This window comes from Halomonas aquatica, from assembly GCF_040196335.1.
GTDB lineage: Bacteria > Pseudomonadota > Gammaproteobacteria > Pseudomonadales > Halomonadaceae > Halomonas > Halomonas aquatica.
The window spans coordinates 579,958-636,064 of record NZ_JBEGCJ010000001.1 but is presented as its reverse complement, the minus strand read 5'-3'; the positions used below and the strand labels follow the sequence as shown (position 1 = coordinate 636,064).

At 66.3% G+C, this 56,107-nt stretch carries 51 protein-coding genes (1 of these 51 cut by a window edge); 34 read left to right on the top strand and 17 right to left on the bottom strand.

The features are described from left to right. The 3 genes from ABE960_RS02930 to ABE960_RS02920 form a co-directional block, all read right to left on the bottom strand. A protein-coding gene (locus tag ABE960_RS02930; RefSeq protein ID WP_349760728.1) for a YfhL family 4Fe-4S dicluster ferredoxin crosses the window boundary here: on the bottom strand, window positions 1–45 show its 5' end (the start). The gene continues 204 nt to the left of window position 1, outside the view; the window shows 45 of its 249 coding nt (coding positions 1–45); the start codon lies at window positions 43–45; its stop codon lies off the left edge, out of view. Between the two features lie 62 nt (window positions 46–107). Then, window positions 108–587, bottom strand: a complete 480-nt coding sequence (coaD, locus tag ABE960_RS02925; RefSeq protein WP_349760727.1) for a pantetheine-phosphate adenylyltransferase — start codon at window positions 585–587, stop codon at window positions 108–110. Beyond that, entirely contained in the window at window positions 584–2,476 is a 1,893-nt protein-coding gene (locus ABE960_RS02920; protein ID WP_349760794.1) for a beta-ketoacyl synthase, read from the bottom strand. The genes coaD and ABE960_RS02920 overlap by 4 nt, the downstream gene beginning before the upstream one ends. Before the next feature lie 188 nt (window positions 2,477–2,664). On the opposite strand from ABE960_RS02920, the gene trmB reads away from it, so the two are divergent. The 18 genes from trmB to ABE960_RS02830 all read left to right on the top strand — a co-directional run bounded on the left by trmB (window position 2,665) and on the right by ABE960_RS02830 (window position 22,504). Further along, window positions 2,665–3,369 carry a tRNA (guanine(46)-N(7))-methyltransferase TrmB gene (gene trmB, locus ABE960_RS02915; protein WP_349760726.1) on the top strand — a complete coding sequence of 235 codons (705 nt, stop codon included), beginning with the start codon at window positions 2,665–2,667 and terminating at the stop codon, window positions 3,367–3,369. Beyond that, window positions 3,366–3,695 carry a DMT family transporter gene (locus ABE960_RS02910; RefSeq protein ID WP_349760725.1) on the top strand — a complete coding sequence of 110 codons (330 nt, stop codon included), beginning with the start codon at window positions 3,366–3,368 and terminating at the stop codon, window positions 3,693–3,695. The genes trmB and ABE960_RS02910 overlap by 4 nt, the downstream gene beginning before the upstream one ends. A 32-nt stretch (window positions 3,696–3,727) precedes the next feature. Further along, a complete protein-coding gene (gene dacB / locus ABE960_RS02905) occupies window positions 3,728–5,161 on the top strand; it encodes a D-alanyl-D-alanine carboxypeptidase/D-alanyl-D-alanine endopeptidase (RefSeq protein ID WP_349760724.1) in 1,434 nt (477 codons plus the stop codon). Window positions 5,162–5,180: 19 nt separating this feature from the next. Next, complete coding sequence (locus ABE960_RS02900; RefSeq protein WP_349760793.1) at window positions 5,181–5,552, top strand: diacylglycerol kinase; 372 nt, start codon at window positions 5,181–5,183, stop codon at window positions 5,550–5,552. Between the two features lie 75 nt (window positions 5,553–5,627). Continuing rightward, on the top strand, window positions 5,628–8,609 hold the full coding sequence (gene glnE / locus ABE960_RS02895) for a bifunctional [glutamate--ammonia ligase]-adenylyl-L-tyrosine phosphorylase/[glutamate--ammonia-ligase] adenylyltransferase (RefSeq protein WP_349760723.1): 2,982 nt from the start codon (window positions 5,628–5,630) through the stop codon (window positions 8,607–8,609). A gap of 35 nt (window positions 8,610–8,644) precedes the next feature. Continuing rightward, window positions 8,645–9,076, top strand: coding sequence for a type II 3-dehydroquinate dehydratase (gene aroQ, locus ABE960_RS02890; protein WP_349760722.1), 432 nt, complete (start codon window positions 8,645–8,647; stop codon window positions 9,074–9,076). 4 nt (window positions 9,077–9,080) lie between these two features. Further along, window positions 9,081–9,878: a M48 family metallopeptidase gene (locus tag ABE960_RS02885; RefSeq protein ID WP_349760721.1), complete on the top strand. Its 798-nt coding sequence runs from the start codon at window positions 9,081–9,083 to the stop codon at window positions 9,876–9,878. Window positions 9,879–10,242: 364 nt separating this feature from the next. Next, entirely contained in the window at window positions 10,243–11,148 is a 906-nt protein-coding gene (locus tag ABE960_RS02880; protein WP_349760720.1) for a sugar ABC transporter substrate-binding protein, read from the top strand. 198 nt (window positions 11,149–11,346) lie between these two features. Beyond that, window positions 11,347–12,357 (top strand): ABC transporter permease, encoded by a 1,011-nt coding sequence (locus ABE960_RS02875; RefSeq protein ID WP_349760719.1) that lies wholly within the window; start codon window positions 11,347–11,349, stop codon window positions 12,355–12,357. Window positions 12,358–12,370: 13 nt separating this feature from the next. Then, window positions 12,371–13,330 (top strand): ABC transporter permease, encoded by a 960-nt coding sequence (locus ABE960_RS02870; RefSeq protein ID WP_349760718.1) that lies wholly within the window; start codon window positions 12,371–12,373, stop codon window positions 13,328–13,330. Next, window positions 13,327–14,901 carry a sugar ABC transporter ATP-binding protein gene (locus tag ABE960_RS02865; RefSeq protein ID WP_349760717.1) on the top strand — a complete coding sequence of 525 codons (1,575 nt, stop codon included), beginning with the start codon at window positions 13,327–13,329 and terminating at the stop codon, window positions 14,899–14,901. Before ABE960_RS02870 ends, ABE960_RS02865 begins: the two co-directional genes overlap by 4 nt. 40 nt (window positions 14,902–14,941) lie before the next feature. Continuing rightward, window positions 14,942–16,021 carry a maleylacetate reductase gene (locus tag ABE960_RS02860; protein WP_432765326.1) on the top strand — a complete coding sequence of 360 codons (1,080 nt, stop codon included), beginning with the start codon at window positions 14,942–14,944 and terminating at the stop codon, window positions 16,019–16,021. Next, window positions 16,018–17,394 carry an amidohydrolase family protein gene (locus tag ABE960_RS02855; protein WP_349760716.1) on the top strand — a complete coding sequence of 459 codons (1,377 nt, stop codon included), beginning with the start codon at window positions 16,018–16,020 and terminating at the stop codon, window positions 17,392–17,394. The genes ABE960_RS02860 and ABE960_RS02855 overlap by 4 nt, the downstream gene beginning before the upstream one ends. Next, a complete protein-coding gene (locus tag ABE960_RS02850) occupies window positions 17,391–18,299 on the top strand; it encodes an NAD(P)-dependent oxidoreductase (RefSeq protein WP_349760715.1) in 909 nt (302 codons plus the stop codon). The genes ABE960_RS02855 and ABE960_RS02850 overlap by 4 nt, the downstream gene beginning before the upstream one ends. 4 nt (window positions 18,300–18,303) lie before the next feature. Further along, on the top strand, window positions 18,304–19,164 hold the full coding sequence (locus ABE960_RS02845; RefSeq protein WP_349760714.1) for an intradiol ring-cleavage dioxygenase: 861 nt from the start codon (window positions 18,304–18,306) through the stop codon (window positions 19,162–19,164). A gap of 44 nt (window positions 19,165–19,208) precedes the next feature. Then, window positions 19,209–19,799, top strand: a complete 591-nt coding sequence (locus tag ABE960_RS02840; RefSeq protein ID WP_349760713.1) for a malonic semialdehyde reductase — start codon at window positions 19,209–19,211, stop codon at window positions 19,797–19,799. A 124-nt stretch (window positions 19,800–19,923) separates the two neighbouring features. Continuing rightward, a complete protein-coding gene (locus ABE960_RS02835) occupies window positions 19,924–20,661 on the top strand; it encodes a sulfite exporter TauE/SafE family protein (protein WP_349760712.1) in 738 nt (245 codons plus the stop codon). Window positions 20,662–20,728: 67 nt separating this feature from the next. Beyond that, window positions 20,729–22,504 carry an ABC transporter substrate-binding protein gene (locus ABE960_RS02830; RefSeq protein WP_349760711.1) on the top strand — a complete coding sequence of 592 codons (1,776 nt, stop codon included), beginning with the start codon at window positions 20,729–20,731 and terminating at the stop codon, window positions 22,502–22,504. A 25-nt stretch (window positions 22,505–22,529) separates the two neighbouring features. Here the strand turns inward: ABE960_RS02830 and ABE960_RS02825 are convergent, their stop codons facing one another. Both ABE960_RS02825 and ABE960_RS02820 read right to left on the bottom strand, forming a co-directional pair. Next, complete coding sequence (locus tag ABE960_RS02825; RefSeq protein WP_349760710.1) at window positions 22,530–23,333, bottom strand: SDR family NAD(P)-dependent oxidoreductase; 804 nt, start codon at window positions 23,331–23,333, stop codon at window positions 22,530–22,532. 257 nt (window positions 23,334–23,590) lie between these two features. Then, a complete protein-coding gene (locus ABE960_RS02820; protein WP_349760709.1) occupies window positions 23,591–24,370 on the bottom strand; it encodes an IclR family transcriptional regulator domain-containing protein in 780 nt (259 codons plus the stop codon). Window positions 24,371–24,828: 458 nt separating this feature from the next. Here ABE960_RS02820 and ABE960_RS02815 point away from each other — a divergent pair, with 458 nt between their 5' ends. Beyond that, window positions 24,829–25,659, top strand: coding sequence for a 3-oxoadipate:acetyl-CoA acetyltransferase (locus ABE960_RS02815; RefSeq protein ID WP_349760708.1), 831 nt, complete (start codon window positions 24,829–24,831; stop codon window positions 25,657–25,659). Between the two features lie 119 nt (window positions 25,660–25,778). On the opposite strand, the gene ABE960_RS02810 is transcribed toward ABE960_RS02815, so the two are convergent. From ABE960_RS02810 to ABE960_RS02795, 4 genes are all read right to left on the bottom strand, one after another. Beyond that, a complete protein-coding gene (locus tag ABE960_RS02810) occupies window positions 25,779–26,204 on the bottom strand; it encodes a hypothetical protein (protein ID WP_349760707.1) in 426 nt (141 codons plus the stop codon). A gap of 107 nt (window positions 26,205–26,311) precedes the next feature. Further along, complete coding sequence (locus tag ABE960_RS02805) at window positions 26,312–26,623, bottom strand: AzlD family protein (RefSeq protein ID WP_349760706.1); 312 nt, start codon at window positions 26,621–26,623, stop codon at window positions 26,312–26,314. After that, window positions 26,620–27,327 (bottom strand): AzlC family ABC transporter permease, encoded by a 708-nt coding sequence (locus ABE960_RS02800; protein WP_349760705.1) that lies wholly within the window; start codon window positions 27,325–27,327, stop codon window positions 26,620–26,622. The genes ABE960_RS02805 and ABE960_RS02800 overlap by 4 nt, the downstream gene beginning before the upstream one ends. After that, complete coding sequence (locus ABE960_RS02795) at window positions 27,324–28,319, bottom strand: LLM class flavin-dependent oxidoreductase (RefSeq protein WP_349760704.1); 996 nt, start codon at window positions 28,317–28,319, stop codon at window positions 27,324–27,326. Before ABE960_RS02795 ends, ABE960_RS02800 begins: the two co-directional genes overlap by 4 nt. Window positions 28,320–28,495: 176 nt before the next feature. On the opposite strand from ABE960_RS02795, the gene ABE960_RS02790 reads away from it, so the two are divergent. From ABE960_RS02790 to ABE960_RS02750, 9 genes are all read left to right on the top strand, one after another. Further along, complete coding sequence (locus ABE960_RS02790; protein WP_349760703.1) at window positions 28,496–28,672, top strand: hypothetical protein; 177 nt, start codon at window positions 28,496–28,498, stop codon at window positions 28,670–28,672. Window positions 28,673–28,713: 41 nt separating this feature from the next. Next, on the top strand, window positions 28,714–29,658 hold the full coding sequence (locus tag ABE960_RS02785) for a cobyrinic acid a,c-diamide synthase (RefSeq protein ID WP_349760702.1): 945 nt from the start codon (window positions 28,714–28,716) through the stop codon (window positions 29,656–29,658). A 65-nt stretch (window positions 29,659–29,723) separates the two neighbouring features. Then, window positions 29,724–30,917 (top strand): toxic anion resistance protein, encoded by a 1,194-nt coding sequence (locus ABE960_RS02780; RefSeq protein ID WP_349760701.1) that lies wholly within the window; start codon window positions 29,724–29,726, stop codon window positions 30,915–30,917. Window positions 30,918–31,028: 111 nt separating this feature from the next. Next, entirely contained in the window at window positions 31,029–32,333 is a 1,305-nt protein-coding gene (locus ABE960_RS02775; RefSeq protein ID WP_349760700.1) for an ATP-grasp domain-containing protein, read from the top strand. 48 nt (window positions 32,334–32,381) lie between these two features. Further along, window positions 32,382–34,415, top strand: a complete 2,034-nt coding sequence (locus ABE960_RS02770; RefSeq protein WP_349760698.1) for a CocE/NonD family hydrolase — start codon at window positions 32,382–32,384, stop codon at window positions 34,413–34,415. A gap of 50 nt (window positions 34,416–34,465) precedes the next feature. After that, entirely contained in the window at window positions 34,466–35,821 is a 1,356-nt protein-coding gene (locus ABE960_RS02765; protein WP_349760697.1) for an MFS transporter, read from the top strand. 70 nt (window positions 35,822–35,891) lie between these two features. Further along, entirely contained in the window at window positions 35,892–36,413 is a 522-nt protein-coding gene (locus ABE960_RS02760) for a retropepsin-like aspartic protease family protein (protein WP_349760696.1), read from the top strand. 58 nt (window positions 36,414–36,471) lie between these two features. Further along, window positions 36,472–38,199, top strand: coding sequence for a VRR-NUC domain-containing protein (locus tag ABE960_RS02755; protein ID WP_349760695.1), 1,728 nt, complete (start codon window positions 36,472–36,474; stop codon window positions 38,197–38,199). Continuing rightward, window positions 38,192–40,537, top strand: coding sequence for an ATP-dependent DNA helicase (locus ABE960_RS02750; protein WP_349760694.1), 2,346 nt, complete (start codon window positions 38,192–38,194; stop codon window positions 40,535–40,537). Before ABE960_RS02755 ends, ABE960_RS02750 begins: the two co-directional genes overlap by 8 nt. Here ABE960_RS02750 and ABE960_RS02745 read toward each other — a convergent pair. Then, on the bottom strand, window positions 40,497–42,314 hold the full coding sequence (locus tag ABE960_RS02745; RefSeq protein ID WP_349760693.1) for a monovalent cation:proton antiporter-2 (CPA2) family protein: 1,818 nt from the start codon (window positions 42,312–42,314) through the stop codon (window positions 40,497–40,499). The genes ABE960_RS02750 and ABE960_RS02745 overlap by 41 nt on opposite strands. A 172-nt stretch (window positions 42,315–42,486) precedes the next feature. On the opposite strand from ABE960_RS02745, the gene ABE960_RS02740 reads away from it, so the two are divergent. Both ABE960_RS02740 and ABE960_RS02735 read left to right on the top strand, forming a co-directional pair. After that, complete coding sequence (locus ABE960_RS02740) at window positions 42,487–43,152, top strand: cupin domain-containing protein (protein ID WP_349760692.1); 666 nt, start codon at window positions 42,487–42,489, stop codon at window positions 43,150–43,152. Window positions 43,153–43,264: 112 nt separating this feature from the next. Next, complete coding sequence (locus ABE960_RS02735) at window positions 43,265–43,444, top strand: PLDc N-terminal domain-containing protein (protein ID WP_349760691.1); 180 nt, start codon at window positions 43,265–43,267, stop codon at window positions 43,442–43,444. 71 nt (window positions 43,445–43,515) lie between these two features. Here the strand turns inward: ABE960_RS02735 and ABE960_RS02730 are convergent, their stop codons facing one another. The 6 genes from ABE960_RS02730 to ABE960_RS02705 all read right to left on the bottom strand — a co-directional run bounded on the left by ABE960_RS02730 (window position 43,516) and on the right by ABE960_RS02705 (window position 50,768). Next, window positions 43,516–43,722 carry a DUF3565 domain-containing protein gene (locus ABE960_RS02730; RefSeq protein ID WP_349760690.1) on the bottom strand — a complete coding sequence of 69 codons (207 nt, stop codon included), beginning with the start codon at window positions 43,720–43,722 and terminating at the stop codon, window positions 43,516–43,518. A 6-nt stretch (window positions 43,723–43,728) separates the two neighbouring features. Further along, complete coding sequence (gene mgrA / locus ABE960_RS02725; protein ID WP_349760689.1) at window positions 43,729–44,757, bottom strand: L-glyceraldehyde 3-phosphate reductase; 1,029 nt, start codon at window positions 44,755–44,757, stop codon at window positions 43,729–43,731. Window positions 44,758–44,800: 43 nt separating this feature from the next. Next, a complete protein-coding gene (locus ABE960_RS02720) occupies window positions 44,801–45,841 on the bottom strand; it encodes a GGDEF domain-containing protein (protein ID WP_349760688.1) in 1,041 nt (346 codons plus the stop codon). Between the two features lie 210 nt (window positions 45,842–46,051). Next, window positions 46,052–46,348: a hypothetical protein gene (locus tag ABE960_RS02715; RefSeq protein WP_349760687.1), complete on the bottom strand. Its 297-nt coding sequence runs from the start codon at window positions 46,346–46,348 to the stop codon at window positions 46,052–46,054. Window positions 46,349–46,571: 223 nt separating this feature from the next. Next, window positions 46,572–47,807, bottom strand: a complete 1,236-nt coding sequence (locus ABE960_RS02710) for a ribonucleotide-diphosphate reductase subunit beta (RefSeq protein WP_349760685.1) — start codon at window positions 47,805–47,807, stop codon at window positions 46,572–46,574. 63 nt (window positions 47,808–47,870) lie between these two features. Beyond that, window positions 47,871–50,768: a ribonucleoside-diphosphate reductase subunit alpha gene (locus ABE960_RS02705; RefSeq protein WP_349760684.1), complete on the bottom strand. Its 2,898-nt coding sequence runs from the start codon at window positions 50,766–50,768 to the stop codon at window positions 47,871–47,873. A gap of 362 nt (window positions 50,769–51,130) precedes the next feature. Here ABE960_RS02705 and ABE960_RS02700 point away from each other — a divergent pair, with 362 nt between their 5' ends. Together ABE960_RS02700 and ABE960_RS02695 are read left to right on the top strand one after the other, a co-directional pair. Then, window positions 51,131–51,844 (top strand): winged helix-turn-helix domain-containing protein, encoded by a 714-nt coding sequence (locus tag ABE960_RS02700; RefSeq protein WP_349760683.1) that lies wholly within the window; start codon window positions 51,131–51,133, stop codon window positions 51,842–51,844. Between the two features lie 3 nt (window positions 51,845–51,847). Further along, window positions 51,848–53,464 (top strand): ATP-binding protein, encoded by a 1,617-nt coding sequence (locus tag ABE960_RS02695; protein WP_349760682.1) that lies wholly within the window; start codon window positions 51,848–51,850, stop codon window positions 53,462–53,464. On the opposite strand, the gene ABE960_RS02690 is transcribed toward ABE960_RS02695, so the two are convergent. After that, complete coding sequence (locus ABE960_RS02690; protein WP_349760681.1) at window positions 53,451–54,365, bottom strand: LysR family transcriptional regulator; 915 nt, start codon at window positions 54,363–54,365, stop codon at window positions 53,451–53,453. The genes ABE960_RS02695 and ABE960_RS02690 overlap by 14 nt on opposite strands. Before the next feature lie 200 nt (window positions 54,366–54,565). Between ABE960_RS02690 and ABE960_RS02685 the strand changes: the two genes are divergently transcribed. Beyond that, window positions 54,566–55,330, top strand: coding sequence for a COG3650 family protein (locus ABE960_RS02685; protein WP_349760679.1), 765 nt, complete (start codon window positions 54,566–54,568; stop codon window positions 55,328–55,330). A gap of 164 nt (window positions 55,331–55,494) precedes the next feature. Beyond that, window positions 55,495–56,103 carry an FMN-dependent NADH-azoreductase gene (locus tag ABE960_RS02680; RefSeq protein ID WP_349760678.1) on the top strand — a complete coding sequence of 203 codons (609 nt, stop codon included), beginning with the start codon at window positions 55,495–55,497 and terminating at the stop codon, window positions 56,101–56,103. Window positions 56,104–56,107 lie beyond the last annotated feature (4 nt).

Below are 56,107 nucleotides of genomic sequence, written 5' to 3'. Positions count from 1 at the left end.
GCAGACGTCGCAGTTGATGCACTCGTCGGTGATCATCAGGGCCATGGGGTACCTCACGGATGTCGCTGGCCGGCAAGCGGTCTCGGGCTCAATTCCGAGTTGCAGAGTCAGGTATTGTAATGACTCTTCAGCGTCTCGGCGACCCTGGGATGCACGTGCTTCGAGACATCACCTCCGAGTCGTGCGATCTCGCGCACCAGCGTGGAGGAGATATAGGAGTTCTCGACCTCCGGAGTCAGGAAGACCGTCTCGAGCTCCGGCATCTGGGCGCGGTTCATGTTGGCCAGCTGCAACTCGTATTCGAAATCGGACACCGCGCGCAGGCCGCGCAGCAGTACGCGGGCATGCTGCTGCTTCATGAACTCCGTCATCAGTCCCGAGAAGCCCACCACCTCAACGTTGTCCAGTCCGGCCACCACTTCCCGGGCCAGGGAGATGCGCGCATCGATATCGAGCGTCGGGTCCTTGCCGGGGCTGGTGGCAATGGCCACCACCACCTTGTCGAACAACCTGGAAGCGCGCTCGATCAGGTCGAGATGGCCGTTGGTGATGGGGTCGAAGGTCCCGGGATAGATGGCGGTATTCATGAGTCGTCCTCGTCATCCAGCCGCCCGAAGGGGTTGTCCACGGTCAGCGATACCGACTGGGCATAGCCGGGGATGCGGATCTCGTCCCTTCCGACATCGAGCTCCGGGCCCTCCAGCACGCCCTCGCCGAAGCGATAGCGGGCCCGGAAGTGGCCCCGGTCGGCGGCCTGGTGATAGTCCGCGGCGACCTCGCGGGTGGTGGCGCGGCGCGTCTGCCAGGCGGCCATGGCGGCCTCCCCGTGGCGTTGCGTCAGCAGCCGCTCGGTGACCGAGGGGGAGAGCACCACGCCGGTAGCGTTGTTGCCGCCGAAGCCCTTGGCGTTGATGAAAGCGGCATCCGCCTTGAAGGGCAGTGGATCGCGGAACAGCCTCAGGCGTTCGGCATGGACGTCATCGGCCACGGCCTCCAGGGTGAAGATGCCGGGCAGCAGATCATGGGCGAAGCTGCCCAGGGCGCTGGTCAACTGGTCGCCGGCGGCACTGCCCTGTGAGTGCCCGACGAAGGCCTTCACCGCCACCACCGGCCAGTCGGTGATGCCATGGGCATGGGCCACCCGGTCGAAGACATGGGATTCGGTGATGCGGTTCTTGGGAGTGCTGGTGCCATGGGCGTGCAGGAAGGTGCGCTCGCGCAGTGCCTTCTCGCCGAGCATGTCGCGCACCAGCGCGACCGCCTTGGCCAGGGAGATGTAGTTGCCGATGCCAGGCGCGGAGATCGAGCGCTTCCAGCCGTCGGCATTGACGAATACCCCCGGCACGCTGCCCAGTATCTCGGCGCCCGTCTCCAGTGCCAGGGCATCGTCCATCAGCATCACGAACTGGCTGGACTCGCCCATGGTGAAGCCGCAGTTGCGGGCGAAGGGCCGGCAGGCGCGCTGGTAGTCCGCATCGGTGAGCAGCTCGAGCGCATCCAGGGCCTTGAGGCCGTCATCATCGGCCAGTGCTCCCATGGTACGGAAGCCCTCGATGACCTCGGGGGTGATCGGGGCGTCGGCGGTGCCGACCATTACCACTCGACGGTGGCCGGCACGGATATCGTTGACCCCCAGGCGCAGGTTGTAGAGGAAGCTGGCGCAGGCGCCCAGCGCCGCCCCGGTGCCGCCCACGCTGCCCAGTACATAGGCATTGAGGAAGTCCGCGGGCATCTGGCCATAGCCCAGCGGCATCTGCTTGGAGGTGGCGCGCTTGCCGGAGCTGAAACTCTTGAGCAGGCCGCCCCAGCCATCGTCGTCGAGCTGGCCGATGGAATTGCCGGCATAGACGGCGATCTGGTCGGGATCCAGGCGATCGCGCAGACTGTCCCACTCCAGGCCGCTGTCGCCCAGGCAGTCGCTGGCGGCGAAGATGGTCATGGCGAGGCCGCGGGGGTGGTGCACGCTTCGGTACAGGCGGCTGGGCTCGAACCCCGAAGGCAACTGGCCGGCGGCCCGGACCTGAGCCTGACGTGTCTCGGGCAGCATCACGTCCATGGTGCCGGCGGGTACGGTGACTTCCAGGGTCTGGCGGTCCAGCTCGCGAACCTGCCAGGTGGGCGGCAGGTCGTCGGGCAACTGGCGTCGGCGGATGCGGAAGGTCAGCGGCACATCGAGGGCGAGGCTCGCCTTGCGGTTGGCCGGCAGGCCCTCCTCGTTGAAGCGGGCATCCTCGATGCGCCGGATCAGGGTGTGGTCGAGCACCTGCTGGCGGGTCTGCTCGACGATCCCTGCGGCATCCAGGAAATGGCCCTGGGCGTCATGCCAGGCGCCATCCGCCTGGCAGTCGGCCAGGCGCATCATGGCCGCCAGGCCCAGCAGGGTGCTGGCCTGAACGTCATCGGGCAGGGCATTGAGCACGGTTCGGCGAAATGCCTGGTGGCCCGAGGTTCGGCCGGCGGGATTCACGCCGCCCATGCCGACGATCACCGGTAAGTGTGGCAAGCCGGGTTCCTCGTTGTGCGGTTGATGTCGTGGCTGCATTATCTTTGTCAGGCCATGGATGATAGCACCCGGCCTGTGCTGGCGTCATGCCGGCGCCCCTGCGTTGTCGCCTATGTGCTGGTAGAATGCGCCGTCTTTCCCATCTCTCCGAGCCTGCTGTCATGACTGCCCGTTCGCGATCCATCGTCAGCCGCCAGACCGGACCCCACGAGAACCTGTCTAGCCGCGTGGAGAGGGCCCTGGCGCACCCCCTGCGCAAGCCCCTGGCCGAGCATACCAGCGAGGCCTTCCTCGGGGCTCGGGAGTGGCTCATGCGTCGCGCCGGAGCGCCCTTGATCCTGGACGCGGGGTGCGGAGTGGGCCTGTCGACCCGCCGGCTGGCCGAGCGATTTTCCGAATGCGCGGTGATCGGCATGGACCGCAGTGCCGACCGCCTCTCCCGTGATCATGGCAGGCTGCCGGACAATGCGCTGCTGGTGCGTGCCGACCTGGTGGACTTCTGGCGCCTGGCCCTGGCTGACGACTGGCGCCCGGCGCGCCACTACCTGCTGTACCCCAACCCCTACCCCAAGGCCGCCCATCTCAAGATGCGCTGGCAGGGCCACCCGGTGCTGCCGGTGATCCTGGCTCTGGGCGGCGCCCTCGAGCTGCGCTCCAACTGGCGGGTCTACGTGGAAGAGTTTGCCCTGGCGGTGACCCAGGCCACCGGAGTGCCGGCCTCGGCGGAGCCTTTCGTGCCGGGGGAGACCTGCCTGACCCCCTTCGAGCAGAAATACCATGCCAGCGGCCAGTCGCTGTGGCGGCTGGTGGTCGAGCTTCCCCACGACCCCGGGCTGGTTCCCGCTGGGGTGGGAGGAGAAAGATGACCTATCTCTATCTGGCACTCGCCATCATCGCCGAGGTGGTGGCCACCAGCGCGCTGAAGGCATCGGCAGGCTTCACTCGCCTATGGCCCAGCGTCACGGTGGTGGTGGGCTATGGGCTGGCCTTCTACCTGCTCGCCCTGGTGCTGCGCACCCTGCCCGTGGGCATCGCCTACGCCTTCTGGGCCGGGCTCGGCATCGTGCTGGTGACCCTGGTGGGCATTCTGGTCTACGGAGAGAAGCCCGATCTGCCGGCGTTGCTGGGCCTGGCCATGATCGTTGGTGGCGTGGTGGTGATTCAGGTGTTCTCTTCCGTCGCGTCCCATTAAGCTGAGGGCCCTTGGAGTCCCCTGGAGGTCTCATGTTCCGCCGCCCTCTGCTCTTCGCTCTCCTGGCGTTGCTTCCACTGCTCGCCCAGGCGAGTGGTTTTTCCCGTCTCGCCGAGATGACCGACAAGGGCTTTCGGGTCGGTGCCGAGGCGCGGCTGCTCGGCAGCGGCGAGACTCTGGGGGCCATCGAGCCCGAGCGCCAGCTCTCGCCGGCCTCGGTCTCCAAGATCTACCTGGCGGCGGCGGCGCTGGATCGCTGGGGGCCACAGCACCACTTCACCAGCCGTCTGGTGAGCACGGTCGAGCCTGATGCCGAAGGGTCGCTGCCCGGTGACCTGGTGTTCGATGGCGGCGGCGATCCTGCCCTGACCAGCGAGGACCTGTGGCGACTGGTGCAGCGACTGCACCAAGCCGGGGTGCGGCACGTCGATGGTCGCCTGTTGGTCAGCCAGTGGCGCTATGGCCCCGTGAAATGCCTGACGACCGATCGTTGCCAGGCCCACTCCCGGGTGGCCAACGCTTACAGTGCGCTGCTCTCCTCTGTCGGCGTGAATTTCGGTAGCTGGTGCGTTTCCGTGGCCCCCGCCGCATCCCCCGGTCAGCCAGCCCGCATCAACAGTTGCGAGAGCCAGGTGCCGATCGTCGACATCGACAACCGGGTCGAGACGAAGCCCGATGACAGCGGCACCGAGCTCAATGCAGAGCGGGTGCTGCGCGACACCGGCGACGTCATGCTGCTCCGCGGACAGATCTCCACCAATGCCCTGCCCAGGCGGGTCTACAGGGCCAGTTCCGACCCGGCGCTACAGACTGCACAAACCCTGCTGGCGATGCTCGAGCAGGCGGGCATCACGGTGCGTGACGGTGCCGAGGTGGTGACCACGGAGCCGCCGGAGTCGGCCCGGGAGCTCGCCGCCGTGGATGGCGAGTCGCTGCAGGAACTGCTGTTGCGGACCCTCAACTACTCCAACAACTTCATGGCCGACGTGCTGGCCTTGAACCTGGTCGAGACGCCGCGCGCCGACCTGGAGCAGGCCGGGGCGGCGCTGGAGGCCTTCGCGACCGGGATTCCCGGTCATGGCCCCGTCACGCTGCGCAGCGGAAGTGGCCTGACGCCCGAGAACCGCACCTCGGCCGCCGGTGTGAATACTTTGCTGGAGAGCTTGTACCATCGTCCGGCGCTATTCCCCAGTTTCGTAGCCGCCCTGCAGTCACCGAGCAACGGGGTGATGCGCTTCATCCGGCAAGGCTCGCCCACCTTCCAGCATCACGTCATGCTCAAGACCGGCACTCTCAACCGGCCGGTGGCCGTGCGCGCCGCGGGCGGCTACTTCCGCACTCGATCCGGGCAATGGGGCGTGTTCAGCGTGCTGGTCAACGGCACCGCCACGACGCCCTGGCTCAACTGGCGGCAAGTGCTCGATCCACTGGCCGCGGACCTGGAGGAGATGATCGATGCCCACTGAATCCCCCGGTAAGCCCGAGATGAAGCCCGGGCATACCGGCTGGCGCCACCTGGTTCACTCGACCCGCTATTCGCTGATGGGGCTCAAGGCGGCCTTCCGTCACGAGGCGGCGTTCCGCCAGGAAATTGGCATCTGCGTGCTCCTGCTGCCACTGGCCGCCTGGATCGGCGAGGGTCCGGTGGAATGGATATTGCTGATGGGCAGCTGCTTGATGGTGCTGGTCATCGAGCTGGTCAACAGCGCCATCGAGTGTGTGGTGGACCGCATTGGTCCTGAACGCCACGAACTCGCCGGCCGTGCGAAGGACATCGGTTCGGCGGCGGTGATGCTGTCGCTGTGCATCGCCGGGCTGACCTGGGGGCTGCTCGCCTGGGAGAAATTCCTCGCCTGAGGCGAGTGATCGGGTTATGGGGCTGGGCTGGCTTCGCTATGCTGGAGACATTCGAGAACCGGATGCGAGACGCCCATGGCCCTGCCCGACAACTTCCTGCCGCTGGATGACATCCCTGAGCCCTTGAGGGCTCCCCTGGCGCACACCCGTGACCGGATGGCGACTTCGCTCGAGCAGGCCACTAACCTGGCCGACATGAACGGGGGCGACTCTCCGTTGGAGGACTGGCTGTCGTTGTCGGACGAACGGCGCCGGCAGCTGGCCCGGGTGCTGGCCATCTCGACCTTCGCTGCCGAGACCCTGGTGCGCTATCCCGAATGGCTGCTGCACCTGGATGCCAGCGGCGAGTTGGACGAGACCCCCTCCGCGGAATCGCTGCGCAGCTGGCTCGATGAACGGCTGGAGGCCGCCGAGGACGAAGAGGCCCTTCATGCCGCCATCCGCCGCTTTCGCCGGGCGCGTATGCTGGGCATCGTCTGGCGGGACCTGACACGCCCGCCGGGCATCGACATGTGGGTCACGGCGGCGGCCGTCACCGAGCTGGCTCAGGCCTGCCTGGAGCTTGCCCTGGGCTGGCTCGAGACCTACCTCGCGCCCCGCTGGGGGCGTCCCGCGCCCCGGGCGGATGGTAGCGAGCAGCGCCTGGTGGTGCTTGGCATGGGTAAACTCGGCGCCGGCGAGCTGAACCTCTCCTCGGACATCGACCTGATCTTCGCCTTCCCCGAGAAGGGCGAGACCGAGGGCGGTCGCAAGTCCCTGGAGCATCAGGAGTTCTTCACCAAGCTGGGCCAGCGGCTGATCACCGCCCTGGACGCGGTGACCGCCGACGGCTTCGCCTTCCGGGTCGACATGCGCCTGCGCCCACTGGGCGACGGTGGGCCGCTGGTCGGCAGCTTCGCGTCCCTGGCCGGCTACTATCAGGATCAGGGTCGCGAGTGGGAGCGCTATGCGATGCTCAAGGCGCGGCCGGTGGCCGGCGACCTGGGGGCCGGTGCCGAGCTGCTGGCGAGCCTGCGGCCCTTCGTCTATCGCAAGTACCTCGACTTCGGTGCCATCGAGTCGCTGCGCGAGCTCAAGGCGATGATCAACCGCGAGGTGCACCGCCGCGGCATGCAGGACAACATCAAGCTCGGCCCCGGCGGCATCCGCGAAGTGGAGTTCGTGGCCCAGGCCTTCCAGCTGATCCGCGGCGGGCGCGATACCGAGCTGCAGGTCACCTCCCTGAAGAGCGCGCTGGACCGGCTGCCCGAACTTGGCCTGCTGCCCCGAGAGGTGGTCGACGAACTGACCCCCGACTACGTCTTCCTGCGTGACATCGAGCATATCCTCCAGGCCCTGGAGGACCGCCAGACCCAGAGTCTGCCGGTCGAGGAGGTGGATCGCGAGCGGGTCGCCCTGGCGCTGGACATGGAGGACTGGCCCGCGGTCATGGCGCGCCTCGACGAGGCCCGCGCTCGGGTGAGGCGCCACTTCGATGCCGTTATCGCCGAGCCTGAGGAAGAGGTCGAGCAGACCGGCGGGGTCGAGGCTCCGGGCGCCGCCGGCCTGGAGGAGTGGCGCGCGCTGTGGCGCGGCGAGCTGGAGCAGGACGAGGCCAGCGAGCTGCTGGAAGAGGCCGGCCTGGCCGAGCCGGATGCCGCCATGCGCCGGCTGGGCGCCTTGCGACACTCCCGGCAGGTGCAGTCGATGCAGCGCATCGGCTTCGAGCGGCTCGATGCTCTGATGCCGCTGCTGCTTGATGCGGCGGCCGCCAGCGAAGCGCCGGACACAGCCCTGGAGCGGGTCCTGCCGCTGGTCGAGTCGGTATTGCGGCGTACCGCCTACCTGGCCCTGTTGCGCGAGAACCCCGATGCCCTCGAGCACCTGATGCGGCTGTGCAGCGCCAGCCCCTGGATCGCCGAGCAGCTGGCGCGCCATCCCGTCCTGCTCGATGAGCTGCTCACCCCGGATACCCTCTACACGCCGGCGAACAAGGCGCGGCTCGCCGATGAGCTGCGCCAGGACCTTGGAAGGATCCCCGAGGATGACGAGGAGGCCCAGCTCGAGGCCTTGCGGGTCTTCAAGCATGCCCAGGTACTGCACGTGGCCGCCTCCGACATCGCCGGCACCCGTCACCTGATGAAGGTCAGCGACTACCTCACCTACATCGCCGAGGTGGTCCTCGAGACGGTGCTGGTCATGGCCTGGAAGCATCTGACCCGCAAGCATGGCTTCCCGGAAGGTCGCGGCGGGGAACGCTGTGGTCAGGCGCCGGAATTCCTGGTCGTCGGCTACGGCAAGCTCGGTGGCATCGAGCTGGGCTACGGCTCCGACCTGGACCTGGTGTTCCTCCACGACGGCGCCGGCCGGGGCAGCACCGACGGCGCGCGGCCCATCGACAATGCGGTCTTCTTCACCCGGCTCGGCCAGCGCATCATCCACCTGCTAACCGCCGTGACCCCCGCGGGCAACCTCTATGAGGTGGACATGCGCCTTCGTCCCTCGGGCAAGTCAGGGCTGCTGGTCACCACGCTGGACGCCTTCGCCGACTACCAGCGCGAACATGCCTGGACCTGGGAGCATCAGGCGCTGGTGCGAGCCCGGGTGGTGGCTGGTCACGAGCCTCTGGCGGAGCGCTTCGTGACGATTCGCCGCGAGATCCTCGGCCGTGAGCGGGACCTCGCCGCACTGCGTGAGGAGGTGGTGAAGATGCGCCACAAGATGCGCGACCATCTGGGCAGCAAGGGCCAGAGCGACGACTTCGACCTCAAGCACGACCCCGGCGGGATGGTGGATATCGAGTTCCTCTGCCAGTTCACGGTGCTCTCCATGAGTCACGAGACTCCGGAGCTGCTGACCTACAACGACAACATGCGCATCCTCGAGACCCTCGAGGCCACCGGTCGCCTGCCCGCCGATGAGTGCCGGCGGCTGCGCGAGGCGTACCTCGCCTGCCGCACCGCCGCCCATCGCGCGGCACTGACCGGTGAGCCCGCCCGGGGACGCAATTCGGATTTCCAGGAACATCGTGACGCCGTCATCGAGCTCTGGCAGCGCCTGCTCGAGCCGGCGTCCTGACTGACACTGCGGTATCGATCAAGGAACGCGACGACATGAAAAAGGTACTGGTCCTCCACGGTCCCAACCTCAATCTGCTCGGCACCCGGCAGCCCGATATCTATGGCCATGAGACGCTGGAGGACATCGACAACGCGCTCTACGAGGAGGCGGCACTGGGCGGCTGGGAAATCACCTGCCGGCAGAGCAATCATGAAGGGGAGCTGATCGACCTCATCCAGGCGGCCCGGATCGATGGTACCGTGGCGATCATCATCAACCCGGCCGCCTACACACATACCTCGGTAGCGATCCTGGATGCCTTGACCGCCTTCGATGGAACGGTGATCGAGGTGCACCTCTCCAACGTTCATCAGCGCGAGGCCTTCCGTCATCATTCCTATGTCTCGCTGCGCGCCGATGGCGTGATCGCGGGTCTCGGCAGTCAGGGGTATCGGATAGCCCTGAGTGCGGTGATGTCGGAGTAGGGCCATGTGGCGATGGCGCTGTCTCCTGCCGTTTCTGGCCATGCTGATGCTGGCCGGCTGCGACAAGACGCCGACCGGCCGGTCACAGCTGGCACTGGTCCCCGATGGCCTGATGGCCGAGATGGGTGTTGACGCCTTCGCCCAGATGCGCCGCCAGCAACCCATCGAGGGTGACGCTGCCGTCAACCGGCTCGTGCATTGCGTGGCGCGGTCGGTGGTCGATGCCGCAGAGGTGCGCTACCCCGACGCCGGGATGCCCGAGACCTGGGAGGTGGTCGTGTTCGACGACCCCTCCCCGAATGCCTTCGCCCTGCCAGGCGGACGCATCGGGGTGCACAAAGGGCTGTTGCGGGTGGCCGAGACACCTGCTCAGCTGGCCGCCGTGATCGGCCATGAGGTGGGGCATGTGCTGGCCGACCACGGCAACGAGCGGTTCACCCAGCAACTCGGTATCAAGGCCGTGCTGCTGGTGGTGGGGCTGTTCAGCGAGGGGGAAATGGCCAGGGAGCCGATGATGCAGGCCCTGGGTATCGGTGCCCGCCTCGGCATCGCCCTGCCGTTCAGTCGCGCGCACGAGCAAGAGGCCGACCAGATGGGTCTTGCCATCATGGCCAAGGCTGGCTTCGATCCTCGGCAGAGCGTGGCCCTGTGGCGAAACATGGCCGAGGCGGGCGGCAGTCAGCCGCCGGAATTCCTGTCCACCCACCCGGCCCACGGCTCCCGCATCGAGGCCTTGCAGGGCCACATGGAGGACGCGTTGGCAGCCTTCCGTTCCGCCCCGCCGGCCGATTGCTCCGGCTAACCATCATCTGGCGGCACGCCAGGGCAGGCGTCAGGCGTCCTGACGCCTGCCCGCTTCTGCTGGCAGTCTGCGCCCCGCCGGGGGAGTGCCCCCGGCAAGGCGATTATCAAAATATGCACGGTATTTCATGGGGTTAGGTATATCTTGCCAAGAAAAGCCAGGCCTGCCGGTGCCTCGGGGGAGATGGGGCCGCAGGACAAAATAACCAGATTGGTCATTTCTCTGTCGTGGCTGCATTGCGCGAAAACAGGCTGCGGCCATAAGCTCGACACACTCTGACAGCCCTTCCTGGCGAGTCGGTGGGATCAACTACAACAAAGCAGGTGACAACATGTTTTACAAAACAGCGCTAGCGACCAGTGTAATGATGCTTTCGGCGGGCCTTGTCCACGCACAAGAGACCTACCGGATCGGCATCACCCAGAACAATGTCGGCGTCGACAGCTACCAGACCACCTATGAAAGCGCCTTCGAAAATGCCGCCGCGGCAAACGATAACGTCGAGGTCGTCGTTCTCGATGCCGGCGGCGATGTGGCACGCCAGATCGGTCAGGTTCGCAACCTGATCCAGCAGGATGTCGATGCCATCATCATCTGGCCAACCAATGGTCAGGCGGTGATCCCCGCCATTCGCCAGGCTCATCAGGCGGGCATCCCGGTCGTGGTAACCAACTCCAAGATCGCCGATGCGGGCATGGAGTATATTGCGGCTTTCTCGGGCCCCGACAATGTCCAGCAGGGTGCCTCCTCCGCCGAGATGATGTGCGATGCCCTCGATGGTGAGGGACAGATCGTCCAGATTGCCGGGCAGCCCGGCTATACCACGGCCATGGAGCGTTCTGGGGGCTTCGAAGAGCGGCTGGCTGAGGCCTGCCCCGGCGTCGAGATCCTCGAGACCCAGCCTGCGGACTGGAACCGCGAGAAGGCCCAGCGGGTCATGGAGAACTTCCTCACCAAGTACGACAAGATCGATGGTGTCTATTCCGGGGATGACAACATGGGCGTCGGTGCCTTGAACGCTGCCAAGAGTGCCGACAGGGCAGGGGAAATCGCCTTCATCGGCGCCACCAACTTCGCCGTGGGTTACGAAGCCATCGAGCGTGGCGAGTACTATGGCTCCATCTACCAGTCTCCGGTCGATGACGCCGAAGCGGCTCTCCAGACGGCACTCGACGTACTGGCAGGAAAAGAGGTTCCGAAGATGAACTTCTTCGAGACCCCCAAGATCACCGCCGAAAATCTGGCTGAGTTCGACAAGCCGGTATTCTGAAGACACGCGCCGAGGCGCATGAGGTCTCTGGGCCTCATGCGCCTTGTCGTTTCGACAAAGACAGTCCGCTGCCCATGATGGATGGGTCAACAGTGCCCTGCTTTTTCTCCGGCATCGATGCAGTACCGGGAAAGTCAGTCCACTGGACGGACAATCGGTGACCTTCGGAACAAGGTTGCGCCCATACAGGTGAGTGACATGGCTTCTGCAGAACAGACCAAGCAAGGCTTCATGCTCAGCAAGAAACACAAGGCCGGTCTCCTGAACTTCCTTTCGGCCCAGGGAATCCTGGTGTTCTTCCTGATCTGCATGTTTGCATTCTCGTTATTTTCCGAACAATTTCTTTCCCAATCGAACATCATGACGGTGGTCCGCCAGGCCTCGATCATCGGTATCATCGCGGTCGGCGTTACCGTGGTGATCATCGGCGGTAACCTCGATCTCTCGGTGGGATCGATGCTGTCCTTCTCCACGGTGTTGGTGGTGGATCTCCATGACAAGATCGGTCCAACCGGCGCCATCCTGTTGATGTTCGCACTGACCCTCATGCTCGGGGCCGTGAATGGCTTCCTGGTGGGGTTCATGCGGCTCAATTCGCTCATCGTCACCCTGGCGATGCTCTCGGCGATCCAGGGCCTGGTGCTGATCTACAGCGGTGGCCAGAACGTCGACATCGCCAACCAGAGCGACACATGGTTCAGCGTGTTCGGGCGAGGGTACCTGATGGGCATCGCGGTGCCGGTCATCATCTTCGCCCTGCTGGCCATCATCGTTCAGGTCGTCATGTCCTTCACCGGCTACGGCCGGCGCATCTTCGCCATCGGCGGCAATCCCGTGGCAGCGGTCTATTCCGGCATTCGCAAGAACTGGTGCGTGTTCAGTACCTACCTGATCTCGGCCTTCTGCGTGGCCTGTGCCGCCCTGGTGCTCGGCTCGCGGGTGATGGGTTCCCAGAACAACGTGGGGCAGGGCTACGAGCTGCTCGTGCTGGCCGGCATCATCCTCGGCGGCACCAGCCTGCTGGGCGGCGCAGGCAGTATCTGGAAGACGGTCATCGGCGTGCTGATCCTTGGCTTCATCCAGAACGGCCTGCTGCTGATGGGCTACCCCTACTACACCCAGTGGCTCGTGACCTGGGTCATCATCATCATCGCGGTATGGCTGGACCTTGCCAACAAGCGCAAGCGTCTGCTGACCAGCCACTCCTGATAAGGTGAACACCATGATCGATATGAAGCGTTTCATGAGCGGTGGTATGGGAATCCAGCCGATCTGGATCTTCGTCATTGTCATCACCATCTTCTTCAGCGTCATGTCCGACTACTTCCTGTCGGTGGGCAATCTGACGAACATCCTCGTCCAGACCTCCACCATCGGGCTGATCGCCCTCGGCATGACCTACGTGATGATCAACGGCAACATCGACCTCTCCGTGGGGGCGACTCTGGGGCTGGCGGCCTCGCTCTCGGTGGGCCTGCAGGACTACGGCCTGACCGTGGCGGTGCTGGTCGCCATCGCGACGGGCGTGGCACTGGGTGCGCTCAATGGCCTGCTGGTCTGGAAGACCGGGGTCAATGCCTTCATCGTCACCCTGGGTGCGATGATCGGGGTGCGGGGGTTGATCTTCGTCTATACCGAGGAGCAATCCTTCTATGCCAGCAACTTCGCCTTCTCTGACTTCGGTGCCAGTTCTATCGGTCCGATCCCCGTGCTGGCCATCATCTTCCTGCTCTGCACCCTGGCGATGCACCTGGTGCTCAGGAGGACGGGGCATGGTCGCAACACCTTTGCCGTGGGGGGCAACCCCGAAGCGGCCCTGGATGCCGGCATCCGGATCGGCCGCAACATGATGATCAACTTCATGATCGTCGGGTTCTTCGCGGCCCTGGCCGGTGTCCTGCTGGCCACCCAGATGGGCGCCGCGACGCCCAACCTCGGCCGGGACTACGAACTCTGGACCATCACCGCCGTCGTGCTCGGCGGTACCAAGCTCACCGGCGGCTACGGCAGCATCACCGGCACCCTGGGGGGCGTACTGGCCATCGGGGTCCTGCGCAACGGCATGAACATGATGCAGGTGCCGGCCTTCTATGTGCTGGTCATCCTCGGGGTGATCCTGGTCACCGTGCTGATCATCGACCAGCAGATCAGCGTCAAGTCTTCCAAGGGGGTGCAGGTATGAGCACTGCAACTGTGACACACACCGCAGGAGCGTCGGCACACGGGGAAGCTCCCATCCTCTCCCTGGTCGAGATCACCAAGAAGTTCCCGGGTGTGATCGCGCTCAACAAGGTCAGCCTCGACGTCCGGGCCGGCGAGGTCCATGCCCTGCTGGGCGAGAACGGGGCGGGCAAGTCCACGCTGATGAAGGTGCTGGCCGGCAAGCACATCCCCAACGGTGGCCAGATCCTGCTCGAGGGGGAGGAGAAGGTCTTCGAGAACCCCAAGCAGGCCAAGCAGAGCGGCATCGTGCTGATCCACCAGGAGCAGTCGCTGGTGCCGGAGATGTCCGTGGCCGAGAACATCTACCTGGGCAGCCTGCCCAAGAAATGGGGTAACCGGGTCGACTGGAAGACCCTGCACCGGGACAGCACGGCAATCCTCGACCGCCTGAAGTGCTCCTTTAGTTCGAAGGACCTGGTGAGCGACCTCTCCATCGCCAAGAAGCAGATGGTCGAGATCGCCCGGGCGCTCGTCTTCACCCCCAAGATCGTGGTCTTCGATGAGCCGACGGCCTCGCTGACCGACCACGAGAAGCCGGTGCTCTACGAGATCATCAACACCCTGCGCGATCAGGGGGTGGGCATCGTCTACATCTCCCACCGCATGGACGAGATCTTCCATCTCTCCCAGCGGATCTCGGTGTTACGGGACGGCGAGTACAACGGCACGGTGAACACCGCCGACACCAACGAGGACGAGGTCACCAAGCTGATGATCGGCCGCAGCCTCGAGCTCGATCATGCCAGCAAGCCGAAGGATTTCGGCGAGAACATGCTCGAGCTGCGGGGCCTCACCGTCGACGGAGTGTTCGAGGACGTCAGCTTCAGTGTCCGCAAGGGCGAGATCGTCGGCATGTATGGCCTGGTCGGAGCGGGACGCTCGGAGGTCGCCGAGACCATCTTCGGCCTGCGCAAGATCTCGAGCGGAGAGATGCTGCTCGACGGTAAGGCCGAGCATATCCATTCGACTCATGATGCCGTGGCCGAGGGGATCGCCCTTGTCCCGGAGGATCGCAAGGACCAGGGGCTGATTCTCGGGATGAACTGTCGCGACAACATGACCCTCGCGGGCCTGGAGACCGTCTCCTCGAATGGGTTCATGAAGCCCGCTGCCGAGAAGCTCGTCTACGACAAGTATCAGCAGGCGATGAAGATCAAGACGCCCAGCTGGCGACAGAAGGTCGGCAACCTCAGCGGCGGCAACCAGCAGAAGATCGTCATCGGCAAGTGGCTGCACACCCATCCCAAGCTGCTGATCCTCGATGAGCCGACCCGCGGTATCGACGTGGGCTCCAAGGCGGAGATCCATGCCCTGATCAAGGATCTGGCCAAGACCGGCTATGCGGTGCTGGTGATCTCCTCGGAGATGCCCGAGGTCCTGGGCGTCAGCAATCGCATCGTTGCCATGTACGACGGGAAGGTGACCGCCGAGTTCGACGGTGATGAAGTCTCCGAGGATGCGCTGGTGCAGGCCATCACCGGGCAGTACGTGACCAGTGGCGATGCCTCCGCCGATCGCCCCGTCACCTGATGCCCACCGTGGTGCTCACTCAACCAACGAGGACAACATCATGATGCCATTCACCTACAATGGCCTGCCGTCTCGGGTCATCTTCGGCCAGGGCACCCTGGCCCAGGTGGCCGAGGAGGTCCAGGCGCTGGGCTGCCATCGGGTGCTGGTACTTTCCACGCCCGAGCAGGAAGGCCAGGCACGTCAGGTGCTGGATCAGCTCGGCGAGCTGGGTGCCGATGTCTTCGCCGGGGCCAGGATGCATACCCCGGTGGAGACCACCGAGGAGGCGATGCGCGTACTGGCCTCGCTGGGTGCCGATGGCGTCGTGGCCATCGGGGGCGGTTCCACCATCGGGCTTGGCAAGGCGATTGCCCTGCGTACAGACCTGCCTCAGATCGTTATCCCCACCACCTACGCTGGTTCCGAGATGACGCCGATCCTCGGGGAGACCAAGGACGGCCTCAAGACCACCCAGCGGACCATCAAGGTGCTGCCCGAGACGGTCATCTATGACGTCGACCTGACCCTGGGGCTGCCCGTCGGCATGTCGGGCACCAGCGGCATCAATGCCATCGCGCATGCCGTGGAGGCCCTCTATGCCAAGGATCGCAACCCGATTGTCTCGATGATGGCGGAGGAGGGCATCGCGGCCCTGGCGCGCAGCCTGCCGACGATCGCCGGCACCCCCGACGACGCCACCGCGCGTTCCGACGCGCTCTATGGCGCCTGGCTGTGCGGCGCCTGTCTCGGCTCGGTGGGGATGTCACTGCATCACAAGCTCTGTCATACCCTGGGAGGCTCCTTCGACCTGCCCCATGCCGAGACCCACACCATCGTGCTGCCCCATGCCGTGGCCTACAACGCCGCGGCCGCACCGGAGGCTATGGTGCGCATCGCCCGGGCGCTGGGCACGGATGATGCCGCCGGGGGGCTTTATGATCTGGCGCGCGCCGTGGGGGCGCCTCTCGCCCTGCGCGATATCGGCCTGAAGGAGGCCGACGTCGATCGTGCCACGGAGATCGCCACCGCCAACCCCTACTGGAACCCCCGGGAGATCGAGGCCAATGGCATTCACCGATTGTTGAACGATGCCTACGCAGGCCGGCGCCCGACGACCATGGAGGCCACCGACGCATGAAGACCTTGCTGACCAATGCCACCGTACTGACCCTCGACCCGGACATCGGCGATCTGACCTCGGGTCAGGTCCTGGTGGAAGGCGACCGCATCCTGGCCGTGGGGCATGACTTGTCCGCCGAGGGTGCCGAGGGTGCCGAGGTCGTCGACTGTCGAGGCGGTATCCTGATCCCCGGGCTGGTCAATGCCCACATGCATACCTGGCAGACGGCCCTGCGCGGGGTCGCCGCCAACTGGACGCTGCTCGAATACTTCGGCCACGTGCATCGCGGCCTGGCGGCGCTTTTCACCCCCGAGGACATCCATGTCGCAACCCGCCTGGGCGCGCTGAACCAGCTCAACTGTGGTGCCACCACCCTGGGCGACTGGTGTCATAACAACCCCACGCCGGCGCATACCGATGCCGCCGTCAGGGGGCTGCAGGAGTCGGGTATCCGTGCCGTCTTCTTCCACGGTTCACCCAAGCCGGACCCCAAGCCCGGCCAACCCCACTTCAGCGAGATTCCTCATCCTCGCAGCGAGGTCGAGAGACTGCTGGCCGGGCCGCTGGGGGACCCGCAAGGACGCGTGACCCTGGGCCTTGCGATCCTGGGCCCGCACTACTCTACCCTCGATGTCTCCCTGCACGACTTCGAGCTCGCCAAGGAGTTCGGCCTGGTAGCCTCCATGCACCAGGGCGGCGGCAAGGCAGTGAGTCCCGGTGGCTGGGACGTCATCGAAGAGCGCGGACTGCTGGGGCCGGACATCAACATCGTGCATGGCCAGAGCCTGGATGATGGCCAGCTGGCCCGCTTCTGCGAGCAGGGCGTGACCTTCTCCATTGCCCCCGAGAACGAGATGACCCAGGGGCACGGCTTCCCGATCACCGGCCATGTCCGCCGTCATGGCGGCGTCGTGTCGCTGGGCGTGGATCTCGAGTCGGTGATCTCCGGCGACATGTTCGCAGTGGCGCGAGCGGCCTTGGGCATGCAGCGCTCGCTGGACAACGACGCCTCGCGTCGGGAGCAGGGCACGATTCCCGCCACTTCGACCATCCGCACCCGCGAGGCGCTGGAGTGGATCACCATGGACGGTGCGCGCGCCCTCGGGCTCGAGGACCGCATCGGCAGCCTCACGCCAGGCAAGCAGGCCGACATCGTGCTGCTGGACAGCAACCTGCTGAACATGCAGCCGGTCAGCGACCCGGTGTCCAGCGTCGTCATGCAGGCGAGTCTCGCCAACGTCGACAGCGTCATGGTGGCAGGCGAGTTCCACAAGCGACATGGCCGGTTGCTGGCCGATGTCGCCGACGGACTGAGCGAACTGGAGGCGTCCGGTCATCGCATCTATGCCGAGCTGCAGAAACGTCAACAACACGAGGAGACAGCCCAATGACAACCACACAAAAGGTGGCCTGGGTGGGCCTGGGCAAGCTCGGCCTGCCCATGGCGGCGCGCATCGCCGCGGCGGGACATGCGGTGCAGGGGTTCGACCTCAGCGCCGAGCGCATGGCCCTGGCCGAGCAGGCCGGCCTCGTCGTCCATGATGATCTGGCCTCCGCCATCGACGGCTGTTCCCTGGTGCTGGTCTCGATTCCCGATGACCGAGCCCTGCTGGGTCTCTGCCTGGGCGCGGGGGATCTGGTCGCGAAGATGGCGCCCGGCACCACGCTGATCGAGACCAGCACCGTGAGCATCCAGGCCTCCGCACAGGTCGCCCGGGCGGCCGAGGCGCGGGGCATCGCCTATCTGCGAAGCCCGGTGTCGGGCAATCCGGTCGCCGCCGAGGCCGGCACCCTGTCGGCTATGGTTTCCGGTCCGCAGGAGGCCCTGGAGGCCGCCGTTCCGGTCATGCAGAGCTTCACCAAGGCCCAGTACTGGCTGGGCGACGAGGAGCAGGGGCGCTACGCCAAGCTGGCGATCAACTTGATGATCGCGGTCAGCGCAGGGATGCTGGGCGAGGCCCTGACCATGGCTCGCAAGGGCAACATCGAGTGGGACGCGATGCTCGAGCTGGTCGCTGACAGCGCGGTGGGCTCGCCGATGGTCCAGTACAAGGTGCCGCCCCTGCGCGAGCGGGACTTCACCTCGACCTTCTCCGCCGCCCAGATGGCCAAGGACCTCGACCTGATCCTCGGCTGTGCTCATGGCGACGGCGTGCCGGTGCCCCTCGCCGCACAGATGCGCGAGGCCTACACCTCACTGATCGGAACGGGGCATGGTGAGGAAGACTACATCGCCACGGTCCATCATACCGAGCGACTCGCGGGGCTGTCGGCCGTCGAACGCAAGAGGGGATAGCGCCATGCGCAACCTGAATGCAGATAACATCACGGCCGCCGTGGTCGAGGAGTTTTCCGGGTGTCAGGACGAGCGGTTGAAAACGATCCTGAACAGCCTGGTGGGCCACTTGCACACCTTCCTGCGCGAGGTGGAGCCCACCGAGCAGGAGTGGACCCAGGCCATCGACTTTCTGACCCGGACCGGGCAGATGTGCGATGATGAGCGCCAGGAATTCATCCTGCTCTCCGATACTCTGGGCGTGACCATGCTGGTCGATGCCATCAACCACCAGAGTTCGGACCCGATGGTGTCGGAAAGCACGGTGCTGGGTCCCTTCTACGTCGCCGACCCGCCCGCGGCCGCCAAGGGCGAGTCCATCGACTGGAACGTCGAGGGCGAGCCGCTGTACGCGGAGGGCCGGGTCCGCGACGAACGTGGCGAGCCCCTGGCCAATGTCGTCGTGGACGTCTGGCAGTCGGATAGCGAAGGCTTCTATGACGTCCAGAAGGAGCTCGACAGTGCCTCGTTGCGGGCCCGATTCACTACCGACGACCAGGGCCGCTATGCTTTCTGGACCGTGACCCCGGCACCGTATCCGATCCCTACCGACGGCCCTGTAGGCAAGATGCTCGAGGTGACCGGGCGCCACCCCTATCGACCGGCCCATGTGCATTTCATGCTGATGGCCGACGGGTGTGAAAGCCTCGTGACCCAGGTCTTTGCCGAGGATGATCCCTATCTGGATTCCGATGCCGTCTTTGGCGTCAAGGATTCCCTGGTCAAGGACTTTCGTCTGATGCCACCCGGGCAGGCACCGGATGGCCGCAGCATGCAAACGTCCTATCGCCACTTGAATTACGACTTCGGCTTGAAGGCAAGCTGAGAGTATATCCGCAGCAATCCATTGTTCTAAAAGAGGTATTAAATATGAGCGTGATCGATCAGAACGCTTTAGAGACCCTGTTCACCGGCGCCCGGACGCATAACGTCTGGCTGGACAAGGAAGTGAGCGAAGACAAGATCCACGAGCTCTATCAAGTGATGCACTTTGGCCCGACCTCAATGAACTGCCAGCCGTTGCGCGTGCTGTTCCTGAGGAGTCAGGAGGCCAAGGAGCGTCTCAAGCCGGCACTGCTGCCCGGTAACCAGGAGAAGACCATGAAGGCGCCGGTGGTGGCCGTGCTGGGCTATGACACCGAGTTCTATGAGCACCTGCCGCGGATGTTCTCCCACAACAAGGATGCCAAGTCGCTGTTCGAGGGCAAGACGGATTTCATCAACACCACGGCCTTCCGCAACAGCTCCATCCAGGGTGGCTATTTCATCCTGGCGGCCCGTGCGATCGGTCTCGATGCTGGTCCGATGTCCGGCTTCAACAATGCCGCCGTCGATGAAGAATTCTTCCCCGGCGGTAAGGTGAAGAGCAACTTCCTGTGCAATATCGGCTATGGCGATCATTCGGCATTGTTCCCGCGCCAGGAGCGGTTCGACTTCGATGAGGTCTGCCAGGTCCTCTGACAGGACTGACAGGCGGTCACCTCGGCTAGCCGAGGTGACCGCCGGGGGCACTGCAAGTTGCTCCGATTTGGGCCGTCTCCGCACGGCCCTTTTTTATTCCCTTCCAGAAAGCACGAGGCGTCAAATGGTGTATGACTGGCAATTCATTGTCCTGATGATCGTGGCGGTGCTGATTACCGGTATCTCGAAGTCGGGATTCGCCGGGGGCGTCGGGGTGGTGGCCGTGCCATTGATCTCGCTGAAGGCGAGTCCGACCTTCGCCGTGGCCATCATGCTGCCTCTGTTGATCGTCATGGATGGCTTCAGCCTGAGGGCCTGGTGGCGGCATCGTGTCGGCTCGCTACTGTGGCTGATGTTCCCTCCGGCGGTGCTGGGGGTCGCCATCGGCTATCTGACTTACGGGCTCTTCGATGATGACCTGCTCAAGACGCTGTTGGGCATCTTCTCGATCCTGTTCGGCCTGTGGGGGCTGCTCAAGCCGTTGCGTGGTCGCGTGATGCCTGCCTGGGTAGGCGGACTCTGTGGGGGGATTGCCGGTTTCACCAGCTTCATCGCCCATGCCGGTGGTCCGCCTCTGAACTTCTACCTGCTGCAGTGCCGGCTCACCAAGGAACAGTTCCTGGGAACCGCCGTGGTCTTCCTGGCCGCTGCCAACCTCGTCAAGCTGGTGCCCTACGGGCTGCTCGGCCTGCTTAGCGTCGAGAATCTGACGGTGGCCCTGCTGATGATTCCCGTCGCCTGGCTCGGGGTAAAGCTGGGGCTCGTCATTCAGAAACGTCTGAGTGGGGAGCTTTTCTTCCGGATCATTCTCACGCTGCTGATCCTGCTGGGCATTCGGCTGATCATCGATGGTGCCGGTTAAAGGTTGCCTGGCAGGGGAGTCGAGAGGTACTTTCGAGTCTCATCCCATGGTGATCTTCGAGGCGAGAATGTTTGACGATCCGGTCGCACAGCATCATGAGGGGCCTTACGATACGCTGCCACAGACACCCATGCCCAAGCTCTCCAGCTCGGATCTTGCACGTTTCATCGACTTCATCGAGCAGCTCGAGGATGAGACAGAGCAGGCACTCTCCATGTCCCTTGGGTATCGGGAGATGCGCATGATGATCCATATCATGCGCAACCATCTCGCGGGAAGACTCACGACGCCTACCTCGCTGGCCGATGCCTCCGGCCTGTCATACGGCACGGCCAAGCGGGGCATCGAGAGCATGCTCAAACGGGGGTTGGTCCTGTCACGTCCCCGTACGAAGTCGGGAAAGACGGTCTCCCTCCACCCGTCTGCGTCGCTGATCGACGAGTGGGAAGCCTATGCCATCCGGATCAAGTCATTGCTGGGTGGAACCTTCGGTGTGGGTGCCCGCTCTGGTCTGGACAGCCGGATCTGCCTGGGAAAGGTCGACGAGACCTCCGCCGTCATACCGCCGCCCGCCGTATTCTCGCAGCGCCTCGAGCTGAAAGGGGGGCTGCGGGTCCTGGTCCATTCCGACCCGACCTTCATGGCGATGCACAACCTGAAGCGGCAACTGGAGTCGGTCTTCGGGGTGGACATCAAGAACAAGGCGAAGTCGATCGATGGGCTGCGGGGGGAGATCGTCTCCAACGCGCGACTGGCGAAGTCCCGCTACGATATCATCGCCTGTGACCTTCCCTGGTTCGGGGAACTGGCGTCCCAGGATATGCTGCTGCCGCTGGACCGTCTGCTGGCGCGAGATGGCCATGACCTGTCCGACTTCCACCCCATGGCCACCCAGTGCTCGCAGTATGCCGGCAAGCAGTACGGTATCCCGGTCCAGACGACGCCAGAGCTTCTCTGTTATCGAAAGGATATCTTCGAGCGAGCGCAGTTGGAGCCCCCGACGACCGCTGAGGAGTTGATCAAGATCGCCAGGCGATTGCACGATCCCGGCAATGGGCGCTACGGCATTGCCTGGAACGCCGCCAGGGGTACGCCGCTGGGCCATACGTTCACCTTCCTGATGGCGAAGTTCGGCCAGCCGATCATGAACCTTCGACGTACCAGAGACGGTTATGACTTCCAGCATGTGGCAGGAGAACAATATCGGCCGATGTTCCAGTCGGATGCGGCCTTTCGCGCCTGTGAATACATGCTGGATATCCTGAAATATTCTCCACCGAACATCCTCAACATGGCCTGGTATGAGCGTGCCAAGTCCTACGCGTCGGGCGAGTCCTGCATGGCCTACAGTTACACGCTGCTTGCCCCCCTGTTCGAGCTCAACCATAAGTCGCCCGCCTGGGGGAATACCGGCTACCTTCCCCATCCGGTCGGCAACCATGGCGCTGCTATCACCCCGATCGGCGGCTATGCACTGGCCATTCCCGCCAATCTTTCCGAGGAACGCGTGGAAGCCGCCTGGAGCGCCCTGAAAACGCTGACGTCTGCCAGCCTGTCGAAGCTCTATGTCATGAACGGCAGCCTGGTCACACCGCGCTTCAGTGTCAGTCGCGATCCGGAGGTCTCGTCGTTGTCACCGCTCCTCGGTCAGGTGGACGAGATGGCACGCAAGGACATCCTCCAGGCCTGGCCACGCCCTCCCGTGCCAGGGATCACCGACCTGATCGGCATTGCCGGGCAAGAGATATTCGAGGTGCTCGACGGGCGACGCTCCATCAAGAAGGCCCTGTCCATGGCGCAGGACAGGGCCGATCGAGTGATGAGAGACAGGGGATTTTACTGAGCCACCGGCCGGGTCGCCGATGGCATCACTGCATGATCATGCCGCCGTCGATCATCAGCAGCTGGCCGGTCATGTAGTCTGACTCCTGGCTGGCCAGGAAGGAGGCAGTGCCGACCACGTCCTCCGGGTAGGAATAGCGCTTCATCAGGATCATCTTCTCGGCGAGCTCGTCCATGGACTGGCCCTGCTTGTCGAACTTGCCGATCTTGACGAGGTCCTTGTCCAGCTGCTCCCACAGCTCGGTGCGAACGACGCCCGGGCCATAGCCGTTGACGGTGATGTTGTGATCCACCAGCGCCTTGGCACCGCCGTTGATCATCGCCAGCACGGCATGCTTGCTGCAGGAGTAGGGCACCACATCATCGAAGGCCTGGCGCGAGAGAATGGAGCCGACATTGATGATCTTGTAGGGACCGTTCTCCTTGCCTTGGTCAATCATCTGCCGGGCGGCTTCCTGCATCCCGATCAGGCAACCCAAGGCATTGACGTCCATGATCTGGTGCCAGTTTTCTTCCGTGATGTCCATGAACATCAGTGGCTTGTTGATGCCGGCGTTGTTGACCATGACGTTGATGCTGCCGAAGGCATCGACGGTGGCCTTGACGGCCGCCTTCATCTGGTCACGCTCGGTCACGTTGAGCTTCACGGCGATGGCATTGCCACCCTTCTCCTTGATGCGTGCCACGACCTCATTGCACCCGTCGGTGTTGAGATCGGCCACGCACACATTGGCGCCCTGTGCCGCATAGTGTTCGGCAACGGCGGCGCCCATACCACGCGCGGCACCTGTGATCAGGCAGTTCTTTCCTTCAAGTCGAGTCTTGTCCATGGTGTCACCTCTGAAGTCTTGTTGTGGGTCTCTCCATACCACCGATGATCGGGTGGTGCTCGTCTCTTGGCGCATGGAGCCTGTGTCTACAAGGAGTCCTCTAACGCGATCTTTCGCGTGAGGGATGGGTTGCGTTTCCTTGCTGCCCCATATTGTCCGCAGGCCAGTCCGGCAATGACAGTTGCCCCCACGGCCAATCTGACCAGATTGGATTTTTCTGAAGTCGCTGCGTGCCGCTCTGCCTTGGTCATTGCCGGCTAGCGGACCTGCTCGTGTATCTGGCGCGCCTTGTCCTGGAGCAGCGGAAGATAGACGTCGTGAAGGGTCGCCATGTCGACCCGGGCTGCGTTGGTACTGATGTTGATGGCGCCGATCAGCCGCCCCGCGGCATCGAAGGCCGGCACCGCCAGGGAGCGAAGACCAGAGTCCAGCTCCTGGTCGGCGATGGCGTAGCCCTGGAGGCGAACCGCCAGGATGCGCTCTCGCAGCACCGCCCTGTCGGTGATGGTCTTGTCGGTGTGGCCACTGAGCTCCACGCGGCCCAGGAAGGCCCCCAACTCGTCGTCGGGCAGCTGGGCGAGCAAGACCCGGCCCATGGAGGTATGAGCGGCGGGTAGTCGGGTTCCCACCGAAAGGCTGATGGCCATCAGCCGGTGCTTGGCCGCCGAGCGCGCCACATAGGTCACCTCGTCGCCGTCCAGCACCCCCAGCGATGACGATTCTCCGCACTCGGCGGTGATGTCCTCAAGCACCTGCTGGATGACGCTCAGGTAACCGTTGGCCGACAGGAAGGCGTAGCCGAGCTGCAGGACCCTGGGTGCCAGCTCGAAGTGGCGCTGGGTCTTGCGCACATAGCCTAGCGAATGCAGCGTCAGCAGGAAGCGCCGAGCTCGGGCCCTGTTCATGCCGGTGCGCGCCGCCACCTCGCTGAGCGTCATCTTCCGGTGATCCTCGTCGAAAGCGAGGATCACCTCCAGCCCGCTGGCCAGTGCCGTGACGAAGTCGCGGTCGTCCGGGCTCAGTACATTTTCCTGCATCCTGGTTTCCCCTGCCTGATGGTGGTGTCTGCTGGCGCTGGGCGTAGCCTGAATCTAGCACACTTGTTCGCTTGCCGAACAAGCTGCGGGACTGCATTTCCCGGGCCGGTCTTCTACTCGGCCTTATACCTTGGTCGCATGTCGCCAGGCATGTCCAGGGTGAAAAATGCTTTGCTGGAAAGGAGTTATCAGGCGCACTCTCCCCACATGGCCTCTCATGGGAATGCGCAATGTCCCGGAGGGTTTGACGGCCGCGGGAATTGGCGCTAACTTTGTTCGAATAGCAAATCATTGTCCGATATGCGAACAAATGGCGATGCCTCTCTGGGTGCGGTCCTCGCGTCCACCGGCCGGGATGCCCTCTGCCGACGCTGGCATCGGCATATTGACTATAGTTGTCTAACCCACCACATCATCACCCCGTATCCGTAAGGCGCCGTGGGGTGAAGCGAGGCTACATGTCCAATCCCTGCATTATCTGCGTTGCCATCACCGGCAGCCTGCCGCGAAAGGAAAACAACCCCGCCGTTCCCGTCACCATCCAGGAGCAGATCGAGAGCACCCAGGCGGCCTTCGAGGCCGGGGCGACCATTGCCCACTGCCATGTGCGCAACGACGACCAGACTCCGACGTCGGACCCCGAGAAGTTCGCCCGCCTGTTGGAAGGGCTGCGCGAGCACTGCCCTGGGATGATCATCCAGCTCTCCACCGGCGGGCGCTCCGGAGCGGGAGAGGAGCGTGGTGCCATGCTGCCGCTGAAGCCCGACATGGCGAGCCTCTCGGTGGGTTCCAACAACTTTCCCAATCGGGTCTACGAGAACTCGCCGCAGCTGGTCGAGTGGCTCGCCGAGGAGATGCTGAAGTACGACATCAAGCCCGAGATCGAGGCATTCGACCTGTCGCATATCCACCAGGCGGTGAGCCTCTCCAAGCAGGGCAAGATCAAGGCCCCGCTCTATGTCCAGTTCGTGATGGGGGTCAAGAACGCCATGCCGGTGGACAAGCCGACCTTCGATTTCTATATCGAGACGTTGAACCGGCTCGCTCCGGACGCTCAGTGGTGTGGTGCCGGCATCGGTCCCAACCAGATTCTGCTCAACGAGTGGTCCATTGCCGCAGGCGGCAATACCCGTACGGGCCTCGAGGACAACATGCGCCTCGACCGTGACAGACTGGCCCCCTCCAATGCGGCCCTGGTCGAGCGAGCCGCGGCGCTGTGCGAGAAGTATGAGCGCCCGGTGGCGACCTGGCAGCAGGCCCGAGAAATTCTCGGCCTCAAATCGGCCTGAATCTGGGTGTCGAAGTGAAGTTGGTTGACATGACGCGCGTGGCCGACCCCTGCTGAGGTCATGCGGTCAGGATTCCTGCGATGGGATAGATGACCCGCCTCTACGGCGGGTCTTTTCTTTCATGGCTGGTCGGTGTCCTTGCGGTCCCCATCTCTGACTTCATAGTCGCCCTCGAGCACCTGATGCTCGCGGGAGTGCCCACCGGCGTCTCGACCCTCCCGGTAGCGAGTCTCACGGTAGCGGGTCTCTCGATAGTGGACGCTGCCGCCCACGTCCTCGGCCTGGTCGGCGCGCATCGTCTCCATCCGCTTCTTCATGCGGTGTCGCAGGAAGGGCATCATGGCCCAGCCGACGAGCAGGAAGAACAGCCCCAGCACCATGGCCACGACCATCATGGCGCCGAACAGCAGCCAGGTGAACAACAGCTTCAGGCCGCCGAGGGGACCATCCGGGCGGGTCTGGCGGGCGCGCGCCTGCCACTGCTGGGCGGCTCGCCAGGCGGCATTCTGGTGTGAATCGCGGCTAGGGTCATTGGGATCGGGCATTCAGGGCTCCGCAATCTCTGGGGCATGTCGGCGGCTCCGGCACACCGTGAATGGCTGCCCATTGGAGGCCGGGACGCGACAATCGTTCCAGCAGCGTTACGCCGGGACTAGACCAGCAGGCGCCAGAGCGCGGCCGTCAGGATCCCCGCCGTGATGGCGGCCAGGGGCCGGCGGAGGAGGACCATCACGACGAGTGTCGCCAGCAGGGCGAGGCGGGCGCCCCCGTCGCCGTTCACCGCCATGGGGGTGATCACCGCCACCAGCACCGAGCCGGCCATGGCATTGATGAAGCGCTCGACCCGCGGGCCGATGGGCACACGGGACATCACGAAGACCCCCCCGGCGCGCGTCATGTAGGTGACCAGCGCCATGCCCATGATAGCCAGCAGAACTCCGCCCGTCGTGGCATCCAGCGTCATGCGCCCTCCTGCCGTTGTGGCAGCAGCAGCCCCACCACGCCGCCCGCCACGGCACCCGCGAGTACGTGGGTGTGGGGGGGCAGCCAGGCCATCGCCGCCAGGGCCGCCAGAGCGGCGGCGCCCCAGGGCAGCAGCACGCTCGGGTCGTGCTTGTCGCCCACCAGCATGGCCAGCAGGAAGCAGCCCATGATGGCGTCCAGCCCGAAACGTTCGGGCTCGCTGATGCCGCTGCCGAAGACCACGCCAAGCCCGGTGCCGATCATCCAGGTGCTCCACAGGGCCAGGCCCCCGCCCACCAGGATGCCCAGGCGGGCGGCCGACGAGCCGCCGGTCATGGCCATGGCCCAGTTGGCATCGCTGAGCAGGACCAGGCTGGCATAGCGTCGCCCGGTGGGCAGGTGGCGCAGGTGAGGATAGAAGGCGGCGCCCATCAGCAGGTGGCGGGCATTGATGGCCAGGGTGATGGCCAGCAGCGGCAGCAGGGGGATCGTGTCGCCCCACAATTCCAGGGTCGCGAACTGGGCGGCCCCTGCGAACACCAGGCCGCTCATCAACAGGGTCTCGGCCGCGGAGAGCCCCTGCTGCAGGGCCGCCACCCCGAAGGCCAGCCCGAAGACGATGACGAACAGCGACAGCGGCGCCATGCGGCGAAAGCCGCCGACGAGGTGGCGCAGTGTCGGCCGCGAGTCCTGGCCGTCGGTCATGAGTGCCACATTTCGGCGACGATCTCGTAGCTTCTCAGCCGGTCCTCGGCGGCGTAGACATCGGTATTGAGCATCAGCTCGTCGGCGCCGGTCAGTTCCAGGAAGCGCTCCAGGCCCTCGTGGACTGTCTCGGGTCCGCCGATCACGGCGGCCCCCAGGAACTGCTCCACCTGTGCCTGCTCCATGGGGGACCAATCCAGCGTTTCCACCGGTGGGAGGGCGCGGGTGCGCCGGCCGCGGATCATCCCCAGGAACTTGCGGCGGGCCGTGGAGGCGAGGTACTCGGCCTGGAGGTCGCTGTCGGCGGCGATCACCGGCAGGCCGACCATGGCGTGGGGCCGTTCCAGCACCGCCGAGGGCCGGAAGTTGTCGCGGTATAGCCTGAGCGCCTCGAACAGCTGGGCCGGCGCGAACTGGGCGGCGAAGGCGAAGGGCAGTCCCTCGCGGGCCGCCAGGCGGGCGCTGAAGTCGCTCGATCCGAGCAGCCAGATCGGCACCCGGGTGCCCTGGCCGGGGACGGCGCGCACTCGCTGGCCCGGCTGCTCGTCGTCGAGGTAGCCCTGCAGCTCGGCCAGTCGTCGGGGGAAATCGTCGACCCCGGCATGGGGATCGCGGCGCATGGCGGCCATGGTGGGGCCGTCGGAGCCCGGCGCGCGGCCCAGCCCCAGGTCGATGCGCCCGGGGTAGAGGATCTCCAGGGTACCGAACTGCTCGGCCACCACCAGTGGTGGGTGGTTGGGCAGCATGATGCCGCCACTTCCCACGCGGATGCGCTCGGTCGCGCCGGCGATATGGCCGATCAGCACCGCGGTGGCGGCACTCGCGATGCCCTCGATGCCGTGGTGTTCGGCCAGCCAGTAGCGGGTGAAGCTGAGCCGTTCGACGCACCGGGCCAGGTCCACGCTCTCGCGGAAGGTGTCGGCGATGGCACTGCCCTCGCGAATAGGGGCCAGGTCGAGCACGGAAAGCGGCGTGTCGGCGAGTCGAGACATGATGGGGGAGTGCTCCGGAAACAATTAGCCTGCTGAGTTTCTTCCAGCATCGGGGCGACCGCGACGGAATGCAATGCCCGGCCCGGCAGGATCATGGGCCATCGGCACGATCGCGGTGGCCAGCCGCCCCGACAGGCCGTAAGCTCTGGGAACAATGGTGAAATCGGACTTCGGCCATGTCACTCATCCCCACGCGCCGCGATGCCTCATGCCGCGGTGCCACCCGTCGACGCCATCGGCGCCGGCTCGACTGGGCCGGCTTCGATCGTTGGCTCGACCGGGTGGTGGTCGTGGTGGTGAGCGTTGCCCTGCTGATGGGCGTCTTGGCCCTGGTCCTCAGCCTGCTGATCTAGTTGCCTGTTTTCTCTCCGACGGATGAAGGATAGTCAGCCTCATGCTGGGATTCCTGCAGGGATTTTCCTATGGTCTGTTCCTGACCTGCCTGCCCTGGCTGCTGGCGGGCCTTGTCAATCCGCGTCTGGCCGTGCCGGTCGAGCCTCCGAGCCGCCTGCGGGTCATCCTGCGTTACTGCCTGGTGGTGCCTTCCATCAGTATGGTGATGTGGCTGACTTCGCTGTGGGGGGGCTTCGGGCCGACGCTGAGCGGTTGGCTGGCGGGGCTGGTGGCGATCCCCCTGCTACTGCCGCTGGAGCGTCGCCTGCGCGGTTGGCTGGGCCGGCGGCGGGATCGACGACACCGGCAGAGCCTGTCCGCGGAGGCCGCCCGCCGTCGCGCCCGTCAGGAGCGTGATGCCCATGAGGCCGACCTGACGGTGCTCGACCCCGCTAGGCCACCCGAGGAGGCCGACGAACTGGTGCTGGCGCTGTGTCGGTCCAAGCAGGCGCTGCTCGACGTGAATCGCCCCGACCTGGCGGTCCAGGCCGACCGCGTCTACAGCCGCTATCGCCATGTGCTGGCGGTACTGGAGGGACGCTTTCACAGTGGTGAACTGGCCTTCGTGCGCGCCCGGGAACTGGTGGTCCAGGTCTGTCTCGGGGCGGTGGATACCCTCAACTCCATGGCCTCCCAGGCCAGTGGAGTGGTGAACGTGGATGGCGACTTCGTGCGGCGTCGCCTGAGTCGCGAAGATCGTCGACTGGGCACGGAGGAACGCACCGCCTTGATGCGGCGTCTGGAACTGCTCGAGGAGACCGAACGTCGGTTGCGCGAGCTGGCCGCGCGCAACGAGTCGGCGTTGACCGTGCTCGACGATACCGCCGTTTCCATGGCGCGCATCGAGACCGGTCGACCCCAGGCCTCGGTGACTGCCGAGCGGGCGCTGGAGGAGCTGAGTCGCTTCGTGTCACGTGCCGACCGCTACGGGCGTGGCGGTTCCTGACGGCGAGCCTTTCCCCGCCCCTATCCCTACCCTAGATCGCTATCCGATCATTTCGAGAGGTGCCCATGACCCAGCAACCCGAACACGGCCCCCGCCTGTCGCTGCCGCCGGTGGAGGATATCGCTCGCGAGATGGGCGGAACGGCCGACGGCGGGCCATCCGCTGACGGCGTCGAGGACCCGACGCTATCGGCCCAGGCCGATGCCTTCGTCGACGAGGTGGTCGCCGGCGGCGATGCAGAGGCCCTGGCGCGCCAACGCCGCGCCGTCGACGAGTTGGGCCTCGAGCTGCAGCAGCAGGCTGCCCATCAGAGTGCCATGCTGCAGACTCCGCTGCGTCAACTGGCCCACCACGGCGATGAGGGCGGCCCCGTGGCCAGGGCCCTTGCCGACCTGCGCGGCCGGATGCAGGCGCTGGATCCCTCCCGGCATGATCTGTCGAAGGGCCCGCTGGATCGTGTGCTGGCGCTGATTCCGGGCGGCGGTAGCCGCCTGCAGCGCTATTTCCGCAAGTTCGAGACGGCGCAGCAGGCACTGGATGCGATCATCGCCGACCTGGAAGGGGGGCGCGACATGCTGCGTCGCGACAACCTGACCCTGGATGATGACCAGCAGGCCCTGCGCGAGAGCCTCGTGCGGCTGGAGCATCAGGTCTCCCTGGGCCGGCTGATCGACGAACGCCTGCAGGTCGCCATCGACCGCCGCGACGAGGAGGACCCGCAGCGGCGCTTCCTCGAGGAGGAGCTGCTCTTCCCGCTGCGCCAGCGCATCGTCGACCTGCAGCAGCAGCTGGCGGTCAGCCAGCAGGGCGTGCTGGCCCTGGAGGTGATCATCCGCAACAACCGCGAGCTGATGCGGGGTGTCGACCGCGCCCTCAACGTCACGGTCTCGGCACTGACGGTAGCGGTGACCGTGGCCCTGGCCATTGCCAACCAGCGCCTGGTGCTCGATCGCGTCGAGGAGCTCAATGCCACCACCTCGGAGATGATCGGCGGCACTGCCCGAGCGCTGCGCCAACAGGGTGTGGACATCCAGAAGCGGGCCTCATCGGCGATGCTCGACATGCAGGCCCTGGAGCAGGCCTTCGGCGAGGTGATGGGGGCCATCGACGACCTGTCACGCTATCGCCGGGAGGCCCTGCCTCGGCTGGATGATCAGATCGATCGGCTGGCGACCCTGTCCGGTCGCGGCGGCGAGGCCATCGAGCGCCTGCAGCGCGGTCGCGACGAGGATGACGCCGAGACGTCCCGGCACGCCTGATTCCTGCATTCTGCTCTGCATTCAACCCTGCATCGCCCCCGCACTGGACCAAGCACTGGACTATGCTGCTCGAAGAAGCATGACCGGGTGCAAAGCGAACAGGAGCAGGGAATGTCAGGCGACAGGAATATCTTCGTGGTGGGGCTCAACGACTTCAATCGCCAGCGGCTGGAGAGGCTGCGAGGCGCCGAGCACTGGCGCTTCCATGGGGTGATCCCCCCCGAGGCGGTCTACGACACCGAGGAGTTCGACATCGCCGCGATGCTGGCGGAGGCCACGGCCCAGCTCGAGGCCTTTGACGGGCCCATCGATGCCATCGTCGGCTACATGGACTTCCCCGTTTCGACGATGCTGCCGGTCCTCTGCGAGCGCTTCGGCACCTCTACCACGTCGCTCTCGAGCCTGCTCAAGTGTGAGCACAAGTACTGGAGCCGGCGCGTGCAGCGGGAGGTGATTCCCGACTTCATCCCCAACTTCACGGCCTTCGACCCCTTCGACGACGAGGCCCTGACCCGTATCGGTGAGGCAGGGCTCTTCTTCCCCTTCTTCATCAAGCCGATCAAGTCGTCGGGCTCACGGCTGGGCTTTCGTATCGATACTCCCGAGGATTTCTATCAGGCCATCGATCAGCTACGAGACTCCATCGGAACCATCGCCGACCCCTTCAATACGGTGCTGGAGTATGCCCACCTGCCCCCGGAGATCGCCGCCGTGGATGGGCATTTCTGCATGGCCGAGGGGATCATTGGCGGTTGGCAGTGCACGGTCGAGGGGTACGTCTTCGATGGTGAGGTGGTCAGCTACGGGATCTTTGATTCACTGCGCTATCCCCAGGTACTGAGTTTCTTCCACTATCGCTACCCCTCGGGGCTGCCCGATGCCATCCAGGCGAAGATGCGCGAGCTGACCGATACGATGATGACCCATATCGGTTACGACAATGCCGCCTTCAATGTCGAGTACTTCTGGGACGAGGTGCAGGACCGCATCTGGCTACTGGAGATCAATACGCGTATCTCTCAGTCGCATTGCGATCTCTTCGAGAAGGTCGATGGCGTCAGCAACCAGCAGGTCGCCATCGACCTGGGGCTGGGGCAGCGACCGGACATGCCGCACCGTGAGGGTAAATTTGCCATGGCGGCCAAATTCTTCCATCGGGTGTTCTTCACCGACGCCCTGGTGACCCGGGTGCCCACGCCGGAGGAGGTCGCCTCGCTGGAGGCCGATTTCCCGGGCACCATGGTCGAGATCCAGGTGGCGGAAGGGCAGTGGCTTTCCTCGCTGGCCGAGCAGGACAGCTACAGCTACGCCCTGGCGCATGTCTGGATGGGGGCGGCAACGGCCGAGCAGTTGCTCGCTGACTTCGAACAGTTGGTGGCACGCATGGTCTTCGAGTTCGACCAGATCCAGGGCTGATCACATCCGGGCCCGTAACAGCCCTCAAGGGACAAGGAGAGCAGTACCATGCGTATCATCAACGATTTTCCGCGACGGGTCATGGAGGAGGAGACCTGGATACCGCTGCCCGATGGCAGCCGCCTGGCGGCAAGGATCTGGCGGCCGGTGGATGCCGATATTCATCCGGTGCCGGCGATCCTCGAGTATCTTCCATACCGCAAGCGTGACCTCACCGCCGAACGCGACCAACAGAGCCACCCTTACTGGGCGGGTCACGGCTATGCCGGGGTTCGGGTCGATATCCGCGGCAGCGGCGAGTCCGACGGTGTGCTCACCGACGAGTACCTGCCCAGCGAGCTGGATGATGGCCTGGCGATCCTCGAATGGCTGGAGGCCCAGCCCTGGTGCACCGGCGACGTCGGCATGATCGGCATCTCCTGGGGCGGCTTCAACGGCCTGCAGATCGCCGCCCTGCGCCCGCCCCAGCTCAAGGCGGTGATCACGCTCAGCTTCACACATGACCGCTACGCCGACGACATCCACCACATGGGTGGCTGCTTGCTGGGCGACAACCTCTCCTGGGCCTCGACCATGTTCGACGGCAACGCCTGCCCACCGGACCCGGACCTCGTGGGCGAGCGCTGGCGCGACATGTGGCTCGAGCGCCTGGACGGCAGTGGCCTCTGGCTCGCCACGTGGCTCGAGCACCAGCGGCGCGATGACTACTGGAAGCACGGCTCGGTGTGCGAGGACTATTCGGCGATCCAGTGCCCGGTCTATGCCGTCAGCGGCTGGGCCGACGGTTACTGCAACGCCGTCTTTCGCCTGCTGGAGGGGCTCGACGTGCCGCGCAAGGGGCTGGTCGGCCCCTGGGCCCACAAGTACCCGCATCTCGGCGTGCCGGGACCGGCCATCGGCTTCCTGCAGGAGTCGCTGCGCTGGTGGGACCAGTGGCTCAAGGGCCTGGATACCGGGATCATGGACGAGCCCATGCTGCGCGTGTGGATGCAGGAGTCGATGCCGCCTTCGGCGCGCTATAGTGAGCGTCCCGGACGCTGGGTGGCGGAGCCCGACTGGCCGTCGCCGAACATCGAGCCGGAGGCCTTCCGGCTCACTCAGGGCCACGATCTGCTGCCGGAGGATGAACCGGCAGAGGACTTGCCTGAGGCGACCCTGGACATCCGCTCGCCCCTCTCTGTGGGCCTCTATGCGGGCAAGTGGTGCTCCTACAATGCGCCTCCCGACCTGCCCCATGACCAGCGCGAGGAAGATGGTGGCTGCCTGGTCTTCCAGACGGCACGCCTCGAAAAGGCGTTGGAGATCTGCGGCTCGCCGCTGGTGGAACTCGAGCTCAGCGCCGACCAGCCGGTGGCCATGGTGGCGCTGCGCCTCTCCGATATCGCCGAGGACGACAAGGCCACCCGGGTCTCCTATGGCCTGCTCAACCTCACCCACCGCGACAGCGATGAGCATCCCGAACCGCTGGTGCCGGGCCAGCGCTATCGGGTGCGCATCCCGCTCAAGCACATCGCTCAGCAGTTCCCCGCCGGCCACGCCATTCGCCTGGCCCTCTCTACCAGCTATTGGCCGCTGGCCTGGCCGTCGCCCCAGCCGGTGCGCATCACCGTGTGGCCCGGTGCCAGTCGGCTGGTCTTGCCCCGACGCGAGCCGCGCCCCGCCGAGGAGGAAGCGCTGCCTTCCTTCGGCTCGCCGGAGGGGGCGCCCGCGATGGCGAAGACGCTGCTGCAGCCCAGCCAGGAGACCTGGCGCGTGATCCGTGACCTGGCCGAGGACCGCACCACCCTGGAGGTGGTCCATGACGAGGGGCGCTACCGGATCGACGATATCGACCTTGAGATCGCCGCCCGGGTCACCGAGCGCTACGGTTACGCCTTCGGCAGTTATGACAGCGTCAGCGGCTGGACGGAGTGGCAGCGCAGCTTCCGGCGCGGGGAGTGGGAGGTGCATACCCTGTCCCGCACCCTGCTGACCAGCGACGCCGACAACTTCCGCATCCGCGCCACCCTCGATGCCTGGGAGGGCGAAACCCGCATCTTCGCGAAGACATGGGACGAGACGATCCCCCGTGACCTCGTCTAGGGCGGGGGAGGCTGCTATCGTGACGTCCTGACTCTCACAGGGACGCGCCGATGAGCCTGACCCCCGCTGCCGTGCCGGCGACGCCGCGCGCCTCTCGCAAGGAGATCCTGGGCTGGGCGATGTTCGATTTTGCCGGCCAGGCCTATACCCTGCTGATCATCACCGTGGTGTTCGGGGAGTTCTTCACCACGGTGGTCGTCGGCGACCGGGGTGATGGCTACCGGCTGGCCAACTTCCTGTGGAGCCTGGCGCTGGCGGTGAGCTACCTGCTGGTGGTCCTAACCGGCCCCCTCTGCGGGGCGGTGATGGACTACCAGGCCTCGAAGAAGCGTTTCCTCTTCATCAGCTACCTGGCGACCGTGGTGGCCACCGCCATGCTCTATTTCGTGGCGCCGGGCTTCGTGCTGCTGGGCGTGGTGCTGATCGTGATCGCCAACTACGCCTATTCCATGAGCGAGTCCTTCATCGCGGCCTTCCTGCCCGACCTCGGCCCGCCGGAGGACCTGGGCAAGATCTCCGGCTTCGGCTGGGCGCTGGGCTACGTCGGGGGCCTGTTCGCCGCGGGGTTCTCGCTGGTCATGCTGGGCGAGGCCACGGCCGAGAATTTCTCGCGCATCCGCTGGGTGGGCCCCTTCGCCGCGGGCTTCTTCCTGATCGCCGCCATCCCCACCTTCCTGTGGGTCAAGGAGCGTGGCACCCCCCAGCCGCCGGGCAGGTCCTATCGCGAGATCGCCATAACCCGGGTCTCGACGACGCTGCACGAGCTGCGACGCTTCCGAGACCTGGGCATCTTCCTGGTCTCGCTGCTCTTCTCCATGGCCGGCGTCTACATCGTCATCGCCTTCGCCTTCATCTATGGCGCCCAGGTGATCGGCTGGGACGAGGGGATCCGCAACATCATGTTCATCATCGTGCAGATCACCGCCGCCGTCGGTGCGCTGGGCTTTGGGTTCATCCAGGATCGCATCGGCACCCGGGTCACCTACCTCTTCACCCTGGCGCTCTGGGTAGCGGCTATCCTGGCGATCTGGGCCACCCCGGAGGTCACGGCCTTCCTGAATGTCCGCTTCGGTCTCGACTGGGAGGCGCAGCACCTCTTCCTGGTGGTGGGATGCCTGGCGGGACTCTCCCTGGGTTCCAGTCAGTCCGCCAGTCGTGCCCTGGTGGGACTCTTCTCGCCGCAGCGCAAGGCCGCCGAGTTCTTCGGCTTCTGGGGCCTGGCCAACAAGCTCGCCGGCGTGATCGGCATCATCGGGCTGGGCCTGCTGCAATCGCTGGTGGGGCTGCAGGCATCGATCCTGCTATGCGTGGCGTTGTTCATCATCGCGATCCTGGTTTGCCTCTTCGTCGACCAGTCTCGCGGCCAGCAGGCGGCGCGAGACTGGGAGGCCCGCAACGGCCGCTAGGGCATGAAGCGGCTAACGGGGCAGGTTACTGTGGCATCATGGTCGCGATGAAAGGCCGGGAGGACGCGCCATGACCGAGGAACATGCCACACGCCGGGCCGGGCTCTGCATGCTGCTGCTGTTCTGGGTGCTCTTCCTGGGCGGTGGTGCCTGGTGGTTACATGGCTACCTGGAGGACCAGCGCAACCCCAATGCCCACCTGGCCAGCGTGACGGGGGTGGATGAGCCGCTGGTCCTTAAGCGCAACCGCGCCGGCCACTTCGTGGCCACCGGGCGTATCAACGGCGAGCCGGTGGAATTCCTGCTCGATACCGGTGCCACCTATGTGGCGGTGTCGGACGAGCTGGCCCAGCGTCTGGGGCTCGAGGCCATTGGCAGCGCCTGGTTCAACACCGCCAACGGGCGCGTTCGCGGCGATCTTGCCACCCTCGACGAGGTGAGCCTCGGCGGCTACGAGGCCCGCGACGTGCGCGGCTCCATCAGCCCCGGCCTCACCGGCGAGGTGGCCCTTCTGGGCATGAGCTTCCTCGACCGCTTCGACATCGAGATCCGCGGCGAGCGCATGGTGCTGCGTCCCGCCGGCGGTGGGTGAGTCCCCAGCGCCTGCCGTTGCGATGACGCTTCCTCGACGGCCCTGATATCATGGATGCATGAACAGTATGTCTGCCGCCTCGGCGGTCACCGCCTCCCTGGACGACCCGCGCTACTACCTGGCGAACTTCCGCTTCGTGCTGGCGTGGGTGACCGAGCGTCACGGCGACCTTCTGGACGCCGCCGAGCATGGTTTCGTGGCGGATTTCGCGGCCCTGCCCGAGGCGTCCCAGGCGCTGCTGGTGCGCATGGTGATGCGCCAGGGCGAGCACTTCCGCAGCGCTCGCCTCGCCTATCCCGAGATCGGTGATACCGAGGTGGCCCTCGCCCCCCTGGTCGAGGCCGGCCTCGTCGAGGACGCCCCCCTGCTCTCCCTGGAGACGCTCTTCCGTCTGCTGCGCCTTGCTGAACTGCGTCGCGCCCTGGCCGGGGAGATCGCCGCGGCCGGGCTGGCGGTCGCCACGGGCAAGGCCGCGCTGCTCGAGGCGCTGGCGCCACGTCTCATCGAATCGCGTCGGCTCGCCGACTGGTGGCCCGAGGCGCCGGACCGCATCGTGCGCCTCGCCGTCATGGAGACCTGCGACCGGCTGCGGCTGATGTTCTTCGGCAACCTGCGCCAGGACTGGTCGGAGTTCGTGCTCACCGAGCTCGGTCGGCAGGCGTTCGAGCGGGTACCCATCACCCCCGACTCCCGCGCCTTCGGCCACCGCGACGAGCTCGATGCCTACCTGGCGCTGCACCGGCTGCGCCAGCGCCTGGAGGCCGGGGAACCGGTGGCCGCCCTGGCCCGTGACTTTCCCGTGCCGCTGGCCGGCAATGCCTGGCTGGCGGCCCGGCATCTCCGGCTCTGCGTGGCACTGGGACGCCAGGCGGAGCGCGAGGGGCAGGGTGAGCTGGCCCTCGGCCTCTACGGCCGGGCGGGCTGGCCGGGGTCGGGACCGGACGGCAGCGCCGAGGCGCGTATCCGCCACCTGCGACTGCAGGAGCGCCGCGGGGAACATGCCGCGGCGCTTGCGATGGCCGAGCCCCTGGCCGCGTCCCCGTCCGGCGAGACGGAGGCCCAGGCGCTGGACCGCCTGCTGCCGCGGCTGCGGCGCCGCTTGGGCCTGGCTCCGCCCGCCCCCCGGCGAGAGCCCGCCCATGAGCGCTGGTCCCTGACGCTGCCCGCCGGCCCGGTGGAGGCGGCGGTGCGCGACCACCTGCACGACGAGGCGGCCCCGGTGCGCTACGTGGAGAACGCCCTGCTCACCGGCCTCTTCGGCCTGCTCTGCTGGGAGGCACTCTTCGCGCCGCTGCCCGGGGCCTTCTTCCACCCCTTCCACAGCGGGCCGGCGGATCTCTACCGCGAGGACTTCGTCAGCCGGCGGCGCGAGCGGTTCGATGCCTGCCTGGCCCGGCTCGATGACGGTGGGTACCGCGAGGCGATACGGGCCACCTGGCGCGAGAAGCAGGGGCTGGCCTCACCCTTCGTGCACTGGGGCGCGCTCGACGAGGCGTTACTCGAGCGGGCCCTGGCCTGCCTCCCGGCGGCTCATCTGCGGGCCTGCTTCGAGCGCCTGCTCGGCGATCTCAAGGCCAACCGGGCCGGCCTGCCGGACCTCATCCAGTTCCTCCCCGACGCCCCCGAGGGCGAGCCGCGCTACCGGCTGATCGAGGTGAAGGGCCCCGGCGACCGGCTGCAGGACAACCAGCGTCGCTGGCTCGCCTTCTTCCACGCCCGGGGCATGCCCGCGGTGGTCTGCCATGTCGCCTGGCAGGCCCCCGACGGGGGAGACGGGGATGGGTGAGGCCGCGACCTGGCGGGTGGCGGTGCGCACCCTGTGCGACTTCACCGCCCGGGAGGGCGACCTCGACCATCGCTTCACGCCGGCCCCCAGCGCCCGGGAGGGCATCGATGGCCATGCCCTGGTGGCGGGACGCCGTGGCGACGGGTACGAGGCCGAGATTCCGCTCTCCGGCACCTTCGAGGGCCTGACGGTGAGCGGTCGCGCCGACGGCTACGACCCCTTGGCCAACCGCCTGGAGGAGGTCAAGACCCATCGCGGACGCCTGGACCGCATGGCCGACAACCAGCGCGCCCTTCACTGGGCCCAGGTCTCGGTCTATGGCGCGCTGCTGTGCGCCGAGCGGGGCCTGGCCTCGGTGACCCTGGCGCTGGTCTACCTGGACATCGCCACCGGCCGCGAGACCGTGCTGACCCGGGAGGCGAGCGCCGCGGAACTGGCGGCCTTCTTCGAGACCCAGTGTCGGCGCTACCTCGCATGGGCGGCGCAGGAGGCGGAACACCGCGCCCGCCGGGACGCGGCCCTCGTCGGCCTTGCCTTTCCCCACCCGGACTTCCGCCCCGGCCAGCGCGACCTGGCCGAGAGCGCCTACAAGGCCGCGAGCACCGGCCGTTGCCTGCTCGCACAGGCGCCCACCGGCATCGGCAAGACCCTGGGGACCCTTTACCCGCTGCTCATGGCCATGCCGCGCCGCGGGCTCGACCGTATCGCCTTCCTGACCATGAAGACCCCGGGTCGCCGGCTGGCGCTGGACGCCCTGTCCGCCCTCGGTGCTGATGTCCCGGCAGCCGACGCGACGGACACCGAACGCCGGCCGCTCCGGGTGCTTGAGCTCACGGCGCGGGACAAGGCCTGCGAGTATCCCGGCAGGGCCTGCCACGGCGAGGCCTGCCCGCTGGCGGCGGGCTTCTACGACAGGCTGCCGGCGGCGCGCCAGGCCGCCGTGACGCGTGGCTGGCTGGACCGGGCGTCGCTGCGCGAGGTGGCCGGGGAGCACGGCGTCTGTCCCTATTACCTGGGTCAGGAGCTGGCGCGCTGGTGCGATGTGGTCGTCGGCGACGTCAACCACTGGTTCGATGCCAATGCCCTGCTGCATGGGCTCGCCCGGGCCAACGGCTGGCGGACGGGGCTGCTGGTGGACGAGGCCCACAACCTGGTGGAGCGGGCCCGGGCCATGTACAGCGCCGAGCTCGACCAGCGCCGCCTCGCCCGCCTGCGCCGGGCCATGCCCATGCCCCTCAAGCGCCCGCTGGGCCGCCTGGCCCGACAGTGGCAGGCGCTGGTGAAGGAGGCTGGCCTGGACGAGGCCGGCCAGCCGGGAGCGCCGGCCTATCGAGTGCTGGAGGGGCTGCCGGCTGGCATGGTCGCCGCCCTGCAGGGGGTCGCCAGCGCCATCACCGAGTACCTCGGCGAGCACCCCGAAGAGGCCTCCCTCGAGCTGCAGGAGCTGCTCTTCGAGGCCCTGGCCTTCACCCGGCTGGCCGAACGCTTCGGTGACCATTCCCTCTGCGACCTGGCTCGACACGGCCGGGGCCGCGCGGTGCTGGGGTTGCGTAACCTGGTGCCGGCGGACTTCCTCGCCCCGCGCTTCGAGGCGGCTCACGCGGCCGTGCTCTTCTCGGCGACCCTGAGCCCCGCCCACTTCCATCGGGACCTGCTGGGCCTGCCGGAGGCCACCGTCTGGCGCGAGGTGGCCTCGCCCTTCGCCGCCGAGCAGCTCGAGTTGCGCATTCGCGCCGACATCTCCACCCGGCTGCGCGACAGGGAGGCCTCCCTTGAACCCATCGTCAGCGAGCTGGCCGGCCAGTTCCGCCGCCGGCCGGGCCACTACCTGGCCTTCTTCAGCAGCTTCGCCTACCTGGATGCGGCCCTGGCATGCTTCTGCGAGGCCCACCCCGATATCCCGGTGCGCACCCAGACCCGCGGCATGCGCGAGGAGGCGCGAGAGGACTTCCTGGCCGGGTTCGCGCCGGGCGGGGAGAGCATCGGCTTCGCGGTGCTGGGCGGCGCCTTCGCCGAGGGGATCGACCTGCCCGGCGATCGGCTGATCGGGGCCTTCATCGCCACCCTGGGGCTGCCCCCCGCGGATCCCTTCAACGAGGCGCTCAAGGCGCGGCTGGCGGCGCGCTTCGGCCGCGGCGACGACTATGCCTACCACATCCCCGGGCTGATCAAGGTGGTGCAGGCGGCGGGGCGGGTGATCCGGGGCCCCGGAGACGAGGGTACGGTGGTGCTGATGGACGACCGCTTCGCCCGACGCGAGGTAAGGGCCCGGCTGCCGGCCTGGTGGGGACCGCCCGTCACGACTCGCGGCGGGGCGGCTCCTCCAGCGAGGTGGTGACGTCCTCGTCGGCCTCGTAGAGGGCCTCGAGTTCCCGGGCCGCCTCCTGGACCGTCTGGATCTGCTTCTTCTCGTTGCCGAACACCTCCAGCTGGCGGCGCAGCGTCTGCTCGTCATGGGGCCGGAAGGTGTCGATGGTGTGCTGGGCCTGGTCGCGGGGAATGCCCAGGCCGACCAGCACGTCGCGGGTCAGCTCCAGGCTCGCCGGCAGCAGCTCGCGGACCAGGTCGTTCACGCCGGACCGCATCAGCAGATGGGCATGGTAGCGGTTGCGGGCCCGGGCATAGAGCCGAAGGTGGGGGAAGCGCTGTCGAGCGCTTGCGACGATGCGCATCGAGGCCTCGGGGTCGCCCACCGCCACCACCAGCACCCGGGCCTGGTCGGCGCCGGCGGCCTCGAGGAGGTCGATGCGGGAGGCATCGCCGAAATAGACCTTGTTGCCGTAGCGACGGACGAAGGCCACCTGGTCGGCGTTGATGTCGAGCACCGTGTAAGGGATCTTCAGCCCCTGAAGGGCGCGGCCCATGATCTGGCCGAAGCGCCCGAAGCCGGCGAGGATGATCTGCGGTGACTCGTCCGTCATGGCGTCGAAGTCGGGACGCGCCTTGCGGGCCTTGAAGAGCGGGCGCACCAGCCGGGCGTGGGCCAGGAACATCACCGGCGTGGCGGCCATCGACAGCGACACCACCAGCACCAGCTCGTCGACCAGGGAGGTGGGCAGCAGGGCCGCGGTGCCGGCCGCGGTGAGCAGCACGAAGCCGAACTCGCCGCCCTGGGAGAGCAGCACCCCGAGGTTCAGGGCCTCCCGCCAGCCGGTGCCGAAGGTTCTGGCCGCCACCACCACGCTGAGGGCCTTGGCCAGCAGCAGGGCCCCGGTGAGGCCGAGGATCATCCCGGGGCGCTCGGCCAGCAGGCCGATCTGGGCGGTCATGCCCACGGCCATGAAGAACAGGCCCAGCAGCAGGCCACGGAAGGGTTCGATGTCCGCCTCGATGCCGTGGCGGTACTCCGAGTCGGCCAGCAGCACCCCGGCGATGAAGGCGCCCAATGCCATGGAGAGGCCGGCGAGCTCCATCAGCAGGGCGGCGCCGATCACCACCAGCAGGGCGGTCCCGGCGAACACCTCGCGGCTACCGGTGCCGGCGGCGAAGCGGAACAGCGGTCGCAGCAGCAGCCGGCCGCCGACGATCAGGCCGGCGAAGGCGCCGACGGCCACCATAACCTCCTGGAGCATCGGCATGAGCCCTCCCGCCAGCAGGTCCTCGGCCGCCAGCAGGGGGATGAGGGCCAACACCGGGATCGCGGCCAGGTCCTGGAAGAGCAGCAGGGCGAAGGCGTTGCGGCCGTGGCGGCTCTGCATCTCGTGGCGCTCGCCCAGCAGCTGCAGCACCAGGGGCGTGGAGCAGAGCCCCAGGCTGAAGCCCGTCACCGCAGCGGCCACCGGAGACAGGCCGAGCGCCCAGCCGCAGGTGGTGAGCAGCAGGGTGGTCACGCCGACCTGCAGGCTGCCGAAGCCGAAGACCGCCCTGTGCATCAGCTTGAGGCGCGAGGGCTTGAGCTCCAGGCCGATCACGAACAGCAGGAAGATGATGCCCACCTGGGAGAACTGCAGCACGGCCTCGGCATCGGCCACGAGCCCCAGGGCCGAGGGGCCGATGGCCACCCCAGCGGCGAGGTAGCCCAGCACCTCGCCGAGCCCCAGGCGCTTGAAGACCGGCACGATCAGCACTGCCGCGGCGAGAAAGATCAGGGCGTTGAGCAGCAGGTCGGTGGCCAAGGGGGGGGGGCTCCTTGCGAATGGCGGGGACGACCCCCATGTTACCCGATGGGCTCACCCGCGCGTCAGGCGGATGCCGCGACCGACGGGAACGGCAGGCGCCTTGGCCGGTCCCATTCGTCATCGAAACCTCAACCTTGCCCCACTAGATTGCCCGACAGGAGAGACTGCCATGCGACTCAACGCCGACTTCAGCCGCCGCGCGGTGGTCACCCCCGACGACTACCGCTGGGTGGACTCCCCCATGGCCGGCGTGGAGCGGATGATGCTCGACCGCGTCGGCGACGAGGTGGCACGGGCCACCTCCATGGTGCGCTATGCGCCGAACAGCACCTTCCCGACCCACGAGCACGGCGGGGGCGAGGAGATCCTGGTGGTGGAGGGGGAGTTCGCCGACGAGCACGGCGCCTATCCGGCGGGTCACTACCTGCGCAATCCCATTGGCTCCGCCCATGCGCCCCGGGTCGGGGACCAGGGGGCCCTGATCTTCGTCAAGCTGCACCAGTTCTCGCCGGACGACAACGAGCAGAAGGTGATCGACACCCGGGCCAGCGACTGGCGGCCGGGACTGGTCGAGGGCCTTCGGGTGCTGCCGCTGCACGACTTCGAGGGCGAGCACGTGGCGCTGGTGCGCTGGGCCCCGAACACCCGCTTCCAGTCCCATGCCCACTGGGGGGGCGAGGAGATCCTGGTCCTCGAGGGCACCTTCCACGACGAGCACGGCGCCTATCCGGCGGGCAGCTGGCTGCGCAGCCCCCATCGCAGCCAGCACACCCCCTTCACCGGCGACGACGGCGCGCTGATCTACGTCAAGGTGGGCCATCTGCTGCCCGAGTGAGGCTTAGGCGGACTGACACCCCGTTACCGCCCGCGACTGTTCACCGCCTACTGGCCTGTGCTACCCCTAGAGGCGGCACTTCGCCGAACCGACACGGACAAGGAGACGTCACATGGGTATCGAAGTCGGAGGCCTGCTGGGCCTCATCTGGCTGGTCATCGTCATCTGGGCCATCGTCAAGGTGGCCAAGAGCCCGGCCGGCGGCCTGGCCAAGCTGATCTGGATCCTGGTGCTGCTGTTCTTCCCGCCGGTCGGGTTGATCATCTGGTTCCTGTTCGGGCCAAAGGGGTAGCGCTGCCTGCGCCAGGCAGGGTCTCGGGCCGCCTTGGGGCGGCCCGATGTCATTCCGGCCCGGGGCGGGGGTCAGGGCAGGTCGCGCGGCTCGCCCCGGTCGCACTTGACGCACGGAAGCGCCAGGCCCAGGCGTGAGCGTCGGCCCGCCTCGGTGATCACCCAGGGACGCTCCACCCAGGGCGGCTGGTGACGGACGTGCTGGTTGTGGCCGCAGGCAAGCTCCGCCACCCAGTGGCCCTCCTCGTCGCGATGGTAGCCCACGATCGGCTGACGCATGCCGGCTCAGTGCTCCGAGGAGGCCGCCCAGATGTTCACGCCGCCCTCCACCGCATGGCGGTTGATCTCGGCGAGCTCCTCGTCGGTGAAGTCCGGCCCGACGAGGGCGCCCACGCTGTCGATCACCTGCTCGGGCCGGCTGGCACCGATCAGCGCCGAGGTCACCCGGCCGCCGCGCAGCGTCCAGGCGATGGCCATCTGGGCGAGGGTCTGGCCGCGCCGACGGGCGATCTCGTTCAGCGCCCGCACCCGCGCCAGGTTCTCCGGCGACAGGTGGGCGTCATTGAGCGCCTTGCCCCGGACCCTCCGGCTGTCCTCGGGGATGCCGTCCAGGTACTTGTCGGTCAGCAGGCCCTGGGCCAGTGGCGAGAAGACGATCGAGCCCATGCCCAGGTCGTCGAGGGTGTCGAGCAGGCCGTCGTCCTCGATCCAGCGGTTGACCAGCGAATAGCTGGGCTGGTGGATCAGGCAGGGGGTGCCCAGCGAGCGCAGGATCTCGACCGCCTCGCGGGTGCGCTGTGCGTTGTAGGAGGAGATGCCGGCATAGAGCGCCTTGCCCTGGCGCACCGCCTGGTCCAGGGCGCCCATGGTCTCCTCGAGCGGGGTCTCGGGGTCGAAGCGGTGGGAGTAGAAGATATCGACGAAATCGACCCCCAGACGCTCGAGGCTGCGATCCAGGCTCGAGAGCAAATACTTGCGGCTGCCCCACTCGCCGTAGGGCCCGGGGTGCATCCGGTAGCCGGCCTTGGTGGAGATCACCAGCTCGTCGCGGTAGCCGGCGAAGTCTGTCGCGAGGATGCGCCCGAACAGCGCCTCGGCGCTGCCGGGGGGCGGGCCGTAGTTGTTGGCCAGGTCGAAGTGGGTGATGCCGTGATCGAAGGCGGTGCGGCAGATCGCCCGGGCGTTGTCGACGCTTCCGGTCTCGCCGAAGTTCTGCCAGAGGCCGAGCGACAGGGCCGGCAGCTTCAGGCCGCTGCGACCGCAGCGATGGTAGGGCATCCGCTCGTAGCGCTCTGGCGAGGGGGAGTAGCTCATGGGGTCTGTCCTTTGCCGTGGTCCATGCTGTTTGTCGCAGGGCTCACCGGGGCGCGCCGGCGACGTGCACCCGACGGCCGCCGAGACTCTTGCTGACGTACATCGCCTGGTCGGCCTGCTCGAAGAGGGCATCGAAGCTCTCGCCATGCTCGGGGTAGCAGGCCACCCCGATGCTGATGGCAGGGATCTCGTGATCCGGATCCGCGAGCAGGCGGTGCAGCATCCGCGTCGCCCCGCCGGCGTCGGTGTCCGGCAGCATGATGAGGAACTCGTCGCCCCCATGGCGCGCCAGGAGGTCGCTGCTGCGGGTATGGGCCTTGAGCTCGTCGGCGAGGAGCTTGATGGCGCGGTCGCCCTCGACGTGACCCTGGGTGTCGTTGATGGCCTTGAGGCCGTCCATGTCGATGACCACGACGCTGTAGGGGCGTCGCGACCGCCTGGCCATGGCGTCAACCGGTTTCACCAGGTCGTTGAAGGCACGACGGTTGCAGAGGCCGGTCAGGGGGTCCTGGCTCGCCATCTCCAGCAGCATCCGGTTGGAGACCGTGATGCCGTCCACCAGCGCCGCGGTCAGGTAGCCGATGATCAGGTAGGCGATGAGGTTGATGCTCAGCAGCGTGAGGTTCGCCGTCTCCATGAGGCGTTCGTCGCCGAGCTGGAGCAGCAGCACGATGCAGGCGCCGATCGCCACCACCTCGAGCATGGTGGCGAGCACCCCGAGGGTCAGGGCGCTGGTCACCACCGCCAGCAGGTAGAGACTGGTGAGGGGGCCGGAGACGCCCTCCGTGCTGTGCAGGAACCAGGTGATGAAGCCGATCATCACCCAGGTGTGGAGGGCCAGCAGCCAGCGCTGGCGTTCGTCGAAGAACCGCAGGCGGCTGGCGAGCAGGCTGAAGCCGAAATAGGCGGCCGTGGCGACCAGCAGCTCCAGGGTGTGGTCATCGGGGGCGCCGATGAGCACCAGGTAGAGGGTGATCAGGGTGACCAGCAGCCACTCGATCTGGTGAAGCCCCGTCATGAAGCCCTGGATCTGCATCCGACGAGCGTCCCATGACAGCGGGGGGAGAGGGTCTTTCACCTTCATCGAGGTCTCTTCTGGCAGGTGGTTGGCCGTCGGGATGGCTATGCCCCGGCGTCCCTAGCGGGCATCGCGTGATGATGATAGCACCAGAAGCTCTCATGCCGATGGCCGAGACGCAATCGCCAGGCGACGGCAGGCGATCGCCCCAGGCGCGGGCATGAGGCCCGCGCCCGAGGTGAAGCCGGAAGGGGACTCAGCCGGGACCCTGGTGGCTCAACGAGCGTAATGCCGGGGGCGGCTGAAGCGCACCGGCGGATGGTGCCGCTCCTCCCCGGAGGCCCGTTCCGGCGCCGGACGCACCCGCCAGCCTCGCTGAGTCGCCCAGGCCTTGAGCTCCCGGTAGTCGAGCAGGGGATGATGCCGGTTGGTGGGGGATGATGCGGGAAAGGCATTGGCGAGGTGGGGGTAGCGGGCCAGGGCATCTGCGTCGCCATGGGCGTTCAATGCTCGATCCAGGGCGGTTTGCCATGCTCTGGCGTCGAGACGTGCGGTGGAGTGATTTACCTGCATGGGGTCTTCCTCCAGTGGTGTGCCTTTTTTCGGGCCATGAAAAACGCCCCGCCCGGCTTGGCCGGACAGGGCGTCATCATCTTGGTGGCGGGAGGCCGGTGCACGCGGACGACCCGGGGCCGTCGCGTCTCGAGGGTCGAGATGGGCATTTCCATCATGACGGTGCCTCCCTCCTCATGCCGGGGCGTGGCTCCCGGGTTGTCTATGGGATCAATCTATCTGGTCAATCCCAGCTCAGTGCGCCGCCCACCTGGTACTCGGTGACGCGGGTCTCGAAGAAGTTCTTCTCCTTGCGCAGGTCGATGATCTCGCTCATCCACGGGAAGGGGTTCTTCGCGCCGGGGTACTGCTCCTTCAGGCCGATCTGGGCCAGGCGGCGGTTGCAGATGAAATGGAGGTACTCCTCCATGATCGCCGCGTTCATGCCCAGCACGCCTCGGGGCATGGTGTCCCGGGCGTAGGCGATCTCGAGCTCGGTGCCCTCGAGGATCATCTGGGTGACCTCGTCCTGGAACTCGGGGGTCCAGAGGTGCGGGTTCTCGATCTTGATCTGGTTGATCATGTCCACGCCGAAGTTCAGGTGCATGGACTCATCGCGCAGGATGTACTGGAACTGCTCGGCCACCCCGGTCATCTTGTTGCGCCGGCCCATGGAGAGGATCTGGCTGAAGCCGCAGTAGAAGAAGATGCCCTCGGTGACGCAGTAGAAGGCGATCAGGTTGCGCAGGAGCTCCCGGTCGGTCTCCGGGGTGCCGGTGTTGAAGTCCGGGCGGGACAGCGACTGGGTGTGCTTGAGGCTCCAGGCGGACTTGGCGGCGACGGAGGGCACCTCGCGGTACATGTTGAAGACCTCGCCCTCGTCCATGCCCAGCGATTCCACGCAGTACTGGTAGGCGTGGGTGTGGATCGCCTCCTCGAAGGCCTGGCGCAGCAGGTACTGGCGGCACTCCGGGTTGGTGATCAGGCGGTAGAGCGCCAGCACCAGGTTGTTGGCGACCAGTGAATCCGCCGTGGAGAAGTAGCCCAGGCTGCGCTCGACGATGCGCCGCTCATCCGCGGTGAGGCCCTCGGCGCTCTTCCAGAGGGCGATGTCGGCATTCATGTTCACTTCCTGGGGCATCCAGTGGTTGGCGCTGCCGTCCAGGTACTTCTGCCAGGCCCACTCGTACTTGAAGGGCACCAGCTGGTTGAGGTCGGCACGGGCATTGATCATCTGCTTGTCGTCGACCTCGATGCGTGCCGCGCCCATCTCGAGTTCCTCGAGTCCCGCGGCCACGTCGAGCTCCTCGAGGGCCTGGCGGGCGCGCGCGAGGCGGTCACCCTCGGCGGGGTGGTAGTCGCGCTGCTCCTGTGCCACCTGAGGCGCCTCTGCCGGCTCGGCGGCGGGCTGCGGGGCGGCCGGTGCGTGGGCCTCGGCGACGGCCGTGTCGTCCTTGTGGAAGTCGTCCCAGTTCAGCATGTGGTGTCCACCTCTAGGAATCGGTCGGGGCCGGAGGCGACAGCCCCCGGCCGGGTTGGTCGCTTACTGGCAGGCCTCGCAGCCCAGCTCATCGATGTCACCTGCGCTCGGCGGGCGCTGGCCGCCCTTGCCCTTCAGGAAGTCCTCGACGCCGCGCGGTCCCTGGGTCGGTTGCCCGCTTGCCGAAGGCTCGGGGGGCTGGTCCGGGGCGGCGTTGCTCACCGCATTCAGGGTGCCGCGCTCCACGGTGGACTTCTCCACCGAGGTGGCCCCCAGGGCACGCAGGTAGTAGGTGGTCTTGAGGCCGCGGAACCATGCCATGCGGTAGGTCACGTCGAGCTTCTTGCCGGAGACGCCCTTGATGTAGAGGTTCAGCGACTGGGCCTGGTCGATCCATTTCTGGCGCCGTGCGGCGGCCTCCACCAGCCACTTGGGCTCCACCTCGAAGGCGGTGGCGTACTTGGCCTTGAGGTCGTCCGGGATGCGGTCGATGGGCTGGGCCGAGCCGTCGTAGTACTTGAGGTCGTTGATCATCACCTCGTCCCACAGGCCGCGCGCCTTGAGGTCGTTGACCATCGGCGCGTTGACCACCGTGAACTCGCCGGAGAGGTTCGATTTCACGTAGAGGTTCTGGTAGGTCGGCTCGATGGACTGGGTCACGCCGCAGATGTTGGAGATGGTGGCGGTGGGGGCGATGGCCATCACGTTGGAGTTGCGCATGCCCTGGCGGGCGATCTTGTCGCGGATGCGGCCCCAGTCCTGGGTGGCGCTCTCGTCGAGCTCGATGTACTTCTCGCCGCGCTCGGTCTTGAGCTTCTGGATGGAGTCGAGGGGCAGGATGCCCTGGCTCCACAACGAGCCCTCGAAGCTCCCGTACCGGCCGCGCTCCGCGGCGAGGTCGCTGGAGGCCTCGATGGCGTGGTAGCTGACCAGCTCCATGGACCGGTCGGCGAAGGTGACGGCGTCCTCGGAGGCGTAGGCGATGTCCTGTGCGTAGAGTGCGTCCTGGAAGCCCATGATGCCGAGCCCCACCGGGCGGTGCTTGAAGTTAGAGTTCTTCGCCTGGGGCACCGCGTAGTAGTTGATGTCGATGACGTTATCGAGCATGCGAACCGCGGTGCGCACGGTCTTCTTCAGCTTCTCGCCGTCGAATTCGCCGTCGACCACGTGCTGGGCGAGGTTGACCGAGCCCAGGTTGCACACCGCGATCTCGTCGGCGCTGGTGTTCAGGGTGATCTCGGTGCACAGGTTGGATGAGTGCACCACCCCGGCATGCTGCTGGGGGCTCCTCAGGTTGCTCGGGTCCTTGAAGGTGATCCAGGGGTGACCGGTCTCGAACAGCATCGAGAGCATCTTGCGCCACAGGTCCTTGGCCTTGACCCGCTTGAACAGCTTGAGCTGGCCGTTGCGGGTCATCGCCTCGTACTCCTGGTAGCGCTGCTCGAAGGCGGCGCCGTAGAGGTCGTGAAGGTCCGGGCAGGTGGAGGGCGAGAACAGCGTCCATTCACCGTCGTCGAAGACCCGCTTCATGAACAGGTCCGGCACCCAGTTGGCGGTGTTCATGTCATGGGTGCGGCGGCGGTCGTCGCCGGTGTTCTTGCGAAGCTCCAGGAACTCCTCGACGTCCAGGTGCCAGGTCTCGAGGTAGGCGCAGACCGCGCCCTTGCGCTTGCCGCCCTGGTTCACGGCCACGGCGGTGTCGTTGACCACCTTGAGGAAGGGGACCACGCCCTGGGACTTGCCGTTGGTGCCCTTGATCCAGGACCCGAGCGCGCGCACCTGGGTCCAGTCGTTGCCCAGCCCACCGGCCCACTTGGAGAGCAGGGCGTTGTCGCGGATGGCGCTGTAGATGCCGTCAAGCTCGTCGGGCACGCTGGTCAGGTAGCAGCTGGAGAGCTGGCTGCGAACGGTGCCCGCATTGAACAGGGTCGGGGTGGAGGCCATGTAATCGAAGCTGGAGAGCAGCTCGTAGAACTCGATGGCTCGCGCCTCGCGGTCGTCCTCGTTGAGCGAGAGGCCCATGGCCACGCGCATGAACATCACCTGGGGCAACTCGTAGCGCACCTCGTCGCGATGGATGAAGTAGCGATCATAGAGGGTCTGCAGGCCCAGGTAGGTGAAGGCGTTGTCGCGGCGGTGGTCCAGCGCCGCGCCCAGCCGGTCGAGATCGAACTCGGCCAGTGCCGGGTCGAGCTGTTCGAACTCGATGCCGCGGGCGATGTAGGCCTTGAAGGCCGGCGCATAGTGATCGGCCATCTCGCCGAAGGTCGCCTCCTCGGCGATGCCCAGGAAGGAGAGCGCCTCGCGGCGCAGGTTGTCCTGCAGCAGTCGGGCGGTCACATAGGTGTAGTCGGGATCCTTCTCCACCAAGGTGCGCGCGGTCATCATCAGCGCCTGGGAGACGCCATCCACGGTCACGCCGTCATAGAGGTTCTTCAGCGAGTCTTCGACGATCTTCTGGGCGTCGACGTTGGCCAGTCCCTCGCAGGCATCGGACACCAGGACCTCGATGCGGCCCAGGTCCAGCGGACGGGTGCCGCCATCGGGCAGGGTCACGTGCAGGGTCGGGTGAGGCTTTGCGATGTCGCCTCCGGCCGCGGCGCGGGCCCGGGCATGCTCCTCGCGGTAGAGCACGTAGGCGCGTGCGACACGCTGCTCGCCGGCGCGCATCAGCGCCAGCTCGACCTGGTCCTGGATGTCCTCGATGTGCAGGGTGCCGCCGTCAGGCATGCGACGCAGGAAGGCGTGCTCGATGGCCTCGGTGGACTGGCGGACGAAGTCGCGCACCCTTGAGGAGACCGCGGCATTGTCCCCTTCCACGGCGATGAAGGCCTTGCTCATCGCCACGGCAATCTTGTCGGCATCGAAGGGCATGACCTCACCGTTGCGCTTGATGACGCGCAGGGCCTTGGGTGCGGTGACGGTAACGGACGGCTTGTCCGGTGTGACAACGGTATCCATGGTGCCGGGGATCCCTGAATGGGTGAATCGTATGGTGTCAGGCCGCCTCGCAGACGACGCTTGACAGCTATGCGAGTGATTGCTAAAGGCACATGATGTAGTGCCCGTGCCGGGTTGAAACACAAGATAGTGTGCTTTTTCGCCTTCATCAAGTGGATAACTTGTGGATGGGTTGTGGCCTTTCGTGAGGTAGAATCGGGCCTCTCGCGAAGTCTCGTGGTGGGGCCCTGGCGACAGCCGCCGTCGGTATTTCTCGACGGGAAGGCGGGATCGTCGTTTTCGGGTATCCTTTAGCAAATGGTGGTGGCTCCCGGCAGCGGGAGGCCCGTACCGCTCACCTGCCCGCCAGGATGGAACAGAGGATGGACGACAGCTTGCAAGCCCAGGAACAGGATCATGTGCTGATCATCGAGGATGATGAGCGTCTGGCCGACCTGACCCGCGACTATCTGGAGGCCAACGGGTTCCGGGTCACGGTCGAGGCCGACGGCGGCCGTGGTGTAGAGCGGATCCTGTCCCTGCAGCCGGACCTGGTGATTCTCGACCTGATGTTGCCCGGCGAGGACGGGCTGTCGATCTGCCGTCGGGTACGCAGCGACTACTCCGGGCCGATCCTGATGCTGACCGCCCGCACGGATGACATGGATCAGGTGCTGGGCCTCGAGATGGGTGCCGACGACTACGTGCCCAAGCCGGTGCAACCGAGGGTGCTGCTGGCGCGTATGCGAGCTCTGTTGCGCCGGTCGGATCCGGCGGCCGCCGGTCAGGAGACTCGCCTGTCATTTGCCGATCTGGTCATCGACAACGCGACCCGTGAGGCGTGGCTCGATGCCAGGCGCATCGACCTGACGAGTGCCGAGTTCGACCTGCTGTGGCTGCTGGCCAGCAACGCCGGCCGAGTGTTGACCCGCGAAGAAATCTTCGACCGCCTGCGCGGCATCAAGTACGACGGTCAGGACCGCTCCATCGATGTGCGGGTCTCGCGCATCCGCCCCAAGATCGGTGACGATCCCAACCAGCCGCACCGCATCAAGACGGTACGCAGCAAGGGCTACCTCTTCGTCAGGGATGGCTGATTCATGCGTCGGATGCTGGCCGACAGCACCTTCCTGCGCGTCTATGTCCTGCTGGCACTGGCGCTTCTGCTGACCTTCGGCCTGGCCCTGCTGGGCCTGGCTATGGTCGAGCAGGTCAGGCGCGAGCACTATCGCGAGCAACTGGCCCTGTCGCCCATGCGGGTGCTGACCCGCTGGGTCGAGTCGCTGCCCGAGGTGGAGAGAGAGGTGTGGTTGTCGAACCACTCGCAGCAGCTCGACATGACCCTCCGGCTGGTGCCGATCGAATCCCGCTCACTGAACTACTTCTCCCGCAAGCGCCTGCTGGCGGGTCGGGTGCTGGTCCTGCCCCGAGGGGAACAAGGCTGGCGACTGCGGCGTCTGCTGGCCGACCAGGAACAGCTGCTCGAGGTGGATGTGGCGAGCATCAGCGAACAGCAGCTGCGCGGGGTCACCGAGCTGGTCGCCGACTGGCTGGTCCAGATGCCGGCCAGCGAGCGTCGTGGGCAACTCGAGCGCGTGACCGGGGACGGCATTCCCCTTCAACTGAGCGACAGTCCGCCCGTGGGGCTGGATACTCGACGGCTGGCCCTCCTGGCAGAGGGTGAGGTGGTCATCCGCCTGCTTCCGGACCGCCTGTCCATCGCGTTGTATCGCCTGCTGCCCGGCGCAGACTCTCAGGCCCGCTGGCTGGCCATCGGCCCGGTGAAGGCCTTCAAGCCGCTGCCATTGTCTCTGCAGCTGTTGCTGCTGGTGCTGTTGCTCAGTGTGCTGGCGGCGATCATCTACCTGATCGTGCGCGGTGTGGAGGCCCGCATGGCGCGACTGGAGCTGGCCGCTACCCGCATCGCCGGTGGGCGCCTGGATACCCGGGTCAAGGTGGAGAGCGGTGATTTCCTGGGTCGCCTGGGGATGGCCTTCAATGGCATGGCGACCCAGGTGCAGTCACTGCTGCGCGGCCAGCAGGACATGATCCGGGCCGTTTCTCACGAGTTGCGCACCCCGGTGGCGCGTATCCGTTTCGCGGTGCAGATGGTCGAGGACATGACCGACGACCCCGCGATTCACCGCCAGCTCCAGGGCGTCGATGGCGACATTACCGAGCTCGACGAGCTGATCGACGAGATCCTCACCTACGCACGGCTAGGCAGCGATGCGGCCAACGGCGTGGAACTGCAGACCTCTCTGGTCGACTGTCGCGCCATGGCACGACGGGTCATCGAGGCCCTGAGTCAGCTGCATGGCGATATCCACATCGAGCTGGTCGAGGGGCCTGAGGTGGAGGTCCAGGCAGAGCCACGCTACCTGCAGCGAGCCCTGCAGAATCTGGTCGCCAACGCCTGTCGCCATGCCCGCAGCCGGGTGGTGATACGCCTGCATGGTGAGCCCCGGCTGGTGCGCATAGACGTGGAAGACGACGGCCCCGGCATCCCCGCCTCGGCGCGCACGGAGGTCTTCAAGCCCTTTGCCCGCCTGGATGACAGCCGCACTCGTCGCTCCGGCGGCTACGGCCTGGGGCTTTCCATCGTGCAGAAGGTGATGATCTGGCACGGCGGCAGCGTGATGCTGGATGCCAGCGCCATGCTTGGCGGGGCGCGCTTCACCCTGCTGCTGCCACGCCGCATCCCTACGCAGGCCTGATCCCCTCCAGCACCGCGAAGGAGGTCTCCCGGGCGGTGCGCAGGAAGTCCTCCATCCAGGGGGCGCCACGGGTTTCCTCGCGAATCGCCGCGAACAGGGTGCTCCACACCCCCTTCTCGCCAAGGGCCACGGCCTTGACGTAGTCACGCTCCAGATACTCGGTCAGCGCCCAGTTGGGCAGCGCGCAGACCCCACGTCCGCTGGCTACCAGCTGCATCATCATGATGGTGAGTTCGGCGGTGCGTAGCTCCCGGGGGCGCACCCCGGCGGGATCGAGGAACTGGGTGAAGACATCTAGGCGGGAGTGCTCCACCGGGTAGGTGATCAGGGTCTCCTCGCCGAGCTCCTCGGGGGTGACGAAAGGCCTGTCCGCCAGCGGGTGCTGTCGGGCCACCGCCAGCAGGCCCTCGTAGCGGAACAGTGGCTCGTAGTGGATGCCAGGCAGCGCTTGAGGGTCTGCGGTGATCACCAGGTCGAGCTGTTCGCGCGTCAGTGCCGGCAGCGGATCGAAGTGGTGGCCGCCGGGGATGTCGATCTCCACCTCCGGCCAGTGATCGCGGAAGTGGTCGATGGTGGGCATCAGCCATTGGAAGCAGCTGTGGCATTCGATGGCCATGTGCAGCCGTCCTTGCTCGTTGCCGGCCTGTCGCGCCAGGTCACGCTCGGCCATGCGCACCAGCGGCAGGACCTGTTCGGCCAGCGTCATCAGCCGCGTGCCGGCCCGTGTGAATTCCACCGGTCTCGTCTTGCGCACGAACAGGGGGCTGCCCAGTCGTTCTTCCAGGTCCTTTATCTGGTGGGAGAGCGCCGACTGGGTCAGATGCACGCGTTCGGCGGCCTCCACTAGGGAGCCGGCATCGCGAAGGGCGACCAGGGTGCGCAAATGGCGAAGTTCGAGCATCAGGGTGAGCCTGGTTCATTTTGAAGATCATGAAGTTTAGTTTGATTCACGCCTCATGGCCAGCTCGGCCTCGAGGCCGCAAGGTCGCCGAGGCGCCGCCATGGCTGACGCCAAGCGTTGAGCCGCTGTCCGACGCACGATAGCGGGGCGGCTGGTATGCTGCGGGTTCAGGGAACATCGCCGAATCGCAAGGAGCCTTCATGTCTCGTCTTACCGCTTCCACTGTTCGCCCCTTCGCCCTGCTGGGCGCCGCCTTGCTGATGGCCGGCTGCGTCGCCGCGCCGGACCGGGAAGCGACGCGTCCCGAGATCGCCGATCGAGGCACGACCCTCGAGGGCGGGGAGTCCCCGTCACGGCCCGGCGCACCGCTGATGCCTTCGGCCTTCTTCCCCGGAGAGGCGAAGACGCTCACTGCCTGGCGCTGCACGCCAGCCCAGGATCTGGTCACCGCGGCCCCCGACGGGGAACTGCGGCTCTGGTCCGCCCATGGGGCCTATCGGCTGCGTCCAGCGGTGGTGGCCACTGGCGCCCGCTACCAGAAGGATGACCTGAGCTTCTGGAAGAAGGGGGATGAGGCGGTGGTGGAGAGCGCCACCGGCCGGCTCGATTGCACCCTTGACCTGACCCGCGACGTGCTGACCCGTGAGGAGCGTCCGGGCATCATGTTTCACGCCCGCGGCAACGAGCCAGGTTGGGTGGTCAAGCTGTCAAGCGACCGCCCCGAGGTCACCATGCTGCTGGACTATGGCGCCCGTGAGCTGACCCTGCCCTACCGGGTGACCACCTTGGACAACGGCGAGGCTCGCATGATCCTGGCCAGTGGCCGGGCCGACACGCCCTTCGAGCTGCGCCTGGAGGCTCGGGCCTGCTTCGACGGCATGAGCGGTCGGCCCTTCCCGGCCCGGGTCACCCTGACCATCGACGGCGAGCAGTTGCGCGGCTGCGGACAGGGCATCGCGCCCTGAGGGGGCGGGATGACGCGCGGCCTCCGCAACCTGCCGGTTTCCCGTCCCAACCCCCTTTTCATTCGTTTCTGTCGAACGAAGGCGGCGGATATTTGCGCTTTTCGTTGCAATTCGTGCACATAGAATGGTCCTCATCAACCCGCTGACGGTTAATGGAGATCGTTATGACTACTCGAGCCCTCATCCTCACCTCGTCGATTCTCGGCGAGAACGGCCAGTCCATCGCCCTGGCCGAGCACTTTCTCAAGTGCGCCGCCGAGCGCGAGGACCTGAAGGTCTCCCATCGCGACCTGGTGGCCGACGACCTGCCGCACCTGACCCAGCCGGAACTGGCTAGTTGGCAGGTGCCGGCCGAGGAGCGCTCGGCCGAGCAGGGCGAGCTGGCCGGCCGTTCCGACGCCCTGATCCATGAGCTTCTCGATCACGACGTGGTCGTGCTGGCGGTGCCGATGTACAACCTCGGCGTGCCATCCCAGCTCAAGGCATGGTTCGACCGGGTGATGCGCTCCGGCAAGACTTTCCAGTACACCGAGAAGGGGCCTCAGGGACTGATCGAGGGCAAGCGGGCGGTGATCCTGGCGGCCCGCGGCGGCCAGTATGCCGGCACCCCCATGGACAGCCAGACGCTGCATCTGAAGAGCATGTTGGGCCTGATCGGCATCCGCGACGTGGACGTGGTCTTCGCCGAGGGGCTCGCCAAGGGCGAAAGCCATCGGGAGGCGTCGCTCAAGGAGGCACGGCAGGCCATCGATAGTCTGGTGTACAAGCTCTGATTGC

Excerpts from the sequence above, each read along its gene's own strand:
- coaD (WP_349760727.1), bottom strand. The coding sequence starts at position 587 with ATGAATACCGCCATCTATCCCGGGACCTTCGACCCCATCACCAACGGC.
- ABE960_RS02920 (WP_349760794.1), bottom strand. The coding sequence starts at position 2,476 with ATGGGCGGCGTGAATCCCGCCGGCCGAACCTCGGGCCACCAGGCATTT.
- trmB (WP_349760726.1), top strand. The coding sequence starts at position 2,665 with ATGACTGCCCGTTCGCGATCCATCGTCAGCCGCCAGACCGGACCCCAC.
- ABE960_RS02910 (WP_349760725.1), top strand. The coding sequence starts at position 3,366 with ATGACCTATCTCTATCTGGCACTCGCCATCATCGCCGAGGTGGTGGCC.
- dacB (WP_349760724.1), top strand. The coding sequence starts at position 3,728 with ATGTTCCGCCGCCCTCTGCTCTTCGCTCTCCTGGCGTTGCTTCCACTG.
- ABE960_RS02900 (WP_349760793.1), top strand. The coding sequence starts at position 5,181 with ATGAAGCCCGGGCATACCGGCTGGCGCCACCTGGTTCACTCGACCCGC.
- glnE (WP_349760723.1), top strand. The coding sequence starts at position 5,628 with ATGGCCCTGCCCGACAACTTCCTGCCGCTGGATGACATCCCTGAGCCC.
- aroQ (WP_349760722.1), top strand. The coding sequence starts at position 8,645 with ATGAAAAAGGTACTGGTCCTCCACGGTCCCAACCTCAATCTGCTCGGC.
- ABE960_RS02885 (WP_349760721.1), top strand. The coding sequence starts at position 9,081 with ATGTGGCGATGGCGCTGTCTCCTGCCGTTTCTGGCCATGCTGATGCTG.
- ABE960_RS02880 (WP_349760720.1), top strand. The coding sequence starts at position 10,243 with ATGATGCTTTCGGCGGGCCTTGTCCACGCACAAGAGACCTACCGGATC.
- ABE960_RS02875 (WP_349760719.1), top strand. The coding sequence starts at position 11,347 with ATGGCTTCTGCAGAACAGACCAAGCAAGGCTTCATGCTCAGCAAGAAA.
- ABE960_RS02870 (WP_349760718.1), top strand. The coding sequence starts at position 12,371 with ATGATCGATATGAAGCGTTTCATGAGCGGTGGTATGGGAATCCAGCCG.
- ABE960_RS02865 (WP_349760717.1), top strand. The coding sequence starts at position 13,327 with ATGAGCACTGCAACTGTGACACACACCGCAGGAGCGTCGGCACACGGG.
- ABE960_RS02860 (WP_432765326.1), top strand. The coding sequence starts at position 14,942 with ATGATGCCATTCACCTACAATGGCCTGCCGTCTCGGGTCATCTTCGGC.
- ABE960_RS02855 (WP_349760716.1), top strand. The coding sequence starts at position 16,018 with ATGAAGACCTTGCTGACCAATGCCACCGTACTGACCCTCGACCCGGAC.
- ABE960_RS02850 (WP_349760715.1), top strand. The coding sequence starts at position 17,391 with ATGACAACCACACAAAAGGTGGCCTGGGTGGGCCTGGGCAAGCTCGGC.
- ABE960_RS02845 (WP_349760714.1), top strand. The coding sequence starts at position 18,304 with ATGCGCAACCTGAATGCAGATAACATCACGGCCGCCGTGGTCGAGGAG.
- ABE960_RS02840 (WP_349760713.1), top strand. The coding sequence starts at position 19,209 with ATGAGCGTGATCGATCAGAACGCTTTAGAGACCCTGTTCACCGGCGCC.
- ABE960_RS02835 (WP_349760712.1), top strand. The coding sequence starts at position 19,924 with ATGGTGTATGACTGGCAATTCATTGTCCTGATGATCGTGGCGGTGCTG.
- ABE960_RS02830 (WP_349760711.1), top strand. The coding sequence starts at position 20,729 with ATGTTTGACGATCCGGTCGCACAGCATCATGAGGGGCCTTACGATACG.
- ABE960_RS02825 (WP_349760710.1), bottom strand. The coding sequence starts at position 23,333 with ATGGACAAGACTCGACTTGAAGGAAAGAACTGCCTGATCACAGGTGCC.
- ABE960_RS02820 (WP_349760709.1), bottom strand. The coding sequence starts at position 24,370 with ATGCAGGAAAATGTACTGAGCCCGGACGACCGCGACTTCGTCACGGCA.
- ABE960_RS02815 (WP_349760708.1), top strand. The coding sequence starts at position 24,829 with ATGTCCAATCCCTGCATTATCTGCGTTGCCATCACCGGCAGCCTGCCG.
- ABE960_RS02810 (WP_349760707.1), bottom strand. The coding sequence starts at position 26,204 with ATGCCCGATCCCAATGACCCTAGCCGCGATTCACACCAGAATGCCGCC.
- ABE960_RS02805 (WP_349760706.1), bottom strand. The coding sequence starts at position 26,623 with ATGACGCTGGATGCCACGACGGGCGGAGTTCTGCTGGCTATCATGGGC.
- ABE960_RS02800 (WP_349760705.1), bottom strand. The coding sequence starts at position 27,327 with ATGACCGACGGCCAGGACTCGCGGCCGACACTGCGCCACCTCGTCGGC.
- ABE960_RS02795 (WP_349760704.1), bottom strand. The coding sequence starts at position 28,319 with ATGTCTCGACTCGCCGACACGCCGCTTTCCGTGCTCGACCTGGCCCCT.
- ABE960_RS02790 (WP_349760703.1), top strand. The coding sequence starts at position 28,496 with ATGTCACTCATCCCCACGCGCCGCGATGCCTCATGCCGCGGTGCCACC.
- ABE960_RS02785 (WP_349760702.1), top strand. The coding sequence starts at position 28,714 with ATGCTGGGATTCCTGCAGGGATTTTCCTATGGTCTGTTCCTGACCTGC.
- ABE960_RS02780 (WP_349760701.1), top strand. The coding sequence starts at position 29,724 with ATGACCCAGCAACCCGAACACGGCCCCCGCCTGTCGCTGCCGCCGGTG.
- ABE960_RS02775 (WP_349760700.1), top strand. The coding sequence starts at position 31,029 with ATGTCAGGCGACAGGAATATCTTCGTGGTGGGGCTCAACGACTTCAAT.
- ABE960_RS02770 (WP_349760698.1), top strand. The coding sequence starts at position 32,382 with ATGCGTATCATCAACGATTTTCCGCGACGGGTCATGGAGGAGGAGACC.
- ABE960_RS02765 (WP_349760697.1), top strand. The coding sequence starts at position 34,466 with ATGAGCCTGACCCCCGCTGCCGTGCCGGCGACGCCGCGCGCCTCTCGC.
- ABE960_RS02760 (WP_349760696.1), top strand. The coding sequence starts at position 35,892 with ATGACCGAGGAACATGCCACACGCCGGGCCGGGCTCTGCATGCTGCTG.
- ABE960_RS02755 (WP_349760695.1), top strand. The coding sequence starts at position 36,472 with ATGAACAGTATGTCTGCCGCCTCGGCGGTCACCGCCTCCCTGGACGAC.
- ABE960_RS02750 (WP_349760694.1), top strand. The coding sequence starts at position 38,192 with ATGGGTGAGGCCGCGACCTGGCGGGTGGCGGTGCGCACCCTGTGCGAC.
- ABE960_RS02740 (WP_349760692.1), top strand. The coding sequence starts at position 42,487 with ATGCGACTCAACGCCGACTTCAGCCGCCGCGCGGTGGTCACCCCCGAC.
- ABE960_RS02735 (WP_349760691.1), top strand. The coding sequence starts at position 43,265 with ATGGGTATCGAAGTCGGAGGCCTGCTGGGCCTCATCTGGCTGGTCATC.
- ABE960_RS02730 (WP_349760690.1), bottom strand. The coding sequence starts at position 43,722 with ATGCGTCAGCCGATCGTGGGCTACCATCGCGACGAGGAGGGCCACTGG.
- mgrA (WP_349760689.1), bottom strand. The coding sequence starts at position 44,757 with ATGAGCTACTCCCCCTCGCCAGAGCGCTACGAGCGGATGCCCTACCAT.
- ABE960_RS02720 (WP_349760688.1), bottom strand. The coding sequence starts at position 45,841 with ATGAAGGTGAAAGACCCTCTCCCCCCGCTGTCATGGGACGCTCGTCGG.
- ABE960_RS02715 (WP_349760687.1), bottom strand. The coding sequence starts at position 46,348 with ATGCAGGTAAATCACTCCACCGCACGTCTCGACGCCAGAGCATGGCAA.
- ABE960_RS02710 (WP_349760685.1), bottom strand. The coding sequence starts at position 47,807 with ATGCTGAACTGGGACGACTTCCACAAGGACGACACGGCCGTCGCCGAG.
- ABE960_RS02705 (WP_349760684.1), bottom strand. The coding sequence starts at position 50,768 with ATGGATACCGTTGTCACACCGGACAAGCCGTCCGTTACCGTCACCGCA.
- ABE960_RS02700 (WP_349760683.1), top strand. The coding sequence starts at position 51,131 with ATGGACGACAGCTTGCAAGCCCAGGAACAGGATCATGTGCTGATCATC.
- ABE960_RS02695 (WP_349760682.1), top strand. The coding sequence starts at position 51,848 with ATGCGTCGGATGCTGGCCGACAGCACCTTCCTGCGCGTCTATGTCCTG.
- ABE960_RS02690 (WP_349760681.1), bottom strand. The coding sequence starts at position 54,365 with ATGCTCGAACTTCGCCATTTGCGCACCCTGGTCGCCCTTCGCGATGCC.
- ABE960_RS02685 (WP_349760679.1), top strand. The coding sequence starts at position 54,566 with ATGTCTCGTCTTACCGCTTCCACTGTTCGCCCCTTCGCCCTGCTGGGC.
- ABE960_RS02680 (WP_349760678.1), top strand. The coding sequence starts at position 55,495 with ATGACTACTCGAGCCCTCATCCTCACCTCGTCGATTCTCGGCGAGAAC.